Here is a 57,671-nt window from a genome sequence, read left to right as displayed (position 1 = left end):
TCATTGTTTTCTTCTTCCTGTTGGTCAATTTCAAGAAGATCGGCTTGGCGTTGGCGGCCCTGTCCTCGTTGCTGCTCACCTTGTTCGGGGCTGCGCTGGGCTTGTGGGCGTTCCATATCGATTTCAGCTTGACGTGCGTCTTGGGCGTTATCAGCTTGATCGGTATCGTGGTGCGAAACGCTATCTTGATATTCGAGCATGCGCAAGACTTGCGGCTTCATAAGCATTATAGCCCGAGGGATGCCGCCTTCGACGCCGGCCGGCGACGCATGCTCCCGATCTTCCTGACCTCGGCTACAACGGCCGTGGGCGTGGTTCCCATGATCATCAGCGGCAGTTCCCTTTGGATGCCGATGGGTGTGGTGATCTGCTCGGGAACGGTCTTCTCGATGATCTTGGCGGTCATCATCCTGCCTGTTTTCTATTGGAAGATATTCGGGAATAAATGAATGATACGGATGTGGATTAGGATATAATATAGGAATGAATATATGCGGAAAAAAGAGATGATAAAAAGATGGATATATGGCATCGTCGGTTCCCTCGTCTTATGCGTGGGGACCGTGAGCGCCCAGCGGACATTATCGCTGGAAGAATGCCGGGAAATGGCTTTGGAGAATAACGCAAAGATGAAGAACGCCCGTTTGGACGTAGAAGAGGCGAGGGAAGGAAAAAAGGAGGCCTTTACGAAATACTTCCCGAATGTCAGCGCCGTGGGAACAGCTTTTAAGGCGAACCACGGGATGATGGATATGAGCGTGATACCGGGCCTTCTCGAGTTGTCGATGATGGATGACGGCTTGCTGGGTGGGGTGACCGCTATCCAGCCCGTGTTCGCCGGCGGACAGATCGTGAACGGCAATAAGCTGGCCGACTTGGCGCTCGAGGTGAGCCGTTACCAGATGCGCCAATCCGAGGATGAGGTAGCCCTGACGGTGGAGCGGTATTACTGGCAATGGATCTCCCTTCACGAGAAATTAAGGACGATCGAGATCGTGGAATCCTTGGTGGGGAGTCTTTATAAGGATGTGGAGGTAGCGGTCGGCGCCGGCGTGACGACTCGTAATGACCTACTGCAAGTCCAGTTGAAAAAGAACGGCGTGGCGAGCGACCGCCTGCGGGTGGAGAACGGCTTGCGCCTCTCCAAGATGGTGCTGGCTCAATATATCGGTATCGGGGAAGATGATTTCGAGATCGATTTCACGCTGCCCGCCGAGGTGCCCTCCCCGGAGCTTTACCGGGTGAGCCATGAGGAGGCGCTCCCTACGACACTCTCTTATAAATTGCTGGAGAAGAACGTGGAGGCCGCCCGTCTTCAACAAAAGCTGAAGGTTGGGCAATACTTGCCCACCGTGGGGATCGGAGCCGGGTATATGTATCACAACTTACTGGATAAGGACCGTCCGTTCGGCATGGTTTTCGCTACCGTAGCGATTCCGATCAGTGATTGGTGGGGCGGCTCGCACGCCATCCGGAAGCAAAAGCTTCAGGTGAAGGCGGCCGAGTATTCCCGCCAAAACGCCAATGAGCTTCTGTTGGTGCAAATGCGGAAGCTTTGGAACGAGCTGGAGGAGTCTTATAAGCAAGTCAAGCTCTCGGAGGAGTCCATAGCGACAGCCGAGGAGAATGTCCGCCTTAATACGGACTATTATAAGGCGGGCACGGTAACGCTGAGCGATCTTCTGGACGCTCAATCGCTTCTCCAGCAAAGCCGTGACCAGTATACGGGCGATTATACGGCTTATTTGATCAAACGTACGGAATATTTACAGGCGACAGGGCGTTAATTTGTTTTTTTTCCATATATTTGCTTATTAACAAATAATAAAACGAGAAGTGATGATGAGCTACGCCAATTATCTTTACATTGCGATCCATGCCGCGGTAGACGCAGGCAAGTCGATCATGGATATTTATAACGACCCCGAATCAGACTTCGGGATAGAGAGAAAAGCAGACAACTCGCCGTTGACAAAGGCGGATAAGGCGGCCCATCGATTGATAACAAACGCTTTGTCCGTTACCCCGTTTCCGGTCTTAAGCGAGGAAGGAAAGGAGATCCCGTTCAAGGAGCGCTCCAAATGGGAGACGCTGTGGATCGTGGACCCGCTGGACGGTACCAAGGAGTTTATCAAGAAAAACGGCGAGTTTACCGTGAATATCGCCTTGGTGGAGAAAGGTGTGCCCGTGTTGGGCGTCATTTATGTGCCCGTCCGGAAGGAGTTGTATTTCGCCTCCTCCTCTGTGGGTGCTTATAAGTTTACGGGAATCGATAGCAGTAGCCAGCCCTCGATGGACGAGATGAAGCAGCGGGCGATACATTTGCCGATGGCGCTGGCGCATCAAGGAGTCGTGGTAGTGGCATCCCGGTCTCACCAAACGGAGGAGACCACCGCTTTCATCGATAATCTCCGCAAGCAGGGAAAGCCCGTTACGTTGATCAGTAGCGGCAGCAGCCTGAAGATTTGTCTGGTAGCGGAAGGCTCGGCCGATATCTATCCCCGTTTCGCCCCGACGATGGAGTGGGATACCGCCGCCGGCCACGCCATCGCCAAGTCTGCCGGTTGCGACATATATCATATCGACGGCAAGACCCCGCTTCGCTATAACAAGGAAGATTTGCATAATCCGTGGTTTATCGTGAAGTGAGGGGGATGTGTATTTTAAGTTACTGTCAGCGGTGGGAGACGGAGCATGCTCCGTCTCTACAAGCCGTACAATGCATTCTTGTTTATTTGGTTATGAACGAAATTTAGAAGACTACCTTGTAAGAATATAAGTTGGCCCAGAATCAATCATTATTGGTCTATATCCCATATAATCCTAAAAATAGGTTAGCGAAAGGAGTGCGCACTTGAGTATTCTTATTATTTTTGCGCTCTTAAAAGTAAATACATGAATTTTGATATAGTGTTTGTGTTGCTGGCCCTGATCGGCATGATCGCAGCCTTGGTATGGGATAAGATGCGGCCGGGAATGGTTCTTCTGACAGTGGTCGTGTTTTTTCTCTGCGTAGGCATTCTTACTCCCAAGGAGATGCTGGAGGGCTTTAGCAATAAAGGGATGATAACCGTAGCCATGCTCTTCCTTGTCAGTGAGGGAGTGCGGCAGAGCGGGGCTTTAGGCCAATTGATCAAGAAACTGCTTCCCGAGGGGAAGACCACCGTCTTCAAGGCGCAGGCGAGGATGCTCCCGCCCGTGGCTTTCGTGTCGGCGTTCCTGAATAATACGCCGGTGGTGGTTATTTTTGCCCCGATCATCAAGCGATGGGCGGAGGCGGTGAGGCTTCCGGCCACGAAATTCTTGATCCCTCTCTCGTATGTCACGATATTGGGCGGTATATGTACCTTGATCGGTACTTCTACGAATCTGGTGGTGCACGGCATGATTCTGGAGGCGGGATATGAGGGCTTTACGATGTTTGAGCTGGGGAAAGTCGGTATTTTTATCGCTATCGCCGGTATTTTATATTTGTTCGCTTTCTCGAATAAACTGCTTCCGGACTCGAGGACGGATACGGTATCCGAAGACGGGGAGGATGAGAATCCCGGGAATTTCCACCGGGTGGAGGCCGTGCTGGGCGCACGCTTCCCGGGTATCAACAAGACCTTGGGAGAGTTTAACTTTACCCGCCATTACGGGGCGATCGTGAAAGAGGTGAAAAGCGGCGGACAGCGTTTTACCCGTAATCTGGATACGGTGGTGTTGCATGAGGGCGATACCTTGGTGTTGTGGGCGGACGATTCTTTTATCCCTACATGGGGTGAGTCTAGTGTCTTCTTGATGTTGGCGAATGGTAATGAGGCAACGGAGCCGGTATCGAGGAAGAAACGTTGGCTGGCTTTAGGACTGTTGATCTTTATGATTACGGGGGCGACGGTAGGAGAGTTGCCAGTCGTGAAAGAGGCCGTTCCAAGTATGCGCTTGGATATGTTCTTCTTTGTCTGCATTACGACAATCATCATGGCGTGGACTAAGATCTTCCCGCCGAAGAAATACACGAAATACATCTCTTGGGATATCTTGATAACGATCGCTTGTGCCTTCGCTATCAGCAAGGCCATGGAGAATTCCGGCTTTGCCTCCATGATAGCCCGCCATATAATTAGTATGGCCGACGATTTAGGACCGTATGCGTTGCTGGCGATTATATTTATTATTACCAATATATTTACGGAGTTGATCACGAACAACGCCGCGGCGGCATTGAGTTTCCCGATCGCCTTGTCGGTGGCTACGCAATTAGGCGTTGATCCGACCCCATTCTTTGTCGTGATCTGTATGGCGGCGTCGGCTAGTTTCAGTACGCCGATCGGCTACCAGACCAACCTGATCGTACAAGGCGTGGGAGGCTATAAGTTCACGGATTTCGTGAAGGTGGGCCTGCCCTTGAACTTGATCACGTTCTTGATCTCCGTGTTTGTAATACCTATGATATGGAAGTTTTAGAAAATAATATCTATCCGATTTTCGACCGTATGCTGGGTCGTGAGGATAAAGAGGCGCTTCTGGGGCAAAGGGGAGTGATGGTGTGGTTCACGGGTTTGAGTGGCTCGGGGAAAAGCACGATCGCTATCGCCTTGGAGCGTGAGTTGCATAAACGGGGATTGCTTTGCCGCATCCTCGACGGGGATAATATCCGTAGTGGTATCAACAATAATCTCGGGTTCTCGCCGGAGGACCGGGTGGAGAATATACGCCGGATCGCCGAGGTGGGTAAACTGTTTGTCGATACGGGTGTTATAACCATAGCGGCTTTTATCAGCCCGAACAACGAGTTGAGAGAGATGGCGTCCGCTATCATCGGTAAAGCGGATTTCTTGGAGGTTTACGTAAGTACGCCGCTCGCCGAGTGCGAACGCCGTGACGTGAAAGGCCTGTATGCCAAGGCCCGGAAAGGCGAGATCAAGGAGTTTACCGGGGTTTCCGCCCCGTTCGAGGCGCCGGAGCGTCCGGACCTGTCCTTGGATACCTCCGTATTGAGCGTGGAGCAATCCGTGAGCCGGTTGTTGGAGTTGATCATACCGAAAGTAGAAATTAAACACTGAAAAAAGATATGTCTGATTACAAGTTAAGTCATTTACAGGAGCTGGAGGCCGAGTCTATCCACATCATCCGTGAGGTAGCCGCCGAGTTCGAGAATCCTGTTATGCTTTATTCCATCGGGAAGGATTCTTCCGTGATGGTCCGTCTGGCCGAGAAGGCTTTCGCTCCGGGTAAGGTTCCTTTCCCGTTGATGCACATCGATTCGAAATGGAAGTTTAAGGAGATGATAGAGTTCCGTGATTCTTATGCGAAGAAATTCGGCTGGAACTTGATCGTGGAGTCTAATATGGAGGCTTTCCACGCGGGCGTGGGCCCGTTCACGCATGGAAGCAAGGTGCATACGGACTTGATGAAGACGCAGGCTTTGCTTCATGCCTTGGATAAATATAAGTTCGACGCCGCTTTCGGCGGCGCCCGCCGTGACGAGGAGAAGAGCCGTGCGAAAGAACGTATCTTCTCGTTCCGCGATAAGTTCCATCAATGGGACCCGAAGAACCAGCGCCCGGAGTTGTGGGATATCTATAACGCCCGTGTGCATAAGGGCGAGAGCATCCGTGTATTTCCGCTATCGAACTGGACGGAGCTGGATATCTGGCAATATATCCGTCTGGAGAATATCCCGATCGTTCCCCTGTATTTCGCCAAGGAGCGTCCGTGCGTGGAGATCGACGGTAATTTGATCATGGCGGACGACGACCGCTTGCCGGAGCAATACCGGGACCAGATCCGTATGCGTATGGTCCGTTTCCGTACGTTGGGCTGCTGGCCGCTGACCGGCGCCGTGGAGAGCGAGGCGGATACGATCGAGAAAATCGTGGAGGAGATGATGACCACGACGAAGAGCGAGCGTACGACCCGTGTGATCGACTTCGATCAAGACGCTAGTATGGAGCAGAAGAAACGGGAAGGGTATTTTTAACACAGAAGAGACATGGCAGATACAAAATTAAATATAAAGGAATTCCTAGATAAGGACGAGCAGAAGGACCTGCTGAGATTCTTGACCGCCGGCTCGGTGGATGATGGCAAATCGACCTTGATAGGCCGATTGCTGTTTGATAGTAAGAAAATATACGAGGATCAGTTGGATGCCTTGGAGCGTGACAGCAAGCGTATGGGCAACGCCGGCGAGCATATCGACTACGCTTTGTTGCTGGATGGCTTGAAGGCCGAGCGTGAGCAAGGTATCACGATCGATGTGGCTTACCGCTATTTCAGCACGAACAACCGTAAGTTCATCATCGCCGACACCCCGGGGCACGAGCAGTACACCCGGAATATGATCACGGGTGGTTCCACGGCGAATCTGGCGATCATCTTGGTGGATGCCCGCACGGGCGTGATCACGCAAACCTGCCGTCACACCTATCTGGTATCTTTGCTGGGGATCAAACATGTGGTACTGGCCGTGAATAAGATGGACTTGGTGGACTTCGACAAGGATACGTTCGACCGGATCGTGGCGGATTATAAACGTTTCGTGGAGCCGCTGGATATCCCGGATATCACGTATATCCCCTTATCGGCCTTGGATGGCGATAACGTGGTGGAGAAGAGTGATCGTACGCCTTGGTACGAGGGTACGTCTTTATTGGATTATCTGGAGAACGTGCCTATCGACTTGGATCGTAACTACGAGGACTTCCGTTATCCGGTGCAATACGTGTTGCGCCCGAATCTGGATTTCCGTGGGTTTAGCGGCAAGGTGGCTAGCGGTATCGTGCGTAAGGGAGATACGGTGATGGCGTTGCCTTCCGGGAAGACCTCGAAGGTAAAGAGCATCGTCACCTACGAGGGTGAGTTGGAGCAGGCTTTCCCGCCTCAATGTATTACGATCACCTTGGAGGACGAGATCGATATCTCCCGTGGGGAGATGCTGGTGCACCCGGATAACTTGCCGATCCGCGACCGTAATTTCGAGGCCATGCTGGTGTGGATGGATGAGGAAGCCATGGACGTGAACAAGCAGTTCTACATCAAGCAGACCACTCATACGACACGTGCCCGTGTGGATAGTATCCGCTATAAGGTGAACGTGAACACGATGGAGCAGTCTTCCGTGGATCATCTGGAGCTGAACGAGATCGGCCGTGTGGTATTTACTACCGGCAAGGAGTTGTTCTTCGATCCGTATAGGAGGAATAAGCAGACCGGCTCGTTTATCTTGATCGATCCGATTACGAATAATACGTCCGCCGTGGGTATGATCATCGACCGTGTGGACGCTAAAGATATGGTGACGGAAGACGCTTTGGCTACCTTGAACCTCCCGGAGATGGGAATCGGAGAGGAGCATTATGAGGCGATCCGTAAGGTTTGTGAGGAGTTGGGCCGGCAGGGCGTATCTGTGAAATGTATAACGGAAAAACGATAGGATATGGGATTGTTGGAGTTTGATAAGCTACCGATCAATACGTTGGTCGGGGCGGATTGGGATACGTTCAGGAAGGTGACGGCCCGGCAGCAGATAGACAAGGGCTTTAAGGGTAAGTATCGCCTTACGACCGGTGTTTGCCGCCTGTTGAGCGCCTTGAAGCCGATCGAGGATAGCCGGTTCAAGAAATTGGCCGATAAGCCGCTGGAGATGGACCCCTTGTTTATCTTGGGGCATTGGCGGAGTGGTACGACCTTTGTACATAACATCTTCGCCTGCGATAAGCATTTCGGTTATACCACGACGTACCAGACGGTATTCCCGCACCTGATGCTCTGGGGGCAGCCTTTCTTCAAGAAGAACATGGCTTTCTTGATGCCGGATAAGCGTCCGACCGATAATATGGAGTTGAAGGTGGATCTTCCGCAAGAGGAGGAGTTCGCCTTGTCGAACATGATGCCTTATACATATTATAATTTCTGGTTCTTCCCGAAACGCTGGATGGAGTATTGCGATCGTTACTTATTGTTTAACGATATCACGGAGGAGGAGCGGCGGATCTTCATGGATACTTTCATGCGTCTGGTTAAGGTTTCCCTCTGGAATACGAACGGTACGCAGTATTTGAGCAAGAACCCACCGCATACGGGGCGTGTGAAGACTTTGCTGGAGATGTTCCCGAACGCTAAGTTCATCTACTTGAAGCGAAATCCGTATACGGTATTCGAGAGTACCCGCAGTTTCTTTACGAATACGATCCAGCCATTGCGTTTGCAGGATATCACGAACGAGCAGATCGAGGCGAACTTCATCGAGGTATATCGCCGTCTTTTCTATAAGTACGAGGAAGAGAAGCACCTGATACCGGAAGGCAATCTGGTGGAAGTGAAGTTCGAGGATTTCGAGAAAGACGCTTTCGGCATGACGGAAAATATCTACGGGTCATTAAACTTACCCGGCTTTAAGGAGTCTAAGGCGGATATAGAGAAGTATCTGGGCAAGAAGAAGGGCTACAAGAAGAACCAATACAAGTACGAGGATCGTACGGTCCGGCTCGTAGAGGAAAATTGGGGCATGGCCTTGAAGGAATGGGGCTATAGCTTATAAATAAAGGGTTAGATAGGTATTAAATTGATAGAGGGATGGGTTTGAGTTTAAGAAAGAAAGCGTTATTTTTGGCAATCGCTTGTATGCCTTTGTCCGTGGTTCTCGCGGACGGGGATGGGGTGACATCGGAGAATGTGGTGCCCTTCGCTTATGGAGACATGGATAATTGGATTGTCCGTGAGATTCATGAGTCTGGCATTATCGGGGGAAATACGAAATGGCTTTATGAGCTGGGGCCCTCGGATACGATTGTCGGTAATACGGCGTTTCGTAATATGGGCGGTTCTCCGTGGGCTACTTCCAACGTGATGGCGAAAGTGGCGGGAGTGGTGAAAACCAATACGTCTGTTTTCCCGGAGAAACGGGGGGATGGGATGTGCGCCCGCATGGAGACCCGTTATGAGAGCGTGAAGGTTTTCGGTTTGGTGGATATCGAGGTGATCGCCGCCGGCTCCGTTTTCTTGGGTACGGTGCATGAGCCGATCAAGGGAACAAAGAACCCCCAAGCGATGTTACAATCAGGAGTGCCTTTCTCCAAGAAGCCGAAAGCGTTGCGGTTTGATTATAAGGTGAAAGCCGCTCCCGAGAAGAATCGGGTACGTAGTACGGGGTTCAGCCGTAAGAGTACGGTGGCCGGGCAGGATTCCTTGGCGGTGATCTTGTTGTTGCAGAAACGATGGGAAGATGCGGAAGGGAATGTTTATTCCAAGCGGGTCGGTACGATGGTGCAACGCTATACGGAATCTACCCCTGATTGGGTAAATGACGCTACTTACCCGATCCTTTATGGAAATATAACATCCAAGCCCGAATATAAACCGTATATGCGTATACAAGTAGAGGAACGTTATACGTTAAATAGTAAAGGAAAAAGCGTTCCTATCCAAGAGGTAGGCTGGGCGGAGCCGGGCGAGGCACCTACGCATATGGTGTTGCAGTTCACCTCCAGCCACGGAGGGGCCTATATCGGCTCTCCGGGAAATACGTTTTGGATAGACAACGTAGAATTAATATACTAATATGGTCGAAGCAAAGATAAAAGCCCTGCGTGATGAGCTGGAGCGGCATAATTATAATTATTATGTGCTTTCGGCACCGACAATATCAGACTTTGAGTTTGATAAGATGATGAAAGAGTTGCAGGAACTGGAGGCGGCGCATCCCGAGTTCGCCGATCCAGATTCCCCGACTCGGCGAGTGGGGAGCGACCTCTCGAAAGAGTTTGAGCAAGTGGTACATAAATATCCGATGCTTTCGTTGGGTAATACGTACTCCGAGGATGAGATCCGAGATTTTTATGATCGTACGGTCCGCTCCTTGAATGAGCCTTTCGAGATTGTGGCGGAGCTTAAATATGATGGCACTTCTATCTCTTTGACCTATGAGAAAGGACGCTTGACGCGTGCCGTGACCCGTGGCGACGGTACTCGTGGTGATGACGTGACGGCGAATATCAAGACCATCCGTTCGGTTCCATTAAGACTCCGGGGTTCTGATTTTCCGGAGGAGTTCGAGATCCGTGGCGAGGTATTGCTGCCTTGGGCGGAGTTCGATCGCTTGAATAAGGAGCGGGAGGAGCAGGAGGAACCCTTGTTCGCCAATCCTCGCAACGCCGCTTCCGGTACGTTGAAACAGCAGAACCCGGCTATCGTGGCCTCCCGTAAGCTGGATGCTTATTTCTATTATTTATTGGGTGAGAACCTGCCGGCCGAAGGGCATTATGAGAATTTGCAGGCGGCTCGCGCATGGGGTTTTAAGATTCCGGACGTGATCCGTAAATGCCAGAGCCTACAGGATATATTCGATTATATCGCTTATTGGGATGTGGAACGTAAGAACCTGCCCGTGGCGACGGATGGGATCGTGTTGAAGGTAAACTCGCTTCGTCAGCAGAGGAACTTAGGTTTTACGTCGAAAAGCCCTCGCTGGGCGATCGCTTATAAGTTTCAGGCGGAGCGTGCCGAGACTCGCTTGAACTCGGTCTCTTTCCAAGTGGGACGGACGGGGACGGTTACTCCGGTGGCGAACCTCGAGCCCGTATTGTTGGCGGGGACGGTGGTGAAGCGGGCTTCCTTGCATAACGCCGATATTATCGAGGGGCTTGACTTGCATATCGGCGACCAAGTGTATGTGGAGAAAGGCGGGGAGATCATCCCGAAGATCGTGGGAGTGAACGTGGAGGCTCGTTCGATGCTGATGGGGGATAAGGTCCGCTTTATCCGTGTGTGTCCGGAGTGCGGGACTCCTTTGGTGCGTCCGGAGGGAGAGGCGGCGCATTACTGTCCGAACGAGTCGGGCTGTCCTCCTCAGATCAAGGGGCGTATAGAGCATTTCGTGACCCGGAAGGCGATGAATATCAATATAGGCCCGGAAACGGTGGAGGATTTGTACAACGCCGGTTATGTAAAAGACTCGGCGGACTTATATACGTTGACGGTTGCCGATTTATTGCGTCTGGAACGGTGGGCGGAGAAGAGCGCCCAGAATCTGATGTCGAGTCTGGAGGAATCCAAGCAAGTTCCTTTTGAGAGAGTCTTGTTCGGTCTGGGGATTCGTTTCGTGGGAGAGACGGTCGCTAAACGCTTGGTCTCGGCTTTCCATTCGATCGAGGCATTGGAGCAGGCGTCCTTAGAGGATTTGGTAGCCGTGGACGAGATCGGCGAGCGGATCGCCCAGAGTGTATTGAGTTATTTCTCGGACGAGAAGAACCGTACGTTGGTGAACCGATTAAAGGAACAGGGCTTGCGGATGGCGGTTTCCGAGGAGCAATTGGCGAACCGTTCCGAGAAGTTGAAAGGATTGACGATCGTGATCAGCGGGACATTTTCCAAGCATTCACGTGACGAGTATAAGGCGATGATTGAGCAACATGGCGGCAAGAATAGCGGCTCCGTCTCAGGGAAGACCGATTATATCCTTGCCGGCGAGAATATGGGACCGGCCAAGCTGGAGAAAGCGGCGAAGCTGGGTGTGAAGATTATCAACGAGGATACGTTCTTAAATATGCTGGAATAAATGTTTACGAATTATTTTATCAAGAAGAAGATACAGGCTTTAGTGTCGGACGCTGGGGGGCGTCCGCATCGTTCCCTTTCCTTGGATGAGGCACGTTCGCTTTTGGTCTTGTATAATATAGAGGATCACGAGGACGTCATGAGGGCCTTGGAGCCTTTGCGCAAGGCGAAGAAGGATATCAAGACGTGTGTGTATGTGCCGTCCGGAGGAGCGGATATTCCTTTCGACGATTCCAATATTCCTGTACATTCAAAGAGCGATCTCAACGCGTGGGGATTCCCTTCAGATAGTGTCTTGGAAAAGGTGGGCGCTCTCAAGGCGGATATCTTGATCGATATCACCCGGCCGGGTTGTTATGCCTTGCAATACATCGCTCTCCGGCATCCATCCGCCTTCAAGGTCGGGATTAAGTATCCGGGCCAAGAATGGTACGACTTAGGCTTGACTGTAACAGATAAGGACGATATTCAGTATTTATTCGGACAGATATTATTTTATTTGCGTTCCATCCGTGCTAAATGATATAATTTCCTTATTTTTGCAGTGCTAAATAACAAAAAGGAATATTTTCCCCATGGCAGACATAAATTTAAAAGGAATGGGTGTGGCGTTGATCACGCCATTCAAGGAAGATGAGAGTGTAGATTACGAGGCGTTAGGCAAGCTGGTGGATTATCAGGTGCAGAACGGTACGGATTATTTGGTAGTGCTGGGTACTACAGCGGAAACCCCTACACTTACGGAAGAAGAAAAGAAAAACATTATAAGCTTGGTAGTGACTCGTGTACGGGGCCGTATCCCTATCGTATTAGGCGTGGGAGGTAATTGTACACGGTCGGTTGTCGAGAAGTTGAAGACAGATAATTTTGAGGGTATCGACGCTATCCTCTCGGTCGTACCTTATTATAATAAGCCTTCCCAAGAAGGGATTTACCAGCATTACAAGGCGATCGCCAACGCTACTCATTTACCGATCGTACTCTATAACGTACCGGGGCGTACGGGCGTGAACATGACGGCCGAGACTACGCTTCGCATCGCCCGTGAGTTCGATAACGTGATCGCCGTGAAAGAGGCTTCCGGCAATATCACCCAGATGGATGATATCATCAAGAACAAGCCGGCCCGTTTCAACGTGATCTCCGGTGACGATGGTATTACTTTCCCTTTAATGACATTAGGTGCGGTGGGAGTGATCTCCGTGATCGGTAACGCCTTCCCTCGTGAGTTTAGCCGTATGGTACGTCTGGCCTTGGCGGGTGATTATGATAGCGCACGTACGATCCATCACAGCTTCACGGAGCTGTTCAGCCTGTTGTTCGTGGATGGAAATCCTGCCGGAGCGAAGAGTATGCTGAATATGATGGGCTTTATCGAGAATAAGCTTCGTTTGCCTTTGGTTCCTACACGTATCGTCACGTATGAGAAGATCCGTGAGGTGTTGCGACAGTTGAGCATTAAGTGCTGATCCGCTTTTAACGGCAACGATTCTTATTATTTATATAGGATAACAAAAGGGGCTTCATGTGTCATAGAGGGCATGTGAAGCCTTTTTCTATTGATATGCTCCAACTCCTCATACCGATACTTCAACCTTGATTTCGGTCACTTCATTATTTTATACGGGGCAGACAAACGCTTACCTTTTATTTTTGTAACTATTATATTAAATAAATGAAGTGATGTTTAAAGCGATTGTCCATTTTTCTATTCAGAAGAAACTATTCGTTGGGTTGACAACCTTGTTTCTGCTTCTGGGGGGAATCTATGCCATGATGACTTTACCGATAGATGCCGTACCGGATATAACGAACAATCAAGTGCAAATCGTGACGGTATCGCCAACCTTGGCCCCGCAAGAGGTAGAGCAATTGATCACCATGCCTATCGAGATAGCGATGAGTAATATCATGAACGTGGAAGAGATCCGCTCCGTTTCCCGCTTTGGCCTGTCATTGGTAACGGTCGTGTTTAAGGAAAGCGTGCCTACCTTGGATGCCCGCCAACTTATAAACGAGCAGATACAGACCGTGGCGGGAGAAATCCCCACGGAACTGGGTACGCCGGAGCTGATGCCTATCACGACCGGCTTAGGCGAGATTTATCAATATGTATTGAGCGTGGAGCCCGGTTATGAGGAGAAATACGACGCCATGGAACTCCGTACCATTCAGGATTGGATCGTGAAACGGCAACTGAGCGGTATACCGGGTATCGTGGAGATCAATAGCTTTGGCGGCTATCTGAAACAGTATGAGGTGGCGGTAGATCCGGATGCCCTTTATTCCTTGAATATTACGATCGGCGAGGTGTTCGAGGCGCTCAACCGGAATAACCAGAATACGGGCGGCAGTTATATCGAGAAAATCAATAAGGCTTACTACATCCGTAGCGAGGGAATGATCGGCAAGATAAAGGACATCGAGCGCATCGTGATCACGAACCGTGGAGGGATACCGATTCATATAAGCGATGTCGGCTCGGTTCGCTTTGGTTCCGCCAAGCGTTTTGGAGCCATGACAAAGGATGGCGAGGGAGAGTGCGTGGGCGGTATCGCCATGATGTTGAAGGGTGCGAACGCCAATGTCGTGACCAAGGAACTGGAGGCACGGGTCGAAAGGGTACAGAAAATGTTGCCGGAAGGTGTTCGTGTAGAACCTTATTTGAATCGTTCCGAATTGGTAGACCGAAATATATCCACCGTGATCCGTAACTTGATAGAGGGAGCGTTGATCGTCTTTATCGTATTGATCATCTTCTTGGGGAATGTGCGGGCCGGCTTGATCGTGGCTTCCGTGATCCCGTTGGCGATGCTTTTCGCTTTTATCTTGATGCGTGTTTTCGGGGTCTCCGCCAATTTGATGAGTTTGGGGGCCATCGATTTCGGTATCGTGGTCGATGGATCGATCGTTATATTGGAGGGGATGTTGGCGCATATCTATTCGAGGCGGTTGATGGGGCGTACGCTCTCTGCCGAGGAGATGGACCGGGAGGTCGAGGCCGGAGCCGGTCATGTCGCCCGGAGCGCTACCTTTGCCGTATTGATCATTTTGATCGTCTTCTTCCCGCTACTTACGCTGACCGGGATAGAGGGCAAGTATTTTACCCCCATGGCGAAGACCTTGGTATTTTGTATTATCGGAGCTTTGATCCTTTCGCTCACCTACGTGCCGATGATGGCCTCCCTGTTCCTAAAGCGTACGATCTCTTCGAAGCCTACATTCGCCGATCGTTTTTTCGGGAAATTAAACGGGGTTTACAGGCGTACGCTTCATTTCTGTCTGCGTCATATCTGGGGAACGATCGCTTGTTCTTTCGCGGCTCTGGCTGTGTCCCTTTTCTTATTCACGAGGTTAGGGGCGGAGTTTATCCCTACGCTGGATGAGGGGGATTTCGCCATGCAGATGACGCTTCCCGCCGGTAGTTCCCTGACGCATAGTATCGAGCTATCGAAGCAAGCGGAAGAGACCTTGATGAAGAGTTTCCCGGAGATCAAACACGTGGTAGCCAAGATCGGAACGGCCGAGGTTCCGACCGACCCGATGGCGGTGGAAGATGCGGATATCATGATCGTGATGAAACCTTTCAAGGAATGGACCTCGGCCTCCAGCCGTGCGGAGATGGTGGAGAAGATGAAGGCTTCCTTGGAACCGATTACGGGGGCGGAGTTTAACTTCAGCCAGCCGATCCAGCTTCGCTTCAATGAATTGATGACGGGGGCCAAGGCGGATATCGCGATCAAGCTATATGGAGAGGATATGGCGGAGCTTTATAAGAAGGCGAAGGAAGCTTCTCTTTTCGTGGAGCAAGTACCGGGAGCCGCCGATGTGATCGTGGAGCAGGCGATGGGGCTGCCGCAATTGGTCGTACACTACGACCGTGCCAAGATCGCCCGTTACGGGATGAATATAGAGGAGTTGAACACGATCATCCGTACGGCTTATGCGGGAGAGGCGGCGGGTGTCGTTTTCGAGAATGAGCGACGTTTCGACTTGGTGCTTCGTCTGGATAATGATAAAGTGGCGGATCTGAATTTGGATAAGCTCTTTGTACGGACTGCCGAGGGAATCCAGATCCCGGTTAGCGAGGTCGCTACGATCGAGCTGGTCAACGGGCCTCTACAGATTAACCGGGATGCCACGAAACGCCGTATCGTGATCGGGGTGAATGTCCGTGACGCTGATATCCAGAAAGTCGTGCGTACTATCCAAGAAACCCTTGACAAGCATATCAAGCTGGAACCGGGATACTACTTTGAGTATGGCGGCCAGTTCGAGAACTTGCGGAATGCGATCGATACGCTTACGATCGTGATACCGGTCGCCTTGTCATTGATCTTATTGCTGTTGTTCTTTGCCTTTAAGAGTGTTACCTACTCGCTGGTGGTATTTTCTACCGTCCCGTTATCCTTGATAGGGGGTATTCTGGCCCTTTGGTTACGAGGGTTGCCTTTCAGTATATCGGCGGGGGTCGGCTTTATCGCCTTGTTTGGCGTAGCGGTCTTGAATGGTATATTAATGATTAATCATTTTAATAACTTACGGAAACAAACTAAATATCAAATGACAACGAATCGTATCCTCGCGAAAGGATGTCCGCATCTACTTCGCCCCGTATTCTTGACCGGCTTGGTAGCTTCTCTAGGATTCGTGCCGATGGCGATAGCGAAGTCCGCGGGCGCGGAGGTGCAACGTCCGTTAGCGACGGTCGTGATCGGAGGCTTGATTGTCTCCACGATCTTGACGTTGATTATTATCCCGGTATTTTATCGGTTGGTAAATAGCTCGGCCGCTTGGAAGCGCCAACGCTGGTTGAAGCGCCTATTGCCGTTTCTTCTTTTTTTAGGTATCTTATTCCCCACGCATGCCCAACAGACGGTGTCGTTGGAAGAAGCCGTGACGATCGCCTTGGAGAATCATCCTCGCCTGAAGACTGCCACGGCATCCATTGAACGTAGTCGTGCTTCACGGGGAGAGAGCTGGGAGGTGTCACCGACCACCTTTAATTATTCATGGGGACAGATCAACGGTGAGACACGAAACGACAATCAGATGGAGATCACGCAATCCTTAGGCTCTCTATTGACCCCATTTTATAAGAACGCCTTGGTGAACCGTCAAGTCGCCACGGGAGAATATTACCGGGACTTGGTGAAGAAGGAGATTACGGCCGAGGTAAAACGGGCATGGGCTTATTATCAATATGCCTTTCATCTATGTGCCTTGTATAAAGAGCAGATCGAGTGGGCCGGACGTTTGCGAAAGGCAAGTCAGTTGCGTTATGAGCAAGGGGATATCACGCTATTGGAGCGGAATATGTCATCTACCTTGGTCGCCGATCTGCAAACCCGTTTGTCGCAGGCGGAGGAGGAGTTGCAATTGGCTGCCCGTCGTTTCTCATGGACTTGTTATTCGGATTCCCCATTGCTGCCTATGGATACGACATTGGTTTTATTCCCCGCTCGCGTAGCCGAGATCGCTCCGTCCGATATCCATCTGAATTACTTCCGGAGCGTGGCCGATGAGAAGAAAGCCATGCTTCGTATCGAACGAAGCCGTTTCTTCCCGGAACTATCGGTAGGATATGTGCGTCAGAAAATAGCCCCGTTGAGCGGTCTGGACTCTTGGATGGTCGGGATCTCGTTCCCGGTATTGTTCTTCCCGCAGCATAGCCGGGTAAGGCAAGCGAAGATCGATTCCTATATCGCCCGCACGGAAGCGGAGAGTAACATCCGTCAATTGAACAATAAGGTGGAGGAGTTGAGCGTCGCGCTTCGTAAGGAAGGAGAGCATATCCGCTATTATACGACCGGCGCTTTACCGGAAGCGGATGCTTTGTTGAAGAGCGCGACGGTACAGTTCAAAGAGAGCGAGACAGATATCACGCAGTTTGTTCAAAGCCTGAACGCCGCCCGGGAGATCCGGCGGGGATATATTGAGGCCGTATATGCCTATAATATATCGGCGCTTGAGTTGGAGTTGTATAGTAGATAACCAGAAAAATAGTATAAGATGAAAAAGATATGGATTCCTGCGGCTCTTATGGCATTGGCCGCATGCAGTATGACAAACAACGCGGAGAAAGGACAGGGCGATTCGCAAGACATAACTGCCCGGCTCGCTATTACTCAAGTAGCGGAAAGCGTACCGTCCGAACCATCCGTGGATAGCGTAGAGGTGGATGGGATTTCCTCGGCAACGGCCCTTCCGAATCACTCCTCTTTCAACGGGATCATGGTAGTTCCCCCGCAGCGGCAGGCTACGGTTACGTTGACGATGGGAGGCACGGTTCATGCTACTACGCTGCTTCCGGGCGATTATGTGAAGAAGGGCTCCGTGGTCGTCAGCTTGGAGAATCCGGATTTTATCACGTTGCAACAGACCTATTTGGATGCCCATGCCCAAACGGAATACTTAGAGGCTGAGTATAAAAGGCAACAGCGTTTGAGCGAGCAAGAAGCGGCCTCGCAAAAACGTTTCCAGCAAAGCAAGGCGGATTATCTTTCCATGAAGAGCCGTCAAGATGCCGCCGCTGCGCAACTTGCTATCCTAGGTGTCTCCGCCGGCGATCTTCTGGAAGACGGTATCCAACCTTATTTGGAGGTAAAAGCGCCACTGAGCGGTTATGTCGCCGGGCTGTCCATTAATCTCGGTAAATACGTGAACGCGGGCGAACCGATCTGTGATGTGATCGATAAAGGCGAGACTCTCCTTTGCCTGACCGCTTATGAGAAGGATTTAGCGGACTTATCCATTGGGAACCAAGTACAGTTCCGGGTGAATGGAATGGGGAAGGAGACCTTCCATGCGGTCTTGATCTCGATCGGACAGGAGGTGGACGAGACGAGCCGTTCCTTGGAAATGTACGCTCGGGTGAAAGAGACGAATCCCCGTTTTCGTCCCGGTATGTATGTTTCCGCACGGGTAGAGAAGAAATGACTATCTTTGCCTTCATGAAGAAAATGAATATAAAGAATAAATATGTGTTCTCGTTGGTCATCATATCGATCATGGTGGCCTTCTTGATCCATTTCCCGGAATTGGTGTCGTTGTTTGACGTTACCGGGCAGAACGCTCTTTTCCCGGATATGTCGGTATTGGATGTAGCGAATGAGGTCTTTTTCACCTTCGTGTCCCTCTTGCTGCTATTTGCGATGAACACGTATGTCTTTGGTTTCAATCGGCAGAAAGCGCGTATCTCTTGGCAGAAGGTCCTTCTCTCGTTCGTAATGACTTGGTGCGTGAATAATTTATTAGGAAAAGGTTTCGTGTTCTTGCACCATCAGTTTGATATTCCGGCGATCGACGCCTTGGTACATCATTATCTGCATCCGTTGAGGGATTTTATCATGTCGTGTGTCGTTACGGGGAGTTGCTATATGATTTACCTGATTCGTCAAAGCCAGCAAGTACAGGTCGAGAACCAGCAATTGCGGGCGGAGAATCTATTGAACCAATATGAGGCGTTGAAGAGTCAGCTTAATCCTCATATGTTATTTAATTCCTTAAATACGCTCCGTTCCTTGATCCGGGAGACTCCCGGGAAGGCACAAGAATATTTGCAGGAGTTATCCCGTGTCTTACGTTATACCTTGCAAGAGAATGAGTGCCGTAGTGTTACTTTACGGGAGGAGATGGATTTCGTGAACGCTTATATCTTCCTTTTGAAAATGCGCTATGAGGATAATCTAGTCTTCGATATAGACTTAGGGAAAGAGCACGAGTCTAAGCAACTGCCTCCTATGTCGGTGCAGCTTTTGATCGAGAACGCCGTGAAGCATAACGAGATCAGCAACCGTCATTCATTGACCATATCCGTTCGTTCTGGCCATGATTCCTTGACGGTTAGCAATCCTATCCAACCGAAATTGACACATAGCGGAGGCACCGGTATTGGCTTGGTGAACCTGAGTAAACGTTATAACCTCTTGTATAAGAAAGATATTTCCATAAAAGAAGATGCTAGTATATTCAGCGTAACAATCCCTTTGGTATGAAAGCTTTGATAATAGAAGACGAGAAAGCGGCTGTCCGTAATTTGATGGCATTGCTGGGAGAGGTTGATCCGGATATCGAGGTGATCGATGTCCTAGATAGTATTACGGATAGTGTTGAATGGTTTCAATCGCATCCAATGCCGGAACTTATCTTTCTGGATATCCATTTGGCGGATGGTTCGGCCTTTGAGATCTTCGGTCATGTAGATATCTCTTGCCCGATCATTTTCACGACAGCCTATGATGAATATGCGCTGAAAGCGTTTAAAGTGAATAGCGTAGATTATCTGTTGAAACCGATCGACGCGGATGATATACGGAAAGCTTTGGATAAGTTGTCACGGTTACAATCGACGGCTGTGGAGAAAGAAGCGATCGATTATTCCGCTGTCATGCAAGCCTTGAAGCGGGTGGAAGGATATAAAACGCATTTCTTGATCCCTGTGAAAGGGGATAAGCTGCTACCTGTTTCCGTGGATATGATCTTATTTTTCTATATAGCGGACGGAAATGTAAAGGCGGTGATGACGGACGGGAAGGAATACCTTTTCACGCAAACCTTGGATGAGTTAGCCGATAGCCTTGATCCTGCCTTGTTCTTCCGGATCAATCGTCAGTACTTGATATCCAGAAAGGCGGTGCAAGATATCGATCTCTGGTTTAACGGACGCCTTGCGGTCAATTTGATCGTACCGACCTTGGAGCGTATATTGGTTAGCAAGGCGAGAGTGCCGGATTTCAAGACGTGGTTTACGTCATGATGGATTATCAAGAGGGTTGTAGGGATGGAGTACGATGAACCGGGCTCCATGCTTATACGTCGGGTCTAATTGAATGGAGCCACCTAAATGCTCGATAATTGTTTGGCTGATGGATAACCCTAAGCCTGTACCCTGCGCGTATTCATCTACCTTTTCGAAACGCTCGAATATGACTTTCTGCTTATCCTCCGGTATTCCACATCCGGTATCGGTTACGGTGATACGTACATGCTGCTTGTCCTCATCTATTTGATAAGATAGGTTGATCTCTCCTTCTTTCGTGAACTTGCAGGCATTGGTCAATAAGTTTATCAATAATTGTTGGAGACGTATCGAATCTGTCTGGATATGTAAGGGGTCTTCAGAAGGTGTATAGGTCAATTGAACACCCGGAAAGACCCGGTGCTCTACACTTGCCAAAGCGTTCCGGCAACAATCCGATAAGCTTGTCTTCTCTATAATGAACTTCATATTCCCGGATTCTAGGCGAGAAAGGTCAAGAATGTCATTTATCAGATTAAGTAATAAATAAGAGTTATTGTTGATAATGGAGAAAAACTCTTTCTTTTCGCCAGCGGAAATAGATTCATCGGATATTAATTCCGAAAAGCCGACAATCGCGTTAAGCGGCGTACGGATCTCATGGCTGATATTGGCGATAAACGTGCTTTTCATCTGGTTGGCGTGTTCCGCTATCTCTTTGGCTGTACGAAGTTGACGCTCGGACTCTACTAAGGCTTCCTTGTCTTTCATAAGTTCTCGTTGGTAGCGGCGTGCGGAGCGATAGGACTTGTATACGATGTATAGCATCACTAAAAGCACGATCGATACTACGAGTAGAATAATCATTAACAACCTTTGGGTATGCAGTTGTTGTTCACGTAGCTGTAGTTCATATGCCTGCATCTCTTGATTGTTTAGATCATGTAATGTCCGGAGCTGATTGATCTGCCGGTTGAAGGCCTCGTCATGCAACATCTTGGTATGTTCTACAACTTCTCTACTAAATGCGAGCGCTTCTTTATAACGTCCCAATGCTTCGAGTATCTCGACTTTCAGCTCCGAGGTTCGTATATCTTCTTCTGTTAATTTATTTTTATCTATGATATTCAGCGCCCTTTCATACATACCTATTAAATAGTAATACTTGGCGAAAACGAAGTTGTAGCAGAATTCCGTATAATCATCTCCGGTTTTCTCTACGATCGGTGTCGCTTTCAACAAGGCGTCCAATGTCTCCTTGGGCTTGTCTTGAAGGACATACATATCCGCATAAAAAACATACATTAACGCACGGCAACGATCCACGGGGAAAGCGGTTCCTTGCTCTTCATTCTCTCTTTCTCTATCTTGGATCATTTCATCGTAACGAGTTAATAATTCCTTGGCTTCGGTGAAATGGTCGGTTCGAAGATAAGATTCGATGAGGTTTCCCATGTATTGCATCTCGAATTTCGGATTGTCACCTCGTTTCTGTAATAAATCGAGACCTTCCCGATAAGCTACTATCGCATCACTATCCCGATGTATCTCTTGATAGATTAAACCTAGGTTCTCATTGCAACAAATCAATCCATATTCACTTTTTGTATCACGGGCATAGTTGTATAGGCTGATCGCCCCGTTCATTGCTAACTCATAATTGCCGTCCCATAGATCCATTTGGCAAATGAATCCTCGTGCATCGAATAATGCGTCTGGAACCTCATTCTTGGCCGCGGCCAATGAATCTATCTTATGCGACCAGTAAATCAGGCTATCCCTGTTTTGTATATTGTAATAATGGCGGGATAAGTTGGCCCATGCGTAATATAAAGAAGCATGACCTTTCAAAGTGGAGCTTGCCACATCCGCCATTTTGTTTAGGTAAACAATCTCCTTGGGCGTTTGCCTGTACATTGTCGCTAAATCTTTATATAACTCGATCTGTTCATCTACGGTTGGCGAGGACTTTAATAGGGATAAAAGACTATCTTCCCTTTGTTGGGTAGTATAGGTGTTTTCCGCTAAAGAAAACATTGGGATCATTAAATAGATAAATAATACTAAATAGGTATTTCTCATGATATTGTATGATGTTCAATACAAAAATACATTTTAATATTAAATATCAAGCGTATGTTATGGAATTTTCGAGGTCTGCCTTATAGTTTCTTTTTCAAAGTGAAGAAAAAAGTAACCCCTTTTCCCGGACTGCTCTTCGCCGATATTTGTCCTTTATGAAAATTAACCCCGTTTTTAACGATAGATAATCCTAATCCGGTTCCTCCGATCTTACGACTGCGTCCCTTGTCTACCCGGTAGAAGCGCTCGAATATGCGATTGATATGTTCTTCCGGGATACCCACTCCATTATCGGAGAAGCTAAAGTAATAATATTTAGGATCTTCTTTATAGCAGTTGACGGTAATCTTTATGTTTTCTCCCGCATAAGCGATCGCGTTGTCATATAGATTCCGGAATATGGAATAGAGTAGGGAGTTATTCCCGAACACGGTCGGATCTCCCGGGAGGATAATTTCCGACGTGATGTGTTTTTCTTCCATATCTTGGGAGCATTCTTTTTGTATCTCGGCGATAAGCTTCGTGATATTTACTTCCGTGAGGTCGAACATCTCGGATGCCTCGTCAAGTCTGTTTAATACGGAAATATCTCGTAATAATCCTGTAAGGCGGGTACTTTGGGAATAACAACGTTCCAAGAAAAATTGACGTTTGTCCGGACTCAAATCTGGGTTGGATAGGATTGTTTCCAAATACCCTTGAATGCTGCTGACCGGTGTTTTCAGCTCGTGAGAGACGTTCTGCGTAAGCTGTCGTTTCATCCGGCTTTCTTCTTCTTGACGGGATATATCATTAATAGAGATCTCATAACTATTATCGAGGAATAAAATACATTCGATCAAGAATATTTTACCGTTCTTGTCAATAGTCACGGACTCTCTTAATACTTTCTTTTTCCGATTCAGATTCCGGATATTCTTATTCAAGAAGGTACGGATTGGTTCTAATTCGGCTATATCAGTAACGTCTTCCACTTGGTGGATCTGGGTGTCGGATATGACATTTATGAATTGAATGAATAGGATGTTAGAAAGAATCTCCCGCCCTTCACTTGTAAACATGGCGAAGCCTTCCTTGGAATATTGGAAATGTTTGATAAGCTTTTCCCGCTCCATGGATAACTCGTTTTTCGCTTTCTGCTGCCGATGGTATAAGGTTACGATATTCTGTGAGATGTCACCTAGCTCATCATTCGGGAAAACATAATCGACCGCAGGCATTCGATCTTTCTCTACGTTTAAGGCGAAATCCCTTAGTTTGGATATCGTTTTACCTATGCTGAAAGTAAAACGGGAAAGGACAAAGAAGAAAATCAAGGTCATCAATGCCATGAAATAAATGAAGTCCTTGTTTACCGTCAATATCCCTCTTACATATGGATCATAGGGCAGGGCTGAGCGGTAAATATAACCTCCTATATTCGATGCTGAATAGAAATACCTTTTTCCCGTAGATTCCGAGGAACGGATAGCGAACCCTTCATTATATAATCGGGCTTTGCGTACCTCGCTTCGATCGTTATGATTATTGAACTCATCCGTCCCGCTATTATCAAACAATACGTCGCCGGACGGATCTATAATGGTTACCCGCAAATCCTTTTGAGGGATGTCGTCCATGAAACTTATTACGGTCTGGTTGATGTCCGTACTTTGTTGGCATTTGCGGAATAATTGGTAATTATAGTTACTCAACACATTGTTCAACTTTTCTTGCGCAAACTCCCTTTCCCGCTGATATTGGAATAGCAGGAAACAGACCGTAAAGCCCAAGAACATAAAAAAGACCGACCAGAAAAGCCGTTGGCTAAACGGTATCCGGTGTCTTTTCTCACCATCTATCTTTACCATGATTCAGCGACAATATTAGCATTCAAAACAATAACCGAAACCTAAGCGAGTTACGATGTTCTTTCCATAAGGACCTATTTTCTTACGTAACCGGGTGATGTTGACATCGATGGTACGGTCTAGAACATATACCTCGTCTTTCCAGATGCGAGACAGTATTTCCTCTCTGGAGAAGACGTTCCCTTTATTTTCCAATAGAAGTTTTAGTATCTCAAACTCTTTTTTGGTCAATGGAACTTCCACCCCGTCTACCGTAGCCTTGATGCGTTTCGTATCAAGAGCTAATGTCTCATACTCAAGTTTCTCAATCTCTTTTTCTTTTGATTTCTCGGAAGTTCTTCTTAGTACGGCCTTAACACGCGCTATCACTTGGCGGATGGAGAAAGGCTTGGAGATATAGTCGTCCGCCCCGAGATTGAACCCTGTGAGCATATCGTTCTCCGTATCTTTGGCCGTGAGGAAGATGATAGGGGTATTGGCCGTCTTCTCATCTTGTCGCAGGATACGTGCCATCTTGAAACCGGAGATTTCTCTCATCATGACATCCAACAATAATAAATTGTAAACGGTCAGATCCTTTTTTAATGCCTCTTCCGCACTATAGGCGGTATCTACTTCATAACCTTCTATTTCTAAGTTGAATTTAAGGATCTCACACAAATCCTCTTCATCATCCACTACAAGAATACGAGTTGTTGCCATAAGCTGTTCTGTTTTTAAAAGAGTGCCTTACGGCTCTCCATATACAAATATAATTATTTTTGGCAAAGAACGGATATTCTTATTTCGGAGAAATGAAATATATGTTACATTGCTGTTAAAATCGCTCATGTAACATTTCTGCCGCAGGATATGTGTTAGTATAATAGATCATTAGGAATGCTACTTCCTATAATAATTATAATCCGTGACAAAACCCTCGCAAAGCCAGTTGGCCAAGGCTTGCCGATTGTTGCTGAGGATGATCCGTTGTTGGTCGTATTGGTTTTGTATGTTGCCCAATTCGACGAATACGGAGGTCGGGGTCGTGTGACGTAATACATATAAGTTACGATCGTCTACCGTGCCCGAGAATCCCCGGCCCGGCTGGTGGCGGTTGTATTTGCGCGAGAAAGTGGATTTCATCGTTTTAGCCAAGCGCTTGCTCGCTTGATCCTTGGGCTTATGATAGAAAAAGACATCGGTCCTTTGATGTCGGCTCCGGCTGTCCACATGGATGAATATCGCTCTCTTATAAGTTTCTTTATCTTTCCGGCTCAAGCTGTTTATCTTGGCGCAACGCTGATCCAGACGGCTTACTTGGCTGAGGGGGATCGGACTACCCATACAAGTTTCCCGTTTGCTGTTATTGAGGAATTGCTGGTCACGTATTCCGTCCTTTGCATCTTGGATGATAATATGTACCTTTGCGCCTCGCGTTAAAAGATTGCGTGCCAGACGTAGCATGATGTCGTAAGCGTATTCATCCTCATGCAATTCATGGGAGCCCATTTTACCGATCGCTCCGGGGTCCGGACCGCCATGACCGCTGACCAGATAAAAGCAAGCTCCCTTTAAATCGGAAGAGGTTACTTTGTAACTGGCTAGCGACTTGCCGAATAGGGGCTGATAATTCTTCTTCTGAGGGGCGGAGGCGAGCGGAGGCAAGGTATATTTTACGCCCATGCGCAGAGTGTTATTTTTACCCAACTTCCCTTTATTAAGCTCGATAAACTCTTTCTGATACGTCCCGCCGGTACGGTTGAAGCGTTTGAGAAAAAGAGTGATGCCCTCTCCGTTTTTCGGATACGCCTTTTCTTGGGCAGTCAAGGAACCTGTATATACGAGAGCGATAATAAAGAAGAAAATACGGATACTATGTTTCACAGACATCTTAAAAATTGATTCTACGCCGTAAAGATAATTAAATCAACCTATAGTCAAAAACGATAATTTATAAAAAGAATCAATCAACCCATAAATGAGAGGGAGGATATCCTATTATAAATTTTTTTTGTTAATTGAATATCATAGGATGCGTCATGCAATTTAGCGGAATCTATTTGTATGCCTAAAGCCCTTGCCACTGTTTCCTGCTTGAAATCTGTCATCTCATGCCGTTTGCGCATCAAATGCTGGGTAGACAATACCATTACGTCGATCGAGTTCACCCAGAACCATGAGTAGAAATAATTATCTCCGTTCTGTACGAAGAAGGCTTTCAAGAAGTGATTATCGAAAGAGGCGTTGTTGTATCCAACGAGGAAGAACTTGTCTTTTTTATCAAATTTGTCCACGTATTTGGACAGCATGTTCACGAATTTAACGTACACCTCTCGCATGGGAGGATAAGCTTGTATCTGTTCCTTGGACACGTTGCAAATGCGAAGCGCTTCTTCCTCTATCTCACATTGGGGGTGTGGGCAGACATTGAAATTAAAAGATTCCTTCGTAACCCCATCAATTACGATCTCCCCACTTATTTGGTGGACGCCATTTCTCCAGTATTTTATGCCGGTAGTCTCTAAATCAAAAAAAAGTAGTTTCATAAATGCTTTTTGGTATAGGATGCAAAAGTAAGTTTTTTTATTCTTAAATGAGAGGATCTATAAGGTTTTCTCCGTTTATTTTATTATCTTTGCGAAAGTTTGAGTCTAGAATCATTATCGACATAGTTCTTCTTTTTATATTATTATTAAGCGGATCTCTCCTTTAATCATCAATTCTCACGCTAAGTTAGTATAAACAACGCTTCACGGAACGTGAGGCCCTAGTATAAATTAAAATCGACTGTATGGCAAAATACGCATCATTTGGTAAACGTGAAAACGAGAAAAAGAAACAAGCCCGCCGAGTAGAGAAACAGAACAGGAAAGAGGAAAGAAAATCGTCCGGCAAAGCGGCTAGCTTTGAGGACATGATCGCTTATGTGGATGAAAATGGGATGATCACCTCTGTCCCTCCCGAACTTCGTCAAAAAGAAGAGATAAATCAGGAAGATATCTTGATCTCGACTCCTAAGAAAGAGGATGTGGCTCCCGTTATCTTAAGGGGCAGGGTAGACTATTTTAATGAGGCAAAAGGGTTCGGGTTTATCCGTGACTTGTCGGGGACGGAAAAGTATTTCTTTCACGTGAACAATGTTGTGGATGATATCTCCGTGAACGATATCGTGACGTTCGACCTTGAACGTGGCGACAGAGGCTTAAGTGCCGTGAATGTTTGTCTTGAAAATAAATAATAATACTTACCTTTGCGACCGAAACAATTAATAAAAATATAATATGTCTGTCGCAAAAGTAGATGATAATAGAAAGGTGACCACACATCGCCTGATAGAGATGAAGCAGCGTGGCGAGAAAATATCCATGCTTACCGCCTATGATTATTCGATGGCGAAATTGATCGATCAAGCAGGAATGGATGTGATCTTGGTGGGAGACTCCGCTTCTAACGTAATGGCTGGAAACGTGACCACTTTGCCGATTACGCTCGACCAGATGATTTACCATGGTAAATCGGTCATGAAAGCGGTGAATCGTGCGCTGGTGGTGGTAGACCTGCCTTTCGGTACGTATCAAGGAAACTCTAAAGAAGCCTTGGCCTCCGCTATCCGGGTGATGAAAGAGACGCATGCCGATTGTATCAAGTTGGAAGGCGGGGCTGAGGTTCGGGAATCTATCGAACGTATCTTGTGTGCCGGTATTCCAATTATGGGACATTTAGGATTGACGCCGCAATCGATCAATAAATTCGGTACGTATACGGTACGTGCCCGTGAAGAGGCCGAGGCTAATAAACTGATCGAGGATGCCCATTTGCTAGAGGAGATAGGTTGTTTCGCCTTGGTGTTGGAAAAGATCCCGGCGGAGTTGGCGGCTCGTGTCGCTTCGGAGCTTACGATCCCGGTTATCGGCATTGGCGCCGGTGGAGGCGTAGATGGTCAAGTGTTGGTTATGCATGATATGCTCGGTATCAATCAAGGCTTTTCTCCCCGTTTCTTACGTCGCTACGCTAATTTAGGGGAGGAGATTACTCGTGCCGTACAAGCGTACATCGAGGACGTGAAATCTCAAGACTTCCCGAACGAGAAGGAGCAATATTAGAAACAGAATACATGAGATCTCATTTGCTAATAGGCGCCGCTTCGTCGGGAAGCGGGAAGACTACTTTTACCTTAGGATTGCTTCGTGCCTTGAGAAATCGTTCTTTACGGGTGCAGCCTTTTAAGTGTGGGCCGGATTATATAGATACTCGTCATCATAAAATGGCGGCTGGTTGCGCTTCCGTGAATTTGGATGGTTTCATGATGTCGGAAGGGCATATCAAGGATTTATATGCCCGGTATACCTCGAATGCGGATGTAGCCGTGACCGAAGGGGTGATGGGGCTGTTCGATGGCTACGATGCCATGCGAGGGAGTAGTGCGGAGATCTCCGGTTTATTGCGGATACCGATCGTATTGGTGGTGAACGCTAAAAGTACGGCTTATTCGGTGGCTCCCTTGCTTTATGGCTTCCGGAATTTTCGGAAAGATCTGAATGTCGTGGGGGCGGTATTTAATTTCGTGGCGTCGGAGAGTCATTATTCTTTCTTGAGACAAGCGTGTGAGGATGCGGGTGTGGAAGCGTTAGGCTATCTACCGAAGTGTGCGGATGTAGAGATCCCGAGCCGGCATTTGGGGTTGTCGTTGGATGAGGATTTTTGCTTTGAGGAGTTTGCGGACCGGGTTGCTTGCTTGGTGGAGGAGCATGTGGATATAGACCGCCTGTTGGCAATCACGGCTTTGCCAGAGCGACAGCCAGTTCCTCGGGTTAAGGAAGTCATGAGGACTGTTTCAAAGGCAAACTTAAATATAGCCATCGCCCGTGATCCCGCTTTTAATTTCTCATATGAGGAAAATATACATTTCTTATCTACTCTAGGCAAGATTACCTATTTCAGTCCATTGAGGGATGATTGTTTACCGGAGGCCGATTTTGTCTATTTGCCGGGTGGATATCCCGAGTTATATTTATCGGAGTTGAGCATGAATTCCGGGATGCGTGAATCGATTCATTCCTTTGTGGAAGTGGGGGGCAAGTTGCTGGCGGAATGTGGGGGGATGATGTATCTCTGTAAAGAGATTATCGGTACGGATGGGAATGCCTATCCAATGGCCGGTGTATTACCGCAATCCGCCACGATGGAGAACATGAAGTTACGTTTAGGGTATCGGACTTTATGCTATAAGAATGATGTCTTACGAGGGCATGAGTTCCATTATTCCCGGATCGTGCCTATGGAAAGTCCGCTGCCTTCGGTAGCGAAAGCCTTTACGGCGAAAGGAGGTCAAACGGATACCCCGCTATATCGCTACAAGAACGTATTGGCGGGGTACACGCATTTATATTGGGGAGATCCTTGTCGGAACGATTGGTTTATTGATTATCTGTATGGGGAAGCCCCAGATTGTTCTCGATAAACATTTTCAATATATTGATGGCGATCTGGTTGCTTCCTCCTTCGGGTATAATTAGGTCGGCATATCGTTTGCTAGGCTCTATAAATTGCAGGTGCATAGGCTTTAGTACCCGGGTATAGCGTTCCATTACCGCTTCCGCCGTGCGTCCTCTCTCGATCATATCCCGTTGGATCACACGGATAAGACGTTCGTCCGAATCTGTATCGACAAATACTTTCAAGTCCATCAAGTCTCGTAATTGAGGGTCGCATAAAGCGAGGATCCCTTCGATGATGACAACATCACGAGGCTCGATATGAATGGTCTCGGGCAATCGGCAGCAGGTAAGATAAGAATAAGTCGGCTGCTCGATGCATTTCCCCTCTTTCAGCAAGGTGACTTGCTCTGAGAGGAGCGGCCAATCAAATGCGTCGGGATGGTCGAAATTAATATATTGACGTTTCTCTACCGGCACATGGCTGTTATCTTTGTAATAAGAATCTTGAGGGAGTAATACAACCTCACCGGGAGGTAAACTCTCTATGATCTTTTTTACCACTGTAGTTTTCCCGGAACCAGTCCCGCCCGCTATACCTATAATTAGCATGATTTCTTATATTAATCCATATTTATGTTTATAAATGCAAAGGTAAGAAATATTTATAGTGGTAGTATTTCGCTATTAATAGAAAAAACGAGATAAAAAGAGCTGAATTCTATGTTGTATAGCATGTTTATCTTAAATAAAGTTAATGAGTAAGCTTTTCTTGTTGGAAAATTATGCTGCATAACATAAAGTCTCTATATTTGCACTGTGTTTTTCATGGTATTAGATTTAAGGTTAACAATGAGATTGGCTGTCCGTGACGGATGGCCTTTTCTTTTATAGTAGGTCACCTCAACAATAATGATCGTTAGATGCGTTCCCCATTGTATTCATGATTTATTACTGTAGAACCTTCCTGTTGGATAAAGGTATTATCGGAAGTAGCTTGTACGCCTGTATCCAAAGATCTTTTCACGGATGTGAAATGATCTTTTCACAAGGGTGAAACGATCGTATCACGAGCGTGAAAAGATCTCTTCACAGGTGTTAAAAGATTAGATCGTCCGGAGCTTGGCTATACTTTCCACCGTTCTTATCCCTTGTGTGAGGTTACTTGCGGCACAGATCTTCAATTGATTGTTACGATATCACGAGTCCATCCCCCTTATTTACTAAAGATGGGAATCAGATAGGTTAGTTTCGCGGATATTATTTGGCTGGAAGATTTAGAGAATGTGTCTCCTTTACGGCTATTGAACATATCGCCCAGCGCATAGTAATAACGACCTTCCAACAGGAAAGAGCCTATTCCGGTGCGGAGCTCGATTCCCGGTCCGCCGCAAAGCCCCCAATCGAACTTCTTTTGGACTTCCAATGTATGTTGTTCGTCCGGACGGTTCGCGTTCGGGTTCTCGCCATTAAGGTTCGACTCCGTGCTTTCGCTCAGCGCATAACCGATTTTAGGCCCTAGATTGACGAATACACGCACTCGCTTGCTTCCGAAATGGATGTGCGTCAAGAACGGAAGCTCCATATAGTTTACCGTACGGCTATATTTATATTGAGGTTTCTCCTCAAACTTCTCTTCCCATCCATGTTGGGTAAAGTTCAATTCCGCCTGTATGCCTAAATTGGGTTCCGTATTCCAACGTATCGTCGCTCCCCCGTTAAACCCAAGTTTCATCTTCGTAGGGACTTTTGGGGCAAAACTTACGCTAGAGAAATTTAATCCGAAGGACGCTCCAACCGCAAGCTCTTGCTTAAAAGTACTTTTCTGCGCATGGCAAATCGATAAGCTTGCCATGCACAGAAATATCGCTACAAATATCTTTTTCGTCATCATATCAATTATCTTACCTCACTGCGGGTTACCGTATAATCATTCTTGTAATGTACAATAAACAAGTTCGTATTGATAAAACCGCCCCAATTATTCACTCTATGGAAATCGAATCCGGTCTGGATGCTCTTATAATGGATCTTGTCTAGATTATTCTCGAAGTTCGAGCCATATTTATTGATGGCACCTAGGAAATACATACCCGTGTCAAAGCCTAGGATTCCATATTTCGGGAATGTGTTGATTAAATTCTTGCTATACCAGTTTTTATAATCGGAATAAAAGCTATGGACTTCCGGAGATAAGTTGTCCGCATAGAAATTACTATAGATATAGGTGTTCAATGCGTAGAAGTCCTCCAGACACTCTCTTGTATAGGTCTGCCATTCCGGATAACCGAATAGGTTGACCATATAAGGCTCTTTCTCCTCCTCTTTCAACTCGGAAAGCATACGGAGCGGTGCCTTGATCTTATTCACCGCATCTAAGGAGGCGGAGGTTGGCAATACCACATTCCGCTTGTCCCTTACCATGGCTGCCTCTATATCCGTGGCGAAAGTGTCCCCTTTATAAGTTACTTCCTTAAACGGGATATCGCGTTGCTGCATCTCCGTCTTGAAGGCTTTGATAAATTCCGGCTTTTCTTCTTTATCCTTTATATTGACAAGTATGATATTGTAATCCGAGAATAAATCGCATCCGGCTTGCGCCGCCTTGGAGTATAAGTAGGAATGAGGCGTGTTTACTTGATAAACATTTGCGTTTGACAAGACATCATCATTCTTGGAGGTGAAAGGGATCACGTATTTGATATTGTGCTTTTGAGCGAAATCTGCGATCAATCCGATTTGGTCGTTCTGTACGGCACCAATGATCAAATTAGCGTTTGATAACGCATCTTCTTTCAATATCTCCTTGACTTTCTTCGTACCGTTTCCAGTATCATATACCGATAGCTCGATAGAGGTTCCCATATTTCGCAAGCTGTCAACCGCCAATAGCAATCCCTCGTAATATTCCACGAAACGGGAGGTCGCAGATGATTGCGTTGTCTCGTTCGTCATGAACGGCAACAATAAGGCGACTTGGATACGGTTCACCTTCTTTATATCTTTAGGAGTAGAGAGGAGGGCGTTCACCTCACGCTCTTCCGGCTGTCTTATGTTTTGGGTGATCACTTCTTCACTGGCTACCGGTATCTTGATAACCATGCCCGCTTTCACTCCGTTTTTCAGCTCGGGGTTGAGTCTTAAAAGCTCCACGCTGGAAATATCGAACTTCCGGCAGATACGGTACATGGTCTCTTTTTTCTGTATGGTATATTCCATTTCCTTCTGTACGGTCTTTTTTTCCGTAGTAGGCAAGGTCTCCAGTCGTGTCGGCGGGATCCGGATATTCTTACCAATCGTAAAGGTCGATGTGGAGAGACCCGGATTGGCGGCGATAATATCCGTAGCGGGCACTGAATATTTAATGGATAAAGAGTACAAGGTCTCTTTCGGCTGGATCGTATGGTATGTATAGTTATCTGCTTTGCCGGAAGGTGCGATAGCGGAGTCCTTCTGCGGGATTCTTAACGTAGAACCGGCCTTGATCCCTTCTTTACTTTCCGGATTCAACCGATAAATATCCTCTACGCTTACGCCATACATGGTCGCTATGGCGTATACGGTTTGTCCGCGTTCGATGGTATGATAAAATATATCGCTCCCTTGTTCGTTAGTAAAAATAACTTGCTTATTATTCTTTTGGGAATAAACGGTTACGCTCGATAAACTTAAAAAGAACGTCAATGCGTATATACTAATCTTGTTCATTTGCTGTTCGGAGTATTTTGTGACAAAGATAGTGAATTTTGCTTATCATGCTACGTATGTCCTTTTATTTCCCTAATTTTGGAACCGCAATTTTTAGACTATATATGCTAAAGAAGGAATTAAGAAAGATACTGTTATCGCTAAGTTTTGTGTTTGTAGCGGCTGTCTCGTGTGCCCAGTATGTGGTGACGGGAGGAAGTGGTAGTCCGATGAAAGCCACGCAGAGTTCCGGCGATTCCGCCGAGCGACTTGAGGTCTACTTGGTGTATGGAATGGATAACGTGACGATTAGTTATACCTCATCCTCTTCTTCTTCGCATCAATGGTATCGTTATAAAACCAAGCGATTGGAGGCCGAGAAGGTGGCCTCCACCCAAAATGGAACTACTTCCACCATTCGGAATGTAGAGGAGGGATATGGCTATTTTGTCGAGGAAGGAGCCGTATCTCGTTACGTCTGGATCGTTGATTACAGCAAATACACCTTAAACATATCCAACCTGCATGTCTCCGATAATAGCGATCCATGTAGCGGATTGGTCTTGGCTGGGACAGGTACGATCCAACCTATTTATTATTATTGGCCGAATACGGGAACAAGACGTGAACTGTCTCGCCAATTTGATGTTATTTATAATACATTGGAATATAATTCGGATAAAAAAGAATATACCTCTAAACAAGAGACGGCGGTCATCGAGGGCAATTTGTTCGGTAAATCCATTCCCGCTCCTTGGTGTGATACGGAGATCTGTGTGAAAGGCGATTATTTCGCTCGTCATTTTGGAAAGGAGGTTACGCTTTGTATCGATGAATATCAGGCCGCTGCGGTAGATGCTCATATAGACACGTTGCTGATTGAGCAAGAGGCCCCGAATATGAATACGACGAAGAGCGGTTATTGCGCTCCCGCCACTGTTCAATTCTCGGCTATCGCGAATACGCCGACAGCCGCCCTGTTTAATTGGAAAATCTATCGGCAAGGGGAAGAAGATAATCCGGTTGTTCGTTTTACGGGTGAGGAAGTGGATTATACGTTCAACCAATCCGGGACTTTTATCATCAAGTTGGAAGTAAGCGACCAAAGCACTACTTGCAGCACGGAAGATGAGGTTCAGATTGATATCTCGGAGTCTTATCTGATGATACCGAACGCATTCTCCCCGGGTACCACGCCCGGAATTAATGATGAGTTCCGGGTTGCCTATAAGTCGTTGGTGAAATTTAAGGCATGGATATTTAATCGCTGGGGCCTACAGATGTATTACTGGACAGATCCGGCCCAAGGATGGGATGGTAAGAAAGGTGGTAAATACGTTCAGCCGGGTGTGTATTTTTATGTGATAGAAGCCGAAGGTTCCGATGGTATTAAGTACAAGGAAAAAGGCGATATAAACATTCTTAGACCTAAAACAATTCAAGATGAAAATGAGAATATCCAAGAATAATTTAGCTAGTTTTTTATGTGGAGGCGTCGTTTGCTTGACCGCATGTATCTCGATGGGTTCGAATGACGTGGAAAAAGTGATAGAGAGCCGTCCGGTTGTCTCGTCCATGACCCTGTCTCCGGATGTTCCGTCCTCGGTTCCTTTTTGTGGGAAACTAATCGATATTACCCGCTATGATATGCGGGAAGCCTATGACCGTGAATTGAGTAGCTTTACTTATTTCCATTCTACGACGATGCTTCTGATCAAGCGGGCGAACCGTTATTTCCCGGTGATCGAGCCGATCTTGAAGGCGAACGGCATTCCCGATGATTTCAAATATCTAGCGGTGATAGAAAGCCATTTGGACCCCCGTGTATCCTCTCCGGCTCGTGCTGTCGGGATGTGGCAATTACTGGAGGGCACGGCAAGGGAGTATGGTTTGACAATCACCCCGACGGTCGATGAGCGTTGCCATGTGGAGAAAGCGACCGGGGCGGCTTGCCGCTATTTGAAGGCCGCCTATAAGAAATATGGAGATTGGGCGGCGGTAGCCGCTTCTTATAATGGCGGCATGGGACGTATATCCGGTGAGCTGGTCAAACAAGATGCGGATTCCTCCTTTGATCTCTGGCTGGTGGAGGAGACTACCCGTTATATTTATCGAATCATGGCGATCAAGCAAATTTTCGAGAATCCGTCGAAGTACGGTTTTGTGCTTCGTGCCCGTGACCTGTATAAGCCGATCTCTACCGTAGACGTGGCTGTAAGCCAAGATATACAGAATCTGTCGGCTTTCGCTAAAGAGCATGGGATCACTTATGCGGACTTGAAACGTTTTAATCCTTGGCTCCGTGATCGTAAGTTGGTGACAGGTGGGAAGACCTATAAATTAAGCATTCCTCAAGAAAAGGATATGTATTATAAGACCCCGAATACGGAAGTATACGATTCGGCTTGGGTCGTGTCGGAGAATTGATCCGATTTTTATTGATACAAAAAATAAAGTGTTTCATTTAGATGGTATAACTGCCCATCGTAATGAAACACTTTTTCTATACTACTTTTCGTTTAAACTGATTCTGTCTATTAGTCAACGATCGTCACACGGTGACCGTTGAACACGTTCAATCCGAGTTTATTCATTACATACTTAATAGCAAGCTGTGCCTTTACAGAGTTACCAGCTTGGTCAATAGGAGGAGCGAATGCGGAAATACCGAATTGTCCGGGAAGTACACCCATGACACCACCGCCTACACCAGTTTTTGCGGGAATGCCGGAAGTGTACAACCAATCACCGGTGTGCTCGTAAAAACCTACAGTAGAGATCATGGAAGTGATCTTCGGAGATAACTCCGCATCGAATACTTGTTTCTTTGTCACAGGATTAAGACCTAAATTTGCGACCGTAGCGGCAGCGACAGATAGTTGCTTAGCCGTGATACCCAAAGAACATTGACGGGTATACAGATCCAAAGACATATCCGGATCGTCATAAATGCGATTGTAATTCTTTAGCAACCAAGCGATGGAGCGGTTATTGAAGTTCGTTGCAGACTCGGATTTGTAGAGTTCGTCGATCAACTGCGGTGCGCTTCCGCACAAATCCGTGATATTGGCTACGATAGCATCCCACTTCTGTTTGGAATCACCGACAGGCTTCACCATACTACAAGCCGTGATAGCGCCGGCATTTACCAATGGGGTAGAAGGATGGTCGTTTTCCAATAAGATAGCGATGATGGAGTTAAATGGCAATCCGGTAGCGTCGGCACCAATCTTCTCCAATAATTCTTTCGCTCCGTATTGGCGCAGTACCAAGATAGCGGTGTGTACTTTCGATACGGATTCGATACCGAAACGATATTCGGAATCTCCCACCTCGATGGTTTGTCCGTTTAAAAGGCAAATACTGATTCCGAATAGATTTTTATTGATATTCGCCAGATAAGGAATGTAATCGGCATTCTTACCATCCGTATTTGTCTTGTAAAGATCGTAAGCCTGTTGAGCTACTTCCTTAATTTGGGCGATCGTTATTTTTTTGTCCATATATGAATTGGATTAAAGAAGGCGTGTATGAAAACACTGATAGTCCTTTCATGCACGCCTTGATGAATTTTGTTTTTATTTCTTAGCGTTGCTCATTGCGGTGTGAGTAAATACCTTACCCTTAACCGGAACGTTCTTGTCTTGAGCGATGCGAGTAGGAGTCGGATATTCAAGTTTCTCCAATGCAGCTACAGCGTTCTTGATATCACCTAATAACATATCGGCCATATCACGGCTGAAACCTTGACGAACTACGACACGCATAACCACGTAGTTATCCAGCTTCTTCGGTAGTGTATACGCTGGAACCATCCAACCGCTTTGTTGCAATTTATCTTGCAAATCGTAAAGTGTCCATTTGGCGTTCTTAGCGTAATCCGGTTTCATGTACCAAATAAACAATGGATTCACAACCTCGTTGCTGTAATTAACGAATGGGGCCATCTTACCGATTTCTTGGTGGATGTATTTCGTTATTTCCATACTGTTATATTGGATTTGTTTGTAGCCCTCGAATCCGAGACGAATAAATTGATAGTATTGTCCGAGGATTTGTGCGGCAGGACGAGAGAAGTTCAAACCGACCTGAGTGATATTCGCTCCAAGATAGTTTACGCTGAATGCCATTTCTTCCGGCAAATATTTCTTGTCTTTCCAAACAACCCAACCCAATCCCGGGTAAACCAATCCGAATTTATGTCCGGATGTGCTGATAGAAAGAACCCATTTCAAACGGAAGTCCCATTTTGTCTCCGGGCTTAAGAACGGAAGGATAAAACCACCGCTGGCGGCATCTACGTGGATAGGTATATCATAACCGGTCTTGGCATTGTATGCGTCGAGCGCTTTGTCCAAGGCTTCTACGTCATCGTTCAGTCCTGTCCATGTTACACCTTGGATAGGAACGATACAAATCGTGTTCTCGTCACACATCTTAAGCGCTTCTTCCGGATCAAGTGTCGTCTTGTCTAAAGTCAAGGGAACTTCACGCATTTCGATTTGCCATAGCTGGGCGAATTTCTCCCATACGACTTGGAAGCCAGTAGAGATCACGAAATTAGGCTTGTCAGTTGGTTTACCTTGTGCTTGTCTCTTTTTGCGCCAACGTAACCAAGCGGCTACACCACCTAGCATACAAGCCTCTGAAGAACCGATAGCCAAGGCTCCGGTTTTCCATTTTTCTTGCTCGGGAGAATTCCAAAGACTCGCCATGATATTAATACATTTGGCGTTCATAACAGCGATTCTCGGATACTCTGTTTCGTCAATATAGTTGATGTTGATAGCTTCGTTCATCAATTTTGTCGCGTACTCGTCCATATACGTAGTAACGAATGTAGCTAGGTTCAAGCGAGGCTGTGTTTGTGCGAAAGTCTCGTCTTTAACCATTTGATAAGCGATCTCCGGGGTTGTAGGGCCATCAGGAATCTTATCTACTGGAGAGGGTGTCAACATCACTTCTGAGCCAAAAATCGCTGTTTTGGCATCGCCATTTCTGAAATTTGAGTCTTTCATTTTTCTTTAGTTTTTTTGTTAATAAAATGATTTGAGTCAATGGAATACTGCTTCCACTGAGCGTTTATGCCAAAACAGATTATGGATTGGAATGTTTTTTGGATTTACATTATTTGGGGTTTATTAGCGATACAAGTCCAGTCCTCTTGGAAAGAGCGAAAATGATGAACTTTCACATAAAATGTTTGTTTTGATTAGATAAAAACGTAAAACTAAATCTTTATGAGAATACAGACAGGCCGGGGCACAATTCCCCTTATAACTCTGGTAGGGATATGGTCTATCTCCGCTTTAAATGCATTACCGGGTTTAGCGGTTTCTCCGATATTAGGGAAACTTTCCGTTATTTTTCCTCATTCTACGGAACTGGATATCCAGATGCTTTCCTCTTTGCCATCGTTATTGATAATTCCATTTATTATATTGTCGGGTAAATTAACGGAGAAAGTAAATGAGATACGTCTATTGCAATTAGGCTTGGTGATCTTTGCCCTAAGTGGTATTCTATACTTACTCTCTAATAAGATGTGGCAGTTGATAGCGGTGAGCGCCTTAATGGGAATCGGATCTGGCTTGATCGTACCCTTATCGACCGGTTTGATATCTCGTTTCTTTATCGGGAAATACCGGACGAAGCAATTTGGTTTAAGTTCTGCTATTACGAATGTAACGTTGGTATTAGCCACGATCTTAACGGGATATCTGGCGGAGGTGAATTGGCATTTACCGTTTGCCGTTTATCTATTGCCCTTGATTTCCATCGTACTTTCCGTATACTTGAAAAGGAGTATGGAAAATGAGTCGGCGATCGTATCGAAATCAGAAGTGAAAGCCCCTGTTACGGCAGATCCCGTCACGGTTCCGGGTAAATATGGTGTGGATATAAAGCATCTGGTACAAATCATGTGTTTTTATGGATTGGCTACGTATTTAGTGATTATTGTCAGCTTTAACTTACCGTTTTTAATGAAGGAATATAAGTTTACAAGCGGTAATTCCGGATTAATGATATCATTGTTTTTCTTGGCTATTATGGCTCCCGGTTTTATCTTGAATCAGATCGTTGATTTATTTAAGCAAAAGACAAAATTTGTCAGTCTATTGGCGATCGCTTTAGGGATGGCCTTGATTTTGATATCTCGTACGGAATGGCTAATTGGATTGGGATGTATTTTTATCGGTTTCGGATATGGTGTTATCCAGCCAATCGCTTATGATAAAACGACTCGTACGGCCATTCCTGAGAAAGTTACATTGGCATTAGCTTTCGTGATGGCGATGAATTATTTGGCGATATTACTTTGTCCGTTTATTATCGATTTCTTCCAGTCTATGCTCCATGTCAAGAGCCAGCAATTCGCGTTTATTTTTAACCTCTGTATTGCGCTGGTCGCTACGATCTGGGCTTATGTAAAACGAGACTCGTTCCTTTTCAACGATAAAATATGATTTACGAATATAAAACTAAAAAACGATAGACAGTGAAAAATAAGAAAACAGAAGCTAATATTAGCATGGTGGTCTCAAAAACTTTCAGTGGATTGAATATGAACGCCTTGAAATACTTGCTTCCCTTATGGATGAGCCCGTTGACGGGCGCTTCTTTCCGATGCGTGTTTGCGGCCGTGGCGTTTTGGGTGATCGGCTGGTTTATGAAACCGGAGGTTTCTACGACGAAAGATAAGGTGTGGCTATTCTTATTAGGCGCTATCGGTATCTATGGTTTTATGTTTCTTTATTTAGTGGGGCTTAGCAAGACAACGCCGGTCTCGAGTTCTATTTTCACGAGCTTGCAACCGATCTGGGTATTTTTGATTATGGTATTCTTTTATAAGGAAAAGGCTACTTGGATGAAAATACTCGGTATCTTGATTGGTTTATCCGGAGCCTTGGTTTGCATCTTGACCCAGCAAAGCGACGATTTAGCGGCGGACGCTTTTAATGGGAATATGCTATGTCTGGCTAGCTCCGTGTTTTATGCCGTGTATCTGGTATTAAGCCAGCGGATCTTACAAAAAGTAGGGACGATGACGATGCTTCGATATACATTCACGGGCGCCGCTTTCTCCAGTCTATTGATTTTGCCGATAGAAGGCTTTCATGCTCCTTTATTCTCGGAGCCATTTCATTGGTGGCCTTTTGCCGTATTGATGTTTGTGCTTATTTTCCCTACGGTAATCAGTTATCTGTTGATTCCTATCGGATTGAAGTATTTGAAAACTACGTTAGTGGCTATTTATGGCTATCTGATCTTGATCGTGGCAACGATTACATCCCTATTGATCGGGCAAGACCGTTTCAGTTGGACACAGACGTTCGCCATTATCTGTATTTGCGCCGGGGTTTATCTGGTTGAGATAGCGGAAGGAAAAGAGAAAAAGACAGTCAAGGTTTGACTTATTAAATATGAACTATTAAATTGTAGCGTTATGGATAAAAAACAAGAAAAGAAAATCTGGAACTCTCAACTTGCGATTGAGAATCCGAAGAATGATAGGATCGCTGTTATTTACTCTGTAAAAGTTAGTAGTGTACGAATCCTAGAGAAACCTCGTAATCCGAAAAGAGGGAAGACCCGTTGACAATCATCATCCCCTATTCTATATATAAATATATGAATAGGGGATGACTGTCTATTTATTCTCCACTTCCATGCCCATGATATAATCGTTCATGAAATAGCCGTTTCCTATATGATGGTCCCGTGTGCCTATTTCCCGTAATCCCATATGTCTGTAGAAGCCTATGGCGGGATTGTAGCGGTTTACGTATAATTCTATAGTGAAAGGTCCGGTATGTACCTCCTTCAAATAGTTAATACCTTGTTCGATGATAAAACGCCCGATTCCCGTGCCATGCATTTCCGGTAGGGAATAGATCTTTTGAAAATTGTACGTGTTTTCACCTGTTTTCTCTATGGATAAATAGCCTGCCGGCATATCGTCCGCCAATATAATAAAATATTGATGATGTAACTCTTCCATTTGTTTAAGAATGTTATCCGGAGCGTACATCATATCGAACATATAATCCAATTGCTCTTTAGAAAGTATCTTTCCATACGTGTTCTCCCAAATGCGTGAGGCAAGGTCATGAATAAGAGAACGGTCATCAATAGTCGCTTTTCTAATCGTAAACATGTTAATTTTGTATTTTGACTCACAAAGATACAAATAGACGAACAAAAATACAATATAGACGAATGTAAATAGAATTTTACTTGACTAGTGTTATTTTTTAGCTTGATTTCACACTTATTTTGATGTTAATCCGCGAAAAATAATAACTTTGTGGGCGTTTACTATTGAAAAATACAATTCAAATACATAATAGGAAATGGATACAAAGATTCAGGAACTAACAGACAAGATCTACAAGGAAGGTGTAGAGAAGGGGAACGAAGAAGCGGGGCGTATAATCGCCGAGGCCAATGCTCAAAAGGATACGATTCTTAAAGATGCGGAAGCGGAAGCGAAACGTATCGTAGCGGCTGCCGAGAAACAAGCTGCCGAGTTGAAGAAGAATACGGAAGCCGAATTGAAATTGTTCGCCACCCAGTCTGTCGAGGCGTTAAAGAGCGAGGTGACAAACCTTATCACTGGTGATATCGCTAGTTCGAATGTGAAAGCGGCGTTGATGGATCCCGCCTATATGCAGAAAGTGATCCTTGAGCTTGTGAAAAGCTGGCCCGCTAATGAGTTCTTGACTATCCAAGCTTCTGATTCCGATGGCTTGAAGGCGTATTTTGAGGCCAATGCCAAAGGCTTGCTAGAGAAAGGGTATAAGATCGAGAAGGTAAGCGGAAAGAAAGCGTCTTTCTCTATTATCCCGGCGGATGGGTCTTATAAAGTGACGTTTGGCGAAGACGAGTTCATCGAGTTCTTTAAAGAGTTCTTGCGTCCGCAATTAGTAGAAATGCTGTTCTGATATGAGTAAGTATTACTACTTAATCTCCGGACTTCCTAACATAGCGTTGGATGATAGTAAACTAGCCTATTCGGTCTGTGAGTTCCGGACAGAAATAGAGGATATGCTATCTTCTAAGGACAAAAAGCTGATTGATTTATTTTATTTGAAATATGATAATATAAATCTGCTGGCTCACGCTAAAAGACCGGACTCCGATCCGGATCAAAGAGGAAGAATAACGTATGATGAGTTCAATACTTTATATAAAGCGTTGAAGGATGAGGAAAAAATTCCCAAAAATGATAATCTCCCGCCTTATTTCGTGCAATTCTTTAAACTGTATCTAGCCGAAGAGGCTAAGGACACCAAAAGCGAGAAAGAATATATATCATGGGAAGACCGCTTGGCTGCGTTATATTATGAATATGCCATGAAATGTGGGAATAAGTTCGTGGCCGATTGGTTCGAGCTTAACCTGAATATCAACAATGTTCTTACTGCGATCACTTGCCGTAAATATGGATTTGATAAGGCCAATTATATCGTGGGGCATAATGAGATAGCAGAAAATATCCGTACGTCGAACGCCCGTGATTTCGGCTTGGGCGATTCCGTGGAATATTTGCCCGAGTTACAACGCATCGCCGAAGAGACCGATCTGATCGTTCGTGAGAAGAAAATCGATCTTTTGAAATGGAAATGGCTGGACGATAATACCTTCTTCAAGACGTTCGACATAGAGAGTGTATTCGCTTATTTATTGAAATTGGAGATGATAGAGCGCTGGGTAACCTTGGATAAGGCGAGAGGCGAGAAGACTTTCCGTGAATTGGTAGGCGCCATGAAGATGGGTAGTGAGAATGCGTTGGAAGAATTTAAAAGAAACAATATAAAATAAATTATGGCTACGAAAGGAATTGTAAAAGGAATCGTATCCAACCTAGTAACCGTAGAGGTGGATGGTCCGGTTTCTCAGAATGAGATCTGTTACATTTCTGTCGGAGGCGTGAAGCTGATGTCGGAAGTAATCAAGGTGATAGGAAAGAATGCCTTTGTACAAGTATTTGAGAGCACACGTGGTATGCGTGTCGGCGACGAGGCTGAATTCCAAGGGCATATGTTGGAAGTTACGCTGGGTCCGGGTATGTTGTCCCGCAACTATGACGGTTTGCAGAATGACTTGGACAAGATGGAAGGTGTATTCTTGAAACGTGGCGATTATACGTTTGCGTTGGACAATGATAAGAAGTGGGATTTCAAGCCTCTGGCTAAAGCGGGCGATACCGTGAGCGCCGGTGATTGGCTGGGAGAGGTGGACGAGAATTTCCAACCTCATAAGATTATGGTCCCCTTTAAGTTCGAGGGATCTTATATTGTGAAGTCGGTGGTTCCAGCCGGACAATACACCATCAATGATACGATGGCTGTCCTTACGGACGAAAATGGCACGGACGTAAACGTGACGATGATCCAGAAATGGCCGGTAAAGAAAGCCATCACTTGTTATAAGGAAAAGCCCCGTCCATTCAAATTGCTGGAGACGGGCGTTCGTACGATCGATACCGTGAACCCGATCGTTGAGGGTGGTACCGGATTTATCCCCGGTCCGTTCGGTACGGGTAAGACGGTGCTTCAGCACGCTATCTCTAAACAAGCGGAAGCGGATATCGTGATTATCGCCGCCTGCGGTGAGCGTGCGAATGAGGTCGTAGAGGTATTTACGGAGTTCCCGGAATTGGTAGACCCACATACGGGACGTAAATTGATGGAACGTACGATCATTATCGCCAATACATCCAACATGCCGGTAGCCGCTCGTGAGGCATCCGTATATACGGCGATGACCATCGCCGAGTATTATCGCAGCATGGGTTTGAAGGTTCTGTTGATGGCCGACTCTACTTCCCGCTGGGCACAGGCTTTGCGTGAGATGTCCAACCGTTTGGAGGAGTTGCCGGGACCGGATGCTTTCCCGATGGACTTGTCCGCTATCGTGGCGAACTTCTACGCTCGTGCGGGATTCGTTCATTTGAATAACAACGCTACAGGCTCCGTCACTTTCATCGGTACGGTATCGCCGGCCGGTGGAAACTTGAAGGAGCCAGTGACCGAGAATACGAAGAAGGTGGCCCGTTGTTTCTATGCCTTGGAGCAGGAGCGTGCCGACCGTAAACGTTATCCGGCCGTAAACCCGATCGAGAGTTATTCCAAGTATATCGAGTATCCAGAGTTTCAGGAATACATCGCTAAACATATCTCCCCGGAATGGATCGAGAAAGTAAACGAGATCAAGACCCGTATGTTGCGTGGTAAGGAGATCTCCGAGCAAATCAATATCTTGGGTGATGATGGTGTGCCTGTCGAGTATCACGTTACATTCTGGAAGTCCGAGTTGATCGACTTCGTGATCTTGCAACAGGATGCTTTCGATGCCATTGATGCGGTTACTCCGTTGCAACGTCAGGAATTCATGCTGGATAGAGTCGTGAACGTTTGCCGTTCAGAGTTTAAGTTTGATAACTTCCTTGAGGTTATGGACTACTTTAAGAAGATGATCAACATCTTTAAGCAGATGAACTATTCGGAATATGAGAGTGACCAATTCAAGAAGTTTAATACGGAACTGGATGAACTTTTGAAGGAGAGAATCGAAAATTAAAAGAGTTATGGCAACAAAAGCATTTCAAAAAATATATACGAAGATTACCCAGATTACAAAAGCTACCTGTTCGCTGAAAGCAACGGGAGTTGGGTATGATGAGTTGGCCTCTGTAGACGGAAAGCTGGCTCAGGTGGTAAAGATTATCGGTGACGAGGTGACGTTGCAGGTATTCTCCGGAACGGAAGGTATCCGTACGAATGCCGAGGTGGTATTCATGGGGAAGGCCCCTTCCTTGAAAGTAGGTGACCAGTTAGCCGGACGTTTCTTCAACGCTTATGGCGAGCCTATCGATGGCGGCCCGATCCCCGAGGGACGTGAGGTCGAGATCGGTGGTCCGTCCGTGAACCCGGTACGTCGTAAACAACCCTCTGAATTAATCGCTACGGGTATCGCCGGTATCGACTTGAATAATACCTTGGTAACCGGTCAGAAGATCCCGTTCTTCGCCGACCCCGACCAGCCTTTCAACCAAGTTATGGCGATGGTAGCCTTGCGTGCGAAGTCCGATAAGATTATCTTGGGAGGTATGGGTATGACGAACGACGATTACCTGTTCTTTAAGAATACATTTAGTAACGCCGGAGCCCTAGACCGTATCGTTAGTTTTATCAACACGACCGAGGACCCGTCCGTAGAGCGTATCTTGATCCCGGATATGGCGTTGAGCGCCGCTGAGTATTTCGCCGTGGAGAAGAACGAGAAGGTCTTGGTATTGCTTACCGATATGACCAACTACGCCGATGCCTTGGCGATCGTATCAAACCGTATGGACCAGATCCCGTCTAAGGACTCTATGCCGGGTTCCTTATATTCGGATTTGGCGAAGATTTACGAGAAAGCCGTTCAATTCCCGGCGGGAGGTTCCATCACGATTATTGCCGTAACGACCTTATCCGGTGGTGATATCACGCATGCCGTACCTGATAATACGGGTTATATCACGGAAGGTCAGTTGTATTTGCGTCGTGATAGCGATGTGGGTAAGGTCATCGTCGATCCGTTCCGAAGCTTGTCTCGTTTGAAACAGCTGGTAACCGGAAAGAAGACCCGTGAGGATCATCCACAGGTAATGAACGCCGCCGTACGTTTGTATGCCGATGCCGCCAACGCTAAGACCAAGCTGGAGAATGGTTTCGACTTGACCGACTACGACAACCGTACCTTGTCTTTCGCCAAGGATTATTCTTCTAAGCTGTTGGCTATCGACGTAAACTTGGATACGACGGAGATGCTGGACGTAGCTTGGGGATTGTTCGCTAGATATTTCAGCCCGGAGGAGGTAAATATCAAACAAGGATTGGTTGATAAGTACTGGAAGTAAATTAAATAAACATGGCAATAAAGTTTCAATATAATAAAACCTCTCTTCAGCAATTGGAAAAGCAACTGAAGATGCGTGAACGCTCCCTGCCTACGATCAAGAGCAAGGAGAGCGCCCTGCGTATCGAGGTGAAGCGGACCAAGGACGAAGTGAATAAATTGGAACTTCAGCTAGAACGAGAGATTCAGAGTTACGAGAATATGGTGGCTTTGTGGAACGAGTTCAATCCGGAGCTGATCTCCGTGAAGGACGTTACGCTCTCCACGAAGAAGATCGCCGGCGTGATCGTCCCGTTATTGGACGAGATCAAGTTCGAGATCGGACATTATAGTCTCTTTAATGCCCCCGCATGGTATACGGATGGTATCGAGTTGCTGAAAAAGCTGGCTCGTACCGGTATCGAGGCGGAGTTCTCGGGCATGAAGCTGGAGTTGTTGGAGCATGCTAGGAAAAAGACCACTCAGAAGGTGAACCTGTTTGAGAAGGTACAGATTCCGGGTTATAAGGATGCGATCCGTAAGGTGAAACGGTTTATGGAAGACGAGGAGAGTCTTTCTAAGTCCTCACAGAAGATCATGAGAGCCAATCAGGAGAAACGTAAGGCAAAAGAAGAAAAAGAGGAGGCCGAGGTATGATAGTAAAGATGAGTAAATATGCCTTTATGGTGTACCATAAGGAGTATGATACGTTCCTTTCTACGCTTCGTGACTTAGGTGTCGTCCATATCAAGGAGACAAACTCCGTGATGGATAACGAGAGGTTGCAAGAGCTTCTGGCTGAGCGTAAACAGATCAATACGCTGATGCGTTACTTTAAGAACCTCCATGCGGCGGAGAAAGACGTTAAGTTTGCCCCGGCCCGTGAGTTGACGAAAGAGGAAGGCTTGAAGTTGGTGCGTAAGATAGAGGAATTGCAAGATAAGAAAGCGCAATTGATCGCTTCCAAGCAATCGATCGAGAAGGATCTGGCTTATATGGAAATATGGGGTGAGTTCAGTTATCAGAATATCAACCGTCTGAAAAGAGCGGGATACGATGTTACGTTCTTTACCTGTCCTACCGCTAAGTACGAGCCGGAATGGGGCGTGCTGTATAACGCCATTCTGATCAATAACTTCCAATCGGTAACGTATTTTATCACGATTACCAAGGAAGGTACCTTGATCGATATAGACGCTGAACGTCCGAAGATGCCGGTTCAAGGATTGGCGAAGTTGCGTGCCCGTCTGGATCAACGTACCAAGGATATCCAGAATGTGGAGGATGAGCTGAAACATCGTGCCGTGGAGGATTATAAAACGTTGGAGGAATTCGATAAGAACCTGCAGGACGAGTTTAATCTTTCTAATGCGTTAGTGCAGACAGATCGGCAAGCGGGTGATAAGCTCATGTTGTTGGAAGGTTGGGTGCCGACGGAAAACGCTCCGGCCTTGGAGCACGAGCTGGATAAGCAAGGTTATTTCTTCCAGCAATTAGAGATCGAGGATGGGGATAAGGTGCCTATCAAGCTACGGAATAATAAATTCAGTAAGCTGTACGAGCCTATCACGAAGATGTTCTCCTTGCCTAATTACGGTGAACTTGATCCGACCCCGTTGTTCGCCCCGTTCTTTATGCTGTTCTTCGGACTTTGTTTCGGCGATGGCGGATATGGTTTGCTGGTCATGATCGCTTGTACGATCTTGAAGAAGAAGGTGAACCCGGATTTCAAGCCTTATTTGACCTTGTTCCAGTATTTAGGCTTCGCCGCCTTATTGGTGGGTACTTGTACGGGATCTTTCTTCGGAGTGGCCTTGGCGGATATCCCGGCTTTGTCAAAGATCAAGAACTACTTTGTGAATAGCGACAACTTGATGACATTCTCTATTGTCATCGGTTTGGTACAGATCATATTCGGTAAATGTGTCGCTGCTTACAAGATCAAGATACAGAAAGGAACGAAACACAGTATCGCTCCGTTCGCTTGGGTGTTCGTGATCATATCCTTGGCATTGGCGTTCGGACTTCCGATGTTAAACGTTCACTTGCCGAACGCTGTCGTTATGGTATGTTACGGAATCGCCATCTTGGGTCTGGTTGTCGCTTATTTGTACAATACACCGGGCAAGAACGTATTCTTGAACTTTGGTACCGGACTTTGGAACACGTACAATATGGCCTCCGGATTGCTGGGGGATACGTTATCATACATTCGTTTGTTCGCTATCGGTCTGACCGGTTCCATCTTGGGTGGCGTATTTAATACGTTGGCGGTTACGATGACAGACGGTATGAATATCGTGGCACGTGCGATCTGTATGTTGTTGATCTTGTTAGTGGGTCACTCCATCAATATCGCTCTTTGTACGATCAGCTCCTTGGTACACCCGCTTCGTTTGATCTTCGTGGAATATTACAAGAACGCGGAGTTCGAAGGTGGAGGTAAGGCCTATGAGCCATTCAGAAAAGCATAACAATTAAACGAGAAAATAAAACAATAAAAGAATAATTTAAAAACACATTTTATTATGGAACCAATTTTATTAGCTTATGTAGGTATTGCGTTGATGACAGGTTTAACTTTTATCGGCAGTAGTTATGGTGTTACGATCGCAGGTAATGCGGTGGTAGGTGCGATGAAGAAAAATCCGGATGCTCTGGGTACGTACATCGCTTTAAGTGCGTTGCCTTCTTCACAGGGCTTGTATGGATTCGTGGGCTACTTTATGATGCAGAAGTTCTTGGTCGCTGATATTTCCATGTTGGCTGCTACGGCTGTTTTCGGCGCTGGTTTAGTGTTAGGTTTCGCTGGTTTTTACTCTTCAATCCGCCAAGCTCAAGTTTGCGCGAATGGTATCGCTGGTGTTGGTGCCGGACACAACGTATTCGGTGCTACGATGGTAATGGCCGTATTCCCAGAGTTGTACGCTATCTTGGCCTTATTGGTTGTGATCTTGATTGGCGGAACGATTCCTGTCGCCTAATCATTCAAACATCTGGATATAATAGAGGCCGTCCCGGACATTCCCGGGGCGGTTTTTTGATTGGATCAATGAATAAACTATCTCTTTTAGTTTATTAACTATACAAATTAGTTTGGTAACTAAAAGTTTTAGTTACTTTGTCGCAAACAAGATAAGGTTATGAAACGACTTACGGTGAAAGAAGAAGAAATCATGGGCTGGTTCTGGCAGAAAGGCCCACTGTTCGTGAAAGAGTTACTTGAATATTACGAGGAGCCTAAACCTCATTTCAATACCCTTTCTACGATTGTCCGAGGCTTGGAGGAGAAAGGTTTCCTCGCCCATAAGAATTTCGGGAATAGCTATCAATATTATGCGGTCTTAACAGAAAAGGAGTATAGTAACGGTACTTTGAAAAATGTGATCGCTAAGTATTTCAATAATTCTTATCTGGGGGTTGTCTCTACGCTGATCAAGGAAGAGGATATCTCTGTGGATGATCTGCGAAAACTAATAGATGATGTAGAACAAGGGAATCGTAAATAAGAGCGAATATGGGAATCTTCTTTGTATATATCCTTAAATCATCCGTGTGCTTGACGATATTTTATCTGTTTTATAAGCTATTGTTGAGCCGTGATACCTTCCATCGTTTCAACCGGATCGCTTTATTAAGCTTGATCATGCTTTCGGTTATCATCCCATTTTGTGAGATTACTTTGGAGAAAGCGACGGCCATTCAGCGTCCGGTCATGGATTTGGAGAATTTGCTAGCGGCGGTTTCCATGAGAACGTCGGCAGAATCCGCTAGCCAACCTGTATGGTTACGAGTTATGGTGATAGCCTATATAATCGGAGGGATATTAACGCTTTGTCAATTCGCATATTCATTTTATGCCTTGTTTCGGTTGATGAGACAAGGTACACCGAAGCTGGTGGACGGAATCCATCTGATTCTTACGGACCAACCAGTCGCCCCGTTCAGTTGGATGCAAACGATCGTAATAAGCCGGAAGGATTTTGAGGAAAGTGGGATAGAGATCATGACGCATGAGATGGCGCATATAAAAGCCCGTCATTCCATTGATCTGCTGATCTCCGAGATTTGTATCCTGTTCCATTGGTTCAACCCATCTGTCTGGTTGTTGAGACAGGAATTGCAAAATATCCATGAATACGAGGCCGACGAGAGCGTATTAAATCAAGGCGTCGACGCAAAAAGATATCAATTATTATTAATTAAAAAAGCTGTTGGTGCACAGCGCTTCACTTCTATGGCCAACAGCTTTAATCACAGTTCACTTAAAAAGCGAATAGCTATGATGTTAAAACAAAAATCAAGTCCATGGGCACGGTTGAAGTATCTGTATGTACTCCCGTTGGCAGCCTTAACGGTGGTAGCCTTTGCCCGTCCGGAAATCTCTCACGAATTGGAGAAGATTTCGAGTGTCAAAATTAGCGAAATTATTCCGGTTCAGGAAAAAAAAGAGCCTAAAAGAAATGTAGAAGTTGAGACCCTCGCAAGGGATTCGGTCGTTTCTGAAAAAGATATGCAAGCGATACAGGAAAAGGTCTCGGCCGTGATGGAGAAATACCAGCCGGAGATTGACAAGGCGGTTGAAGAGGCAGTGAAAGCGGCGAATATCGACGAGATCGTTTCTGCGGAAATGGCGAAACACCAGGCTGAGATCGACAAGGCTGTGCAAGCGGCGATAGAGGCCGCCAAGATAAATGAGACTATCGCCGCCGAGATGGAGAAGATTCAACCGGAGATCAACCGAGCCATAGAGGAGGCCATGAAAGCCATAGACATCAATGAGAAGGCTGCTAAGGAGGCATCAAAGGAAAAGTCCTCTTTCTCCGGTATTGTCTACATCGATGGGATGGAATCTTCTAAAGAGAGGATGGACAATTTGAATCCCGATCGTATTGCGTCTATGAATGTGTACAAAGGAAACGAGGCGATCGCTAAATTCGGAGAGAAAGGTCGTAATGGCGTTATCGAGATAAAATTGAAGAAATGATTTTCGCGTATATATGCAAGGTAGGCTTGTTCGGCTCCCTCTGTGCGGGAATGTTTCTAACCTCCTGTATGGAGCGTGAAAACGAAGAAGCGAGCAAGCGGGTGATTGAGGTAGGTAAAGCTATCTCATCGCCTGCCGAGCTGAAAGCCTCTGATTATTTTGATGAGATCCGGTATGTCCCTTTAGAGACGAGGGATGATTGTCTAGTCGGAAGTTCTCCTGATATCAAGTTATTGGATAAATATATTCTGATCACTTCCGCTAACCGGCAATGTCTTTTGTTTGATAAGGCTACAGGAAAGTTTAAATGTCAGATAGGGCATGTAGGGAAGGATCCGGGTGGCTATAGAAACGTAGACTGCTTGGTGGACGAGTTGAACGGGCGTTTGCTGTTTAATGGATGGGGACATGATTTGATTAGCTATAATCTGGATGGCAATTATATCGGAAAAATAGAGCTTCTTATTTTTCTAAGAAAGTATTCTTGTGGTTAGTAAATAGATAATTTGGAAACAGCTTTATTCGATATAACACGGCCTTGTCATGACTGACTTGTGCCGTGTTTTTTTATTTATTTACTTGATCATTGCAATGATATTCTTCCCAAGTATGATCCCAAGGAAGACCGCTATCAAACCAAGGATATTACTGGCAAGTACATTGAGTAGTGCCATCTTGTATTCTCCGGTACGCATAAGTACCATCGTGTCGAGAGCGAAAGAAGAGAAAGTCGTGAAACCACCGAAAAGACCAGTGAATAGGAAAGCTCTTGTATTGATAGAAAAATTATAGGCTTCCGCTATACTCCAGCAGAAGCCGATTAAAAAGGAGCCGATCACATTGACCGACAAGATACCAAAAGGAAAGGAGTAAAGCATCGATCGTTGCACCCACGTGGAAACTCCGAACCGTAGCGCAGATCCGATAGCTCCTCCTATTATTAAAAGAAAAACCTTTATCATAATTAACCTAGTGTGTTTCCCCCGGGCTAGGTTAAGGCCCGGGGAGATGGTAAATGATTTAGGTTTTCAATTTAATTGGCCGACTCAAACTGTCTCAAGAAACGAACATCGTTTTCCGAGAACATGCGTAAGTCTTTTACTTGGTATTTCAAATTGGTAATACGCTCGATACCCATTCCCAACGCGTAGCCTGAATAAACCTTGCTATCGATACCGCAGTTCTCAAGCACGTTCGGGTCTACCATACCGCAACCGAGGATCTCTACCCAACCGGTTCCTTTACAGAAGGGGCAACCCTTACCTCCACAAATGTTGCAGGAGATGTCCATCTCGGCGGATGGCTCCGTGAACGGGAAGTAAGAAGGACGCAAGCGAATTTTTGTATCCGGACTGAACATTTCCTTGGCGAAGAACAACAAGGCTTGTTTTAAGTCGGCGAATGAGACGTTCTTATCTACATATAACGCTTCTACTTGATGGAAGAAACAGTGAGCACGATAGGAGATAGCCTCATTACGATATACACGTCCCGGACAGATGATACGGATAGGCGGTTCTTGCTTTTCCATTACTCGGGTCTGTACGGAAGAAGTATGTGTGCGAAGCAATACATCCGGGTTATGCTGGATAAAGAACGTATCTTGCATATCGCGGGCAGGATGGTCCTCGGCGAAATTCAAGGAAGAGAAGACATGCCAATCGTCCTCGATTTCCGGTCCCTCAGCGATGCTGAATCCTAACCGTCCGAATATATCGCAAATTTCTTTCTTTACAAGTGATAGAGGATGACGAGTGCCTAGTTCGATCGGGTAAGCCGTACGAGTCAAATCGATATCATCGTTTGCGGTCTGTACATTCTCAAAGCTTTCTTTTAATTCGTTGATCTTGCTCTGGGTTGTTTCCTTCAGTTCGTTCAAGTATTTACCAACCTCACGTTTTTGATCAGCCGCTACATTACGGAAATCATTCATCAACGCCGATATCTCGCCTTTTTTGCTGAGATACTTTATACGTAAAGCTTCTAGTTCCTCGGCATTTGCCGCTTTCATATTCTCTACTTCTTGAAGCAGAGCCTTAATTTTATCGAGCATTTCTAATCACACTTTGTATTTGTCATGCAAAAGTACGCCTTTCTTTTGAAACCGCAAGGGATTCGTAAGGTTTTTTAGTTAAATGTAAGCGCAGACACTTAGGTGTCTTGTTTTATATATTAAAGTATTTATATATCTTCGCAGCATAATCAAACTATAAATTAATTAATGGAAATAGTCATTATTATTGGCCTTATCTTACTGAATGGAATTCTTGCGATGTCGGAAATCGCTTTGGTCTCGGCCCGGAAGGCTAGGTTGGAAACCGAAGCGAAACGTGGTAATAAATCTGCGGGTACTGCTTTGAAGCTGGCAAATGAGCCGGATAAGTTTCTCTCAACCATCCAGATCGGAATTACCTTGATCGGTATCTTGACCGGTTTGTACTCTGGCGAGGCGTTAGCTCATAATTTCGCTGTTATAATAGCGCAAATACCGGCCCTAGAACCGTATGCGTTGGGGATCGCTAAAACGACGATCGTTATTATCGTGACGTATCTTACACTTATATTCGGAGAGTTGGTACCGAAGCGGATCGGCATGGGGTGTGCCGAGAAGGTCTCTATGTTAGTTGCTAAACCCATGAATTTTCTATCCTTGATATCCTCTCCTTTTGTTTGGCTACTTTCAAAGAGTACGGCGTTGGCTGTGAAGATGACGGGTGTGGATACGAAAGAGGAAAATAGGGTAACAGAGGAAGAAATCAAGGCGATCGTGAAAGAGGGCTTTGACGGTGGCGAGGTGCAAGAGGTAGAGCAGGACATCGTAGAGCGGGTCTTTAATCTGGGAGACCGTAACGTGGGTTCTATCATGACGCATCGTAGCGAGCTGGTTTGGCTGGATGTGACGGATAGTACGGAGAAGATTCGGGAGAAAGTGGAGGAGAACTTATTTAATATATATCCCGTGGCCTCGGAGAAGTTCGATAATATAGTAGGGGTCGTTTATCTGAAAGATTTGTTCGGAAGGATCGATCAACCGGATTTCTCGATCAACCAAGTACTCCGCCCGGCACAGTTCGTTCCCGAGAACCAGAGCGTATATAACGCCTTGGAATCTTTCAAGCAGACACACGTGAAATATGGACTCGTTACGGATGAGTTCGGAGGCATTCAAGGTATCGTAACCTTGAAGGATATCATGGAAGGCTTGATCGGGCAAGTACCGGAAGTCGGAGAGGAGTCCGAGATCATACAACGTGAGGATGGTACTTGGTTGGTGGACGGCCAATATTCTTTCTATGATTTCTTGGAATATTTCGACATGGAGGATTTGTATGCCGAGCATGATTATAATACCTTGAGCGGCTTGATCCTAGAGATATTGGAACGTGTACCGAAGACGGGTGAGAAATTAAAGTGGCTGGACTTTGAGTTCGAGATCGTAGATATGGATGGCGCCCGGATCGATAAGGTTTTGGTCAAGTACTTGAAAAATGGGTAAAATGTCTTTTTAGAAGAGTACGCCGAGTGAGATACTCATCACGTTCGTTCGCTTGTCAATATTGATATCATAATTAATCTCGGGAACCGGGTTGTTGACTTTCTCGAAATCGGATTCCACTTGATTCAATCCGAACTCATAGACAAAGTCGAAGAATAGCCGTCCGATGCTAACCCCTACGCCCGTAGCGATATTGACTCCGAACGGGGTGTTGTCATTCACGTATTCTACATGCGTGGTGGAAGATTCTACCGTATAGGCGATCTTATAGTTGTATTTTAATTTGGGGCCGACCATAAGGCTAAGTCCGTAAGGCCCTTTCTTCACTAGGTTATAGCCTACCATTATGGGAACCTCTAAGGAACTGGTTTTCATCATCAAGAGGTCGGTAGTTGCCGATGTATTGGACATCATATTATTTTCCGGCAAACTTTGAGGTATGGAAAAACGGATATTTCCCTCAGAACGATGCCATGAGAAACTAGGCTGGAGGAAGAACCGTTCGATATTGACCCGGCAAAAGACCGCGGCCAGATAACCTACCTTATATTCGATGTCTATATTCTCCGCTTCCTTCCCATTGATGGAAAGGGAGTTTATGACTGGGAAAGTGGCGTTGAATCCCACTTTGGCTCCAAAGTTGAATGCCTTGTCCTCGAAACGCATGAAGCTCTGGGCTTCTGCTAACAGACCGAAAGATAGCAACGCTCCTATAAGGTAGACTTTTTTCATACCGTTATTTTTTCTTTTTCACGGACCAGCCGAATTTACCGACAAATTCACCTAACCCGTAATACTTACCATGCGAGTAAGCCAAAAGATCCGCTTTCTGCATATCAAAAGCCCCTGTCTCTGGGTCTAGATATCGGTCGTCGGCCTGTACGTTTACGACATCAGCGATAAACATATCATGACTTCCGAGAGCGATGACCTCTTTTACCCGGCATTCGATACAAAGCGGAGACTCGTCTATCGTAGGGGCGTTAACGACGGTCGCTTTTCCGGGAGTGAGCTTCATCTCCTCGAATTTATGATGGTCTTTCCCTGAGTTTACCCCGCACCAATCCGTGGCGTAGGCCAGCTCACGATTCGTCAAGTTGATGACGAATTCCATATTCTTCTTCAAGATCGGATAAGAGAATCGTTCCGGACGTACGGATATATAGCACATCGCCGGATTCGTACAAATCGTACCGACCCATGCGACTGTTATTATATTGTACTCGGAAGGCTCATTCCCACAACTCACCATTACGGCAGGCAATGGATAGATCATGGTTCCCGGTTTCCAATCATGCTTCATAATAAAAACTGCGTTTTTATAATTGAAAGTTGAGAATTGAGAATTAAAGATTCCGTAAAGCTAATTCTCAATTCTCAACTTTCAATTATTTAATGATAATGTCTTCTTTATTAATCTTACGTTCGCAATAATGACATTTAATGGTTCCCTTCTCCTTGTCGATCACGTGGAAGCGGGAAAGCATCGGCTCATTATTGGTGATACATTTCGGATTGTTACATTTGACCAAGCCAATCAGCTCGTCGGGTAAAGTAACCGTCTTCTTCTCTACAACCTCATAATCACGGATAATGTTCAATATAATATTCGGGGCGATCATGGCGATACGGTTGATCTCGTCCTCCTCGAAAAACTTGTCGGCGATCTTGATCATACCCTTGCATCCCATCTTGTTGCTATGGAAATTATTGCCGATCGTGATCGTATTGTTCATTTTCTCCAGTCCCAGTAAAGAGGCTACCTTGAATAATTGGCTGGGAGGAATATGGTCTATGGCGGTACCGTTCTCTAAAGCGGCTACCTGCAACTCTTTTTTCTTTTCTGCTGACATAAAACTTCGTTTTTATTCGTCGATAGATATACCTAAAACTTCGCAAATGATAGCTTGGCGTGCGAACAGCCCGTTGCGTGCCTGCTGGATGTAATAAGCCTTTGGATTGTCATCTACATCGTAAGCGATCTCGTTCACACGGGGTAGCGGATGTAAGATACGCAGGTTCTCACGGCTGTTTCTCAGCATGTCGTTACGCAGGATATACACGTTCTTTACCCGCTCGTACTCTTCCAAGTCTGTAAAACGCTCACGTTGTACACGGGTCATATAAAGGATATCCGTCTGGTTGATGATATCTTCCGTGAAATCGGTATGCTCCTCGTATTTGAGTCCGTGCTTGTCGCAGAAGTTCTTTTGCTCGTCCGGCATGCGCAGCTCGTTCGGCGCGACGAAGTGGAAGGTCGGATGGAAGTGAGACATTCCCACGATCAAGGAGTGAACCGTACGGCCATACTTCAAATCGCCGACCATCGTGATGGTGAGGTTATCCAGCTTGCCTTGTGTCTTGCGGATGGAATACAGGTCCAGCATGGTTTGCGAGGGATGTTGGTTCGCCCCGTCACCAGCGTTGATGATAGGGACATCCGTCACCTCGGAAGCATAGCGGGCGGCTCCTTCCAGATGATGTCTCATAATGATCAAGTCCACGTAATTGCTTACCATCAAGATCGTATCTTTCAAGGTCTCGCCCTTGGAGGAACTAGTCGTGGAAGCGTCCGAGAAACCGATCACCCGTCCACCTAAACGGTTTACGGCTGTCTCGAAACTCAGTCTCGTACGTGTAGAGGGCTCGAAGAACAGGGTGGCGGCGACTTTGCCTTCCAGTAATTTCCGGTTCGGATTCTCCTCAAACTTCCTTGCGTTATCCAGAATACGAAGAATGTCCTCTTTGGAACATTGATCGATAGAAACTAAACTTTTACTCTTCATAGGTTGTGTATATTCTGTCTTATGTACGCGAATGTATAAAAAAAGCGGAGACCGAAGGGCCTCCGCTTTAGATTTTATTTTAGATTTTCAACGGTTTAATATAACCGTTTGAAGAATAAACATTTAACTGAGTATTTGAGAAACAGTGGTAACGAGTTAGCAACTGTGCTATTTTCAGCGTTTTGCGGTGCTATACT

52 protein-coding genes (1 of these 52 running past the window's edge) are annotated in these 57,671 nt (G+C 46.2%); 35 read left to right on the top strand and 17 right to left on the bottom strand.

Annotated features, from left to right (window positions below):
• The 16 genes from NBH07_RS03135 to NBH07_RS03060 all read left to right on the top strand — a co-directional run.
• Positions 1–449 carry the end of an efflux RND transporter permease subunit gene (locus NBH07_RS03135; RefSeq protein ID WP_250833457.1) on the top strand. Its footprint begins 2,632 nt before the window's first position, so 449 of the gene's 3,081 nt are visible here — the last part of the coding sequence; the start codon falls outside the window, past its left edge; the stop codon is at positions 447–449.
• A gap of 42 nt (positions 450–491) precedes the next feature.
• Positions 492–1,787 (top strand): TolC family protein, encoded by a 1,296-nt coding sequence (locus NBH07_RS03130; RefSeq protein WP_008772350.1) that lies wholly within the window; start codon positions 492–494, stop codon positions 1,785–1,787.
• A gap of 52 nt (positions 1,788–1,839) precedes the next feature.
• The gene (gene cysQ, locus NBH07_RS03125; RefSeq protein WP_039848601.1) at positions 1,840–2,649 is read left to right on the top strand and encodes a 3'(2'),5'-bisphosphate nucleotidase CysQ; all 810 of its coding nucleotides are present in this window, start codon (positions 1,840–1,842) and stop codon (positions 2,647–2,649) included.
• Between the two features lie 246 nt (positions 2,650–2,895).
• The gene (locus tag NBH07_RS03120) at positions 2,896–4,449 is read left to right on the top strand and encodes an SLC13 family permease (RefSeq protein WP_005862792.1); all 1,554 of its coding nucleotides are present in this window, start codon (positions 2,896–2,898) and stop codon (positions 4,447–4,449) included.
• Positions 4,437–5,048: an adenylyl-sulfate kinase gene (gene cysC, locus NBH07_RS03115; RefSeq protein ID WP_005862790.1), complete on the top strand. Its 612-nt coding sequence runs from the start codon at positions 4,437–4,439 to the stop codon at positions 5,046–5,048. Before NBH07_RS03120 ends, cysC begins: the two co-directional genes overlap by 13 nt.
• A gap of 8 nt (positions 5,049–5,056) precedes the next feature.
• Positions 5,057–5,965, top strand: a complete 909-nt coding sequence (gene cysD / locus NBH07_RS03110) for a sulfate adenylyltransferase subunit CysD (protein ID WP_005857432.1) — start codon at positions 5,057–5,059, stop codon at positions 5,963–5,965.
• A gap of 12 nt (positions 5,966–5,977) precedes the next feature.
• Positions 5,978–7,420 carry a sulfate adenylyltransferase subunit CysN gene (cysN, locus tag NBH07_RS03105; RefSeq protein WP_005857430.1) on the top strand — a complete coding sequence of 481 codons (1,443 nt, stop codon included), beginning with the start codon at positions 5,978–5,980 and terminating at the stop codon, positions 7,418–7,420.
• A 3-nt stretch (positions 7,421–7,423) separates the two neighbouring features.
• Positions 7,424–8,527, top strand: coding sequence for a cholesterol-responsive sulfotransferase (locus tag NBH07_RS03100; protein ID WP_009017285.1), 1,104 nt, complete (start codon positions 7,424–7,426; stop codon positions 8,525–8,527).
• A gap of 35 nt (positions 8,528–8,562) precedes the next feature.
• Entirely contained in the window at positions 8,563–9,546 is a 984-nt protein-coding gene (locus tag NBH07_RS03095; RefSeq protein WP_008772341.1) for a PCMD domain-containing protein, read from the top strand.
• A gap of 1 nt (position 9,547) precedes the next feature.
• Positions 9,548–11,542: an NAD-dependent DNA ligase LigA gene (gene ligA / locus NBH07_RS03090; protein ID WP_009017286.1), complete on the top strand. Its 1,995-nt coding sequence runs from the start codon at positions 9,548–9,550 to the stop codon at positions 11,540–11,542.
• Positions 11,543–12,064, top strand: a complete 522-nt coding sequence (locus NBH07_RS03085) for a DUF6913 domain-containing protein (protein WP_005857421.1) — start codon at positions 11,543–11,545, stop codon at positions 12,062–12,064.
• Between the two features lie 52 nt (positions 12,065–12,116).
• Positions 12,117–13,010, top strand: coding sequence for a 4-hydroxy-tetrahydrodipicolinate synthase (gene dapA, locus NBH07_RS03080; protein WP_005857419.1), 894 nt, complete (start codon positions 12,117–12,119; stop codon positions 13,008–13,010).
• A 214-nt stretch (positions 13,011–13,224) separates the two neighbouring features.
• Complete coding sequence (locus NBH07_RS03075) at positions 13,225–17,535, top strand: CusA/CzcA family heavy metal efflux RND transporter (protein WP_009275092.1); 4,311 nt, start codon at positions 13,225–13,227, stop codon at positions 17,533–17,535.
• Positions 17,536–17,553: 18 nt separating this feature from the next.
• Positions 17,554–18,480 carry an efflux RND transporter periplasmic adaptor subunit gene (locus tag NBH07_RS03070; protein WP_009017288.1) on the top strand — a complete coding sequence of 309 codons (927 nt, stop codon included), beginning with the start codon at positions 17,554–17,556 and terminating at the stop codon, positions 18,478–18,480.
• Positions 18,477–19,538, top strand: coding sequence for a sensor histidine kinase (locus NBH07_RS03065; RefSeq protein WP_009017289.1), 1,062 nt, complete (start codon positions 18,477–18,479; stop codon positions 19,536–19,538). Before NBH07_RS03070 ends, NBH07_RS03065 begins: the two co-directional genes overlap by 4 nt.
• Positions 19,535–20,299 (top strand): LytR/AlgR family response regulator transcription factor, encoded by a 765-nt coding sequence (locus NBH07_RS03060; RefSeq protein ID WP_009017290.1) that lies wholly within the window; start codon positions 19,535–19,537, stop codon positions 20,297–20,299. Before NBH07_RS03065 ends, NBH07_RS03060 begins: the two co-directional genes overlap by 4 nt.
• Here the strand turns inward: NBH07_RS03060 and NBH07_RS03055 are convergent.
• The 5 genes from NBH07_RS03055 to NBH07_RS03035 form a co-directional block, all read right to left on the bottom strand.
• The gene (locus NBH07_RS03055; protein ID WP_009017291.1) at positions 20,294–22,363 is read right to left on the bottom strand and encodes an ATP-binding protein; all 2,070 of its coding nucleotides are present in this window, start codon (positions 22,361–22,363) and stop codon (positions 20,294–20,296) included. The genes NBH07_RS03060 and NBH07_RS03055 overlap by 6 nt on opposite strands.
• A gap of 80 nt (positions 22,364–22,443) precedes the next feature.
• A complete protein-coding gene (phoR, locus tag NBH07_RS03050; protein WP_008772333.1) occupies positions 22,444–24,213 on the bottom strand; it encodes a two-component system sensor histidine kinase PhoR in 1,770 nt (589 codons plus the stop codon).
• Between the two features lie 15 nt (positions 24,214–24,228).
• Complete coding sequence (gene phoB, locus NBH07_RS03045) at positions 24,229–24,915, bottom strand: two-component system response regulator PhoB (RefSeq protein WP_009017292.1); 687 nt, start codon at positions 24,913–24,915, stop codon at positions 24,229–24,231.
• 180 nt (positions 24,916–25,095) lie between these two features.
• Complete coding sequence (locus tag NBH07_RS03040; protein ID WP_008779768.1) at positions 25,096–26,085, bottom strand: N-acetylmuramoyl-L-alanine amidase; 990 nt, start codon at positions 26,083–26,085, stop codon at positions 25,096–25,098.
• Between the two features lie 77 nt (positions 26,086–26,162).
• A complete protein-coding gene (locus tag NBH07_RS03035; RefSeq protein ID WP_009017293.1) occupies positions 26,163–26,741 on the bottom strand; it encodes a 3'-5' exonuclease in 579 nt (192 codons plus the stop codon).
• 245 nt (positions 26,742–26,986) lie between these two features.
• On the opposite strand from NBH07_RS03035, the gene NBH07_RS03030 reads away from it, so the two are divergent.
• The 3 genes from NBH07_RS03030 to NBH07_RS03020 are packed head-to-tail and all read left to right on the top strand — an operon-like array spanning position 26,987 to position 29,656.
• On the top strand, positions 26,987–27,433 hold the full coding sequence (locus NBH07_RS03030; RefSeq protein ID WP_009017294.1) for a cold-shock protein: 447 nt from the start codon (positions 26,987–26,989) through the stop codon (positions 27,431–27,433).
• Positions 27,434–27,476: 43 nt separating this feature from the next.
• Positions 27,477–28,298, top strand: a complete 822-nt coding sequence (gene panB / locus NBH07_RS03025; RefSeq protein ID WP_005857401.1) for a 3-methyl-2-oxobutanoate hydroxymethyltransferase — start codon at positions 27,477–27,479, stop codon at positions 28,296–28,298.
• Positions 28,299–28,309: 11 nt separating this feature from the next.
• A complete protein-coding gene (locus NBH07_RS03020) occupies positions 28,310–29,656 on the top strand; it encodes a cobyrinic acid a,c-diamide synthase CobB (protein WP_009017295.1) in 1,347 nt (448 codons plus the stop codon).
• Here the strand turns inward: NBH07_RS03020 and udk are convergent.
• The 3 genes from udk to NBH07_RS03005 form a co-directional block, all read right to left on the bottom strand.
• Positions 29,613–30,242, bottom strand: a complete 630-nt coding sequence (udk, locus tag NBH07_RS03015; protein WP_005862771.1) for a uridine kinase — start codon at positions 30,240–30,242, stop codon at positions 29,613–29,615. The genes NBH07_RS03020 and udk overlap by 44 nt on opposite strands.
• Before the next feature lie 604 nt (positions 30,243–30,846).
• Positions 30,847–31,524 carry a porin family protein gene (locus NBH07_RS03010; RefSeq protein ID WP_008779772.1) on the bottom strand — a complete coding sequence of 226 codons (678 nt, stop codon included), beginning with the start codon at positions 31,522–31,524 and terminating at the stop codon, positions 30,847–30,849.
• A gap of 5 nt (positions 31,525–31,529) precedes the next feature.
• Positions 31,530–33,338 (bottom strand): PBP1 and LysM peptidoglycan-binding domain-containing protein, encoded by a 1,809-nt coding sequence (locus tag NBH07_RS03005; protein WP_005862770.1) that lies wholly within the window; start codon positions 33,336–33,338, stop codon positions 31,530–31,532.
• Positions 33,339–33,442: 104 nt separating this feature from the next.
• Between NBH07_RS03005 and NBH07_RS03000 the strand changes: the two genes are divergently transcribed.
• Together NBH07_RS03000 and NBH07_RS02995 are read left to right on the top strand one after the other, a co-directional pair.
• Complete coding sequence (locus NBH07_RS03000) at positions 33,443–34,786, top strand: T9SS type B sorting domain-containing protein (RefSeq protein WP_005857391.1); 1,344 nt, start codon at positions 33,443–33,445, stop codon at positions 34,784–34,786.
• Positions 34,761–35,744, top strand: coding sequence for a lytic transglycosylase domain-containing protein (locus tag NBH07_RS02995; RefSeq protein ID WP_009017296.1), 984 nt, complete (start codon positions 34,761–34,763; stop codon positions 35,742–35,744). Before NBH07_RS03000 ends, NBH07_RS02995 begins: the two co-directional genes overlap by 26 nt.
• Positions 35,745–35,854: 110 nt before the next feature.
• On the opposite strand, the gene glsA is transcribed toward NBH07_RS02995, so the two are convergent.
• Entirely contained in the window at positions 35,855–36,820 is a 966-nt protein-coding gene (gene glsA / locus NBH07_RS02990; RefSeq protein ID WP_005857387.1) for a glutaminase A, read from the bottom strand.
• Between the two features lie 75 nt (positions 36,821–36,895).
• Positions 36,896–38,335, bottom strand: coding sequence for a glutamate decarboxylase (gad, locus tag NBH07_RS02985; protein WP_022191960.1), 1,440 nt, complete (start codon positions 38,333–38,335; stop codon positions 36,896–36,898).
• 222 nt (positions 38,336–38,557) lie between these two features.
• Here gad and NBH07_RS02980 point away from each other — a divergent pair, with 222 nt between their 5' ends.
• From NBH07_RS02980 to NBH07_RS02970, 3 genes are read left to right on the top strand one after another with little or no spacing between them, the layout of a single operon-like run.
• Complete coding sequence (locus NBH07_RS02980) at positions 38,558–39,784, top strand: MFS transporter (RefSeq protein WP_009017297.1); 1,227 nt, start codon at positions 38,558–38,560, stop codon at positions 39,782–39,784.
• 32 nt (positions 39,785–39,816) lie between these two features.
• Positions 39,817–40,731, top strand: a complete 915-nt coding sequence (locus NBH07_RS02975) for a DMT family transporter (RefSeq protein ID WP_005857381.1) — start codon at positions 39,817–39,819, stop codon at positions 40,729–40,731.
• 33 nt (positions 40,732–40,764) lie between these two features.
• Positions 40,765–40,917 carry a hypothetical protein gene (locus tag NBH07_RS02970; protein WP_005857379.1) on the top strand — a complete coding sequence of 51 codons (153 nt, stop codon included), beginning with the start codon at positions 40,765–40,767 and terminating at the stop codon, positions 40,915–40,917.
• Between the two features lie 51 nt (positions 40,918–40,968).
• Here NBH07_RS02970 and NBH07_RS02965 read toward each other — a convergent pair whose 3' ends face one another.
• The gene (locus NBH07_RS02965) at positions 40,969–41,475 is read right to left on the bottom strand and encodes a GNAT family N-acetyltransferase (protein WP_005857377.1); all 507 of its coding nucleotides are present in this window, start codon (positions 41,473–41,475) and stop codon (positions 40,969–40,971) included.
• A gap of 196 nt (positions 41,476–41,671) precedes the next feature.
• On the opposite strand from NBH07_RS02965, the gene NBH07_RS02960 reads away from it, so the two are divergent.
• The 10 genes from NBH07_RS02960 (at position 41,672) to NBH07_RS02915 (ending at position 51,686) form a co-directional block, all read left to right on the top strand.
• The gene (locus NBH07_RS02960) at positions 41,672–42,262 is read left to right on the top strand and encodes a hypothetical protein (protein WP_005857375.1); all 591 of its coding nucleotides are present in this window, start codon (positions 41,672–41,674) and stop codon (positions 42,260–42,262) included.
• 1 nt (position 42,263) lies between these two features.
• On the top strand, positions 42,264–43,142 hold the full coding sequence (locus NBH07_RS02955) for a DUF2764 domain-containing protein (RefSeq protein ID WP_009017298.1): 879 nt from the start codon (positions 42,264–42,266) through the stop codon (positions 43,140–43,142).
• A 3-nt stretch (positions 43,143–43,145) separates the two neighbouring features.
• On the top strand, positions 43,146–44,903 hold the full coding sequence (locus NBH07_RS02950; RefSeq protein ID WP_009017299.1) for a V-type ATP synthase subunit A: 1,758 nt from the start codon (positions 43,146–43,148) through the stop codon (positions 44,901–44,903).
• 7 nt (positions 44,904–44,910) lie between these two features.
• Entirely contained in the window at positions 44,911–46,227 is a 1,317-nt protein-coding gene (locus NBH07_RS02945) for a V-type ATP synthase subunit B (protein ID WP_005857368.1), read from the top strand.
• A gap of 11 nt (positions 46,228–46,238) precedes the next feature.
• Positions 46,239–46,862: a V-type ATP synthase subunit D gene (locus NBH07_RS02940; RefSeq protein WP_005857366.1), complete on the top strand. Its 624-nt coding sequence runs from the start codon at positions 46,239–46,241 to the stop codon at positions 46,860–46,862.
• Positions 46,859–48,679: a V-type ATP synthase subunit I gene (locus NBH07_RS02935; protein WP_005857364.1), complete on the top strand. Its 1,821-nt coding sequence runs from the start codon at positions 46,859–46,861 to the stop codon at positions 48,677–48,679. Before NBH07_RS02940 ends, NBH07_RS02935 begins: the two co-directional genes overlap by 4 nt.
• A 54-nt stretch (positions 48,680–48,733) precedes the next feature.
• A complete protein-coding gene (locus NBH07_RS02930; protein WP_005857362.1) occupies positions 48,734–49,189 on the top strand; it encodes an ATP synthase subunit C-like protein in 456 nt (151 codons plus the stop codon).
• A 159-nt stretch (positions 49,190–49,348) separates the two neighbouring features.
• The gene (locus tag NBH07_RS02925) at positions 49,349–49,714 is read left to right on the top strand and encodes a BlaI/MecI/CopY family transcriptional regulator (protein ID WP_008772319.1); all 366 of its coding nucleotides are present in this window, start codon (positions 49,349–49,351) and stop codon (positions 49,712–49,714) included.
• Between the two features lie 8 nt (positions 49,715–49,722).
• Positions 49,723–51,192: a M56 family metallopeptidase gene (locus tag NBH07_RS02920; RefSeq protein WP_008779780.1), complete on the top strand. Its 1,470-nt coding sequence runs from the start codon at positions 49,723–49,725 to the stop codon at positions 51,190–51,192.
• Positions 51,189–51,686, top strand: coding sequence for a DUF4934 domain-containing protein (locus NBH07_RS02915; protein WP_009017300.1), 498 nt, complete (start codon positions 51,189–51,191; stop codon positions 51,684–51,686). Before NBH07_RS02920 ends, NBH07_RS02915 begins: the two co-directional genes overlap by 4 nt.
• A gap of 81 nt (positions 51,687–51,767) precedes the next feature.
• Here NBH07_RS02915 and crcB read toward each other — a convergent pair whose 3' ends face one another.
• Both crcB and pheS read right to left on the bottom strand, forming a co-directional pair.
• The gene (gene crcB / locus NBH07_RS02910) at positions 51,768–52,154 is read right to left on the bottom strand and encodes a fluoride efflux transporter CrcB (protein WP_008772297.1); all 387 of its coding nucleotides are present in this window, start codon (positions 52,152–52,154) and stop codon (positions 51,768–51,770) included.
• Positions 52,155–52,225: 71 nt separating this feature from the next.
• Entirely contained in the window at positions 52,226–53,245 is a 1,020-nt protein-coding gene (pheS, locus tag NBH07_RS02905; RefSeq protein ID WP_005857329.1) for a phenylalanine--tRNA ligase subunit alpha, read from the bottom strand.
• A 168-nt stretch (positions 53,246–53,413) separates the two neighbouring features.
• Here pheS and NBH07_RS02900 point away from each other — a divergent pair, with 168 nt between their 5' ends.
• Entirely contained in the window at positions 53,414–54,688 is a 1,275-nt protein-coding gene (locus NBH07_RS02900) for a hemolysin family protein (RefSeq protein ID WP_005857328.1), read from the top strand.
• Positions 54,689–54,697: 9 nt separating this feature from the next.
• On the opposite strand, the gene NBH07_RS02895 is transcribed toward NBH07_RS02900, so the two are convergent.
• From NBH07_RS02895 to pyrB, 4 genes are all read right to left on the bottom strand, one after another.
• Positions 54,698–55,420 carry a porin family protein gene (locus NBH07_RS02895; protein WP_005857327.1) on the bottom strand — a complete coding sequence of 241 codons (723 nt, stop codon included), beginning with the start codon at positions 55,418–55,420 and terminating at the stop codon, positions 54,698–54,700.
• Between the two features lie 4 nt (positions 55,421–55,424).
• Positions 55,425–55,991 carry a flavin reductase family protein gene (locus tag NBH07_RS02890; protein WP_005862715.1) on the bottom strand — a complete coding sequence of 189 codons (567 nt, stop codon included), beginning with the start codon at positions 55,989–55,991 and terminating at the stop codon, positions 55,425–55,427.
• 85 nt (positions 55,992–56,076) lie between these two features.
• Positions 56,077–56,541, bottom strand: coding sequence for an aspartate carbamoyltransferase regulatory subunit (pyrI, locus tag NBH07_RS02885; protein ID WP_005857324.1), 465 nt, complete (start codon positions 56,539–56,541; stop codon positions 56,077–56,079).
• Between the two features lie 12 nt (positions 56,542–56,553).
• Positions 56,554–57,474, bottom strand: a complete 921-nt coding sequence (pyrB, locus tag NBH07_RS02880) for an aspartate carbamoyltransferase (RefSeq protein WP_005857322.1) — start codon at positions 57,472–57,474, stop codon at positions 56,554–56,556.
• Positions 57,475–57,671: the final 197 nt, after the last annotated feature.

This window comes from Parabacteroides sp. B2-S-102, assembly GCF_023656665.1.
GTDB lineage: Bacteria > Bacteroidota > Bacteroidia > Bacteroidales > Tannerellaceae > Parabacteroides > Parabacteroides distasonis.
The sequence above is the reverse complement of the archived record's forward strand: the minus strand, read 5'-3'. Positions and strand labels throughout refer to the sequence as shown.

What these genes read in the sequence shown, in the direction of transcription:
- gad (WP_022191960.1), bottom strand. Translation starts at nt 38,335, where the DNA reads ATGAAAGACTCAAATTTCAGAAATGGCGATGCCAAAACAGCGATTTTT.
- NBH07_RS03075 (WP_009275092.1), top strand. Translation starts at nt 13,225, where the DNA reads ATGTTTAAAGCGATTGTCCATTTTTCTATTCAGAAGAAACTATTCGTT.
- NBH07_RS02965 (WP_005857377.1), bottom strand. Translation starts at nt 41,475, where the DNA reads ATGTTTACGATTAGAAAAGCGACTATTGATGACCGTTCTCTTATTCAT.
- NBH07_RS02995 (WP_009017296.1), top strand. Translation starts at nt 34,761, where the DNA reads ATGAAAATGAGAATATCCAAGAATAATTTAGCTAGTTTTTTATGTGGA.
- NBH07_RS03020 (WP_009017295.1), top strand. Translation starts at nt 28,310, where the DNA reads ATGAGATCTCATTTGCTAATAGGCGCCGCTTCGTCGGGAAGCGGGAAG.
- cysD (WP_005857432.1), top strand. Translation starts at nt 5,057, where the DNA reads ATGTCTGATTACAAGTTAAGTCATTTACAGGAGCTGGAGGCCGAGTCT.
- cysN (WP_005857430.1), top strand. Translation starts at nt 5,978, where the DNA reads ATGGCAGATACAAAATTAAATATAAAGGAATTCCTAGATAAGGACGAG.
- NBH07_RS03040 (WP_008779768.1), bottom strand. Translation starts at nt 26,085, where the DNA reads ATGTCTGTGAAACATAGTATCCGTATTTTCTTCTTTATTATCGCTCTC.
- NBH07_RS02970 (WP_005857379.1), top strand. Translation starts at nt 40,765, where the DNA reads ATGGATAAAAAACAAGAAAAGAAAATCTGGAACTCTCAACTTGCGATT.
- udk (WP_005862771.1), bottom strand. Translation starts at nt 30,242, where the DNA reads ATGCTAATTATAGGTATAGCGGGCGGGACTGGTTCCGGGAAAACTACA.
- NBH07_RS03130 (WP_008772350.1), top strand. Translation starts at nt 492, where the DNA reads ATGCGGAAAAAAGAGATGATAAAAAGATGGATATATGGCATCGTCGGT.
- NBH07_RS03035 (WP_009017293.1), bottom strand. Translation starts at nt 26,741, where the DNA reads ATGAAACTACTTTTTTTTGATTTAGAGACTACCGGCATAAAATACTGG.
- NBH07_RS03100 (WP_009017285.1), top strand. Translation starts at nt 7,424, where the DNA reads ATGGGATTGTTGGAGTTTGATAAGCTACCGATCAATACGTTGGTCGGG.
- NBH07_RS02960 (WP_005857375.1), top strand. Translation starts at nt 41,672, where the DNA reads ATGGATACAAAGATTCAGGAACTAACAGACAAGATCTACAAGGAAGGT.
- cysQ (WP_039848601.1), top strand. Translation starts at nt 1,840, where the DNA reads ATGATGAGCTACGCCAATTATCTTTACATTGCGATCCATGCCGCGGTA.
- dapA (WP_005857419.1), top strand. Translation starts at nt 12,117, where the DNA reads ATGGCAGACATAAATTTAAAAGGAATGGGTGTGGCGTTGATCACGCCA.
- NBH07_RS02930 (WP_005857362.1), top strand. Translation starts at nt 48,734, where the DNA reads ATGGAACCAATTTTATTAGCTTATGTAGGTATTGCGTTGATGACAGGT.
- NBH07_RS02945 (WP_005857368.1), top strand. Translation starts at nt 44,911, where the DNA reads ATGGCAACAAAAGCATTTCAAAAAATATATACGAAGATTACCCAGATT.
- NBH07_RS03085 (WP_005857421.1), top strand. Translation starts at nt 11,543, where the DNA reads ATGTTTACGAATTATTTTATCAAGAAGAAGATACAGGCTTTAGTGTCG.
- NBH07_RS03000 (WP_005857391.1), top strand. Translation starts at nt 33,443, where the DNA reads ATGCTAAAGAAGGAATTAAGAAAGATACTGTTATCGCTAAGTTTTGTG.
- panB (WP_005857401.1), top strand. Translation starts at nt 27,477, where the DNA reads ATGTCTGTCGCAAAAGTAGATGATAATAGAAAGGTGACCACACATCGC.
- NBH07_RS03070 (WP_009017288.1), top strand. Translation starts at nt 17,554, where the DNA reads ATGAAAAAGATATGGATTCCTGCGGCTCTTATGGCATTGGCCGCATGC.
- NBH07_RS03030 (WP_009017294.1), top strand. Translation starts at nt 26,987, where the DNA reads ATGGCAAAATACGCATCATTTGGTAAACGTGAAAACGAGAAAAAGAAA.
- pyrI (WP_005857324.1), bottom strand. Translation starts at nt 56,541, where the DNA reads ATGTCAGCAGAAAAGAAAAAAGAGTTGCAGGTAGCCGCTTTAGAGAAC.
- NBH07_RS02890 (WP_005862715.1), bottom strand. Translation starts at nt 55,991, where the DNA reads ATGAAGCATGATTGGAAACCGGGAACCATGATCTATCCATTGCCTGCC.
- NBH07_RS03060 (WP_009017290.1), top strand. Translation starts at nt 19,535, where the DNA reads ATGAAAGCTTTGATAATAGAAGACGAGAAAGCGGCTGTCCGTAATTTG.
- NBH07_RS03005 (WP_005862770.1), bottom strand. Translation starts at nt 33,338, where the DNA reads ATGAACAAGATTAGTATATACGCATTGACGTTCTTTTTAAGTTTATCG.
- NBH07_RS03065 (WP_009017289.1), top strand. Translation starts at nt 18,477, where the DNA reads ATGACTATCTTTGCCTTCATGAAGAAAATGAATATAAAGAATAAATAT.
- NBH07_RS02920 (WP_008779780.1), top strand. Translation starts at nt 49,723, where the DNA reads ATGGGAATCTTCTTTGTATATATCCTTAAATCATCCGTGTGCTTGACG.
- glsA (WP_005857387.1), bottom strand. Translation starts at nt 36,820, where the DNA reads ATGGACAAAAAAATAACGATCGCCCAAATTAAGGAAGTAGCTCAACAG.
- cysC (WP_005862790.1), top strand. Translation starts at nt 4,437, where the DNA reads ATGGAAGTTTTAGAAAATAATATCTATCCGATTTTCGACCGTATGCTG.
- NBH07_RS02940 (WP_005857366.1), top strand. Translation starts at nt 46,239, where the DNA reads ATGGCAATAAAGTTTCAATATAATAAAACCTCTCTTCAGCAATTGGAA.
- pheS (WP_005857329.1), bottom strand. Translation starts at nt 53,245, where the DNA reads ATGCTCGATAAAATTAAGGCTCTGCTTCAAGAAGTAGAGAATATGAAA.
- NBH07_RS02955 (WP_009017298.1), top strand. Translation starts at nt 42,264, where the DNA reads ATGAGTAAGTATTACTACTTAATCTCCGGACTTCCTAACATAGCGTTG.
- NBH07_RS02895 (WP_005857327.1), bottom strand. Translation starts at nt 55,420, where the DNA reads ATGAAAAAAGTCTACCTTATAGGAGCGTTGCTATCTTTCGGTCTGTTA.
- NBH07_RS02980 (WP_009017297.1), top strand. Translation starts at nt 38,558, where the DNA reads ATGAGAATACAGACAGGCCGGGGCACAATTCCCCTTATAACTCTGGTA.
- phoR (WP_008772333.1), bottom strand. Translation starts at nt 24,213, where the DNA reads ATGGTAAAGATAGATGGTGAGAAAAGACACCGGATACCGTTTAGCCAA.
- pyrB (WP_005857322.1), bottom strand. Translation starts at nt 57,474, where the DNA reads ATGAAGAGTAAAAGTTTAGTTTCTATCGATCAATGTTCCAAAGAGGAC.
- NBH07_RS02925 (WP_008772319.1), top strand. Translation starts at nt 49,349, where the DNA reads ATGAAACGACTTACGGTGAAAGAAGAAGAAATCATGGGCTGGTTCTGG.
- NBH07_RS03055 (WP_009017291.1), bottom strand. Translation starts at nt 22,363, where the DNA reads ATGAGAAATACCTATTTAGTATTATTTATCTATTTAATGATCCCAATG.
- NBH07_RS03120 (WP_005862792.1), top strand. Translation starts at nt 2,896, where the DNA reads ATGAATTTTGATATAGTGTTTGTGTTGCTGGCCCTGATCGGCATGATC.
- NBH07_RS02915 (WP_009017300.1), top strand. Translation starts at nt 51,189, where the DNA reads ATGATTTTCGCGTATATATGCAAGGTAGGCTTGTTCGGCTCCCTCTGT.
- NBH07_RS02950 (WP_009017299.1), top strand. Translation starts at nt 43,146, where the DNA reads ATGGCTACGAAAGGAATTGTAAAAGGAATCGTATCCAACCTAGTAACC.
- phoB (WP_009017292.1), bottom strand. Translation starts at nt 24,915, where the DNA reads ATGGCAACAACTCGTATTCTTGTAGTGGATGATGAAGAGGATTTGTGT.
- ligA (WP_009017286.1), top strand. Translation starts at nt 9,548, where the DNA reads ATGGTCGAAGCAAAGATAAAAGCCCTGCGTGATGAGCTGGAGCGGCAT.
- NBH07_RS02900 (WP_005857328.1), top strand. Translation starts at nt 53,414, where the DNA reads ATGGAAATAGTCATTATTATTGGCCTTATCTTACTGAATGGAATTCTT.
- NBH07_RS03095 (WP_008772341.1), top strand. Translation starts at nt 8,563, where the DNA reads ATGGGTTTGAGTTTAAGAAAGAAAGCGTTATTTTTGGCAATCGCTTGT.
- NBH07_RS03010 (WP_008779772.1), bottom strand. Translation starts at nt 31,524, where the DNA reads ATGATGACGAAAAAGATATTTGTAGCGATATTTCTGTGCATGGCAAGC.
- NBH07_RS02935 (WP_005857364.1), top strand. Translation starts at nt 46,859, where the DNA reads ATGATAGTAAAGATGAGTAAATATGCCTTTATGGTGTACCATAAGGAG.
- crcB (WP_008772297.1), bottom strand. Translation starts at nt 52,154, where the DNA reads ATGATAAAGGTTTTTCTTTTAATAATAGGAGGAGCTATCGGATCTGCG.